The sequence below is a fragment of the Flavilitoribacter nigricans DSM 23189 = NBRC 102662 genome (assembly GCF_002646595.1).
Taxonomy (GTDB): domain Bacteria; phylum Bacteroidota; class Bacteroidia; order Chitinophagales; family Saprospiraceae; genus Flavilitoribacter; species Flavilitoribacter nigricans.
The window spans coordinates 1-41,400 of the sequence record NZ_PDUD01000065.1; the positions used below are offsets into that span (position 1 = coordinate 1).

36 protein-coding genes are annotated in these 41,400 nt (G+C 53.1%); 19 read left to right on the top strand and 17 right to left on the bottom strand.

The features are described from left to right. The coding region (locus tag CRP01_RS39070; protein ID WP_222845929.1) for a hypothetical protein at positions 1–695 on the bottom strand (695 nt) is incomplete at its 3' end. An 18-nt stretch (positions 696–713) separates the two neighbouring features. Here CRP01_RS39070 and CRP01_RS42065 point away from each other — a divergent pair. Beyond that, positions 714–917, top strand: a complete 204-nt coding sequence (locus tag CRP01_RS42065; protein ID WP_143473736.1) for a hypothetical protein — start codon at positions 714–716, stop codon at positions 915–917. Between the two features lie 81 nt (positions 918–998). Here CRP01_RS42065 and CRP01_RS39075 read toward each other — a convergent pair whose 3' ends face one another. Together CRP01_RS39075 and CRP01_RS39080 are read right to left on the bottom strand one after the other, a co-directional pair. After that, complete coding sequence (locus CRP01_RS39075) at positions 999–3,425, bottom strand: bifunctional YncE family protein/alkaline phosphatase family protein (protein WP_233752835.1); 2,427 nt, start codon at positions 3,423–3,425, stop codon at positions 999–1,001. Between the two features lie 100 nt (positions 3,426–3,525). Beyond that, the gene (locus tag CRP01_RS39080; protein ID WP_099155548.1) at positions 3,526–3,762 is read right to left on the bottom strand and encodes a TIGR03643 family protein; all 237 of its coding nucleotides are present in this window, start codon (positions 3,760–3,762) and stop codon (positions 3,526–3,528) included. Positions 3,763–4,021: 259 nt separating this feature from the next. Here CRP01_RS39080 and CRP01_RS39085 point away from each other — a divergent pair, with 259 nt between their 5' ends. The 3 genes from CRP01_RS39085 to CRP01_RS39095 all read left to right on the top strand — a co-directional run bounded on the left by CRP01_RS39085 (position 4,022) and on the right by CRP01_RS39095 (position 7,630). Beyond that, positions 4,022–5,197, top strand: a complete 1,176-nt coding sequence (locus CRP01_RS39085; RefSeq protein ID WP_099155549.1) for a lactonase family protein — start codon at positions 4,022–4,024, stop codon at positions 5,195–5,197. 222 nt (positions 5,198–5,419) lie between these two features. Beyond that, positions 5,420–5,875, top strand: a complete 456-nt coding sequence (locus CRP01_RS39090) for a hypothetical protein (RefSeq protein ID WP_143473737.1) — start codon at positions 5,420–5,422, stop codon at positions 5,873–5,875. Positions 5,876–5,893: 18 nt separating this feature from the next. Continuing rightward, positions 5,894–7,630 (top strand): APC family permease, encoded by a 1,737-nt coding sequence (locus CRP01_RS39095; RefSeq protein WP_099155551.1) that lies wholly within the window; start codon positions 5,894–5,896, stop codon positions 7,628–7,630. A 55-nt stretch (positions 7,631–7,685) separates the two neighbouring features. On the opposite strand, the gene CRP01_RS39100 is transcribed toward CRP01_RS39095, so the two are convergent. The 4 genes from CRP01_RS39100 to CRP01_RS39115 form a co-directional block, all read right to left on the bottom strand. Beyond that, entirely contained in the window at positions 7,686–8,381 is a 696-nt protein-coding gene (locus CRP01_RS39100) for an aspartate/glutamate racemase family protein (RefSeq protein WP_099155552.1), read from the bottom strand. Positions 8,382–8,557: 176 nt separating this feature from the next. After that, a complete protein-coding gene (locus tag CRP01_RS39105) occupies positions 8,558–9,097 on the bottom strand; it encodes a hypothetical protein (RefSeq protein ID WP_099155553.1) in 540 nt (179 codons plus the stop codon). A gap of 115 nt (positions 9,098–9,212) precedes the next feature. Further along, positions 9,213–10,241, bottom strand: coding sequence for a hypothetical protein (locus tag CRP01_RS39110; protein WP_099155554.1), 1,029 nt, complete (start codon positions 10,239–10,241; stop codon positions 9,213–9,215). A gap of 41 nt (positions 10,242–10,282) precedes the next feature. Further along, on the bottom strand, positions 10,283–11,827 hold the full coding sequence (locus CRP01_RS39115) for a sulfatase-like hydrolase/transferase (protein WP_099155555.1): 1,545 nt from the start codon (positions 11,825–11,827) through the stop codon (positions 10,283–10,285). A 259-nt stretch (positions 11,828–12,086) separates the two neighbouring features. Here CRP01_RS39115 and CRP01_RS39125 point away from each other — a divergent pair, with 259 nt between their 5' ends. The 5 genes from CRP01_RS39125 to CRP01_RS39150 all read left to right on the top strand — a co-directional run bounded on the left by CRP01_RS39125 (position 12,087) and on the right by CRP01_RS39150 (position 20,620). Further along, positions 12,087–13,481 carry a putative oxidoreductase C-terminal domain-containing protein gene (locus CRP01_RS39125; RefSeq protein ID WP_099155557.1) on the top strand — a complete coding sequence of 465 codons (1,395 nt, stop codon included), beginning with the start codon at positions 12,087–12,089 and terminating at the stop codon, positions 13,479–13,481. Between the two features lie 339 nt (positions 13,482–13,820). After that, the gene (acnA, locus tag CRP01_RS39130; RefSeq protein WP_222845930.1) at positions 13,821–16,589 is read left to right on the top strand and encodes an aconitate hydratase AcnA; all 2,769 of its coding nucleotides are present in this window, start codon (positions 13,821–13,823) and stop codon (positions 16,587–16,589) included. A 347-nt stretch (positions 16,590–16,936) separates the two neighbouring features. Then, positions 16,937–17,803 carry a hypothetical protein gene (locus tag CRP01_RS39135; RefSeq protein WP_143473738.1) on the top strand — a complete coding sequence of 289 codons (867 nt, stop codon included), beginning with the start codon at positions 16,937–16,939 and terminating at the stop codon, positions 17,801–17,803. Between the two features lie 95 nt (positions 17,804–17,898). Continuing rightward, complete coding sequence (locus CRP01_RS39140; RefSeq protein ID WP_099155559.1) at positions 17,899–18,678, top strand: M90 family metallopeptidase; 780 nt, start codon at positions 17,899–17,901, stop codon at positions 18,676–18,678. A 220-nt stretch (positions 18,679–18,898) separates the two neighbouring features. Beyond that, on the top strand, positions 18,899–20,620 hold the full coding sequence (locus CRP01_RS39150) for a hypothetical protein (RefSeq protein WP_099155561.1): 1,722 nt from the start codon (positions 18,899–18,901) through the stop codon (positions 20,618–20,620). Between the two features lie 22 nt (positions 20,621–20,642). On the opposite strand, the gene CRP01_RS39155 is transcribed toward CRP01_RS39150, so the two are convergent. From CRP01_RS39155 to CRP01_RS39170, 4 genes are all read right to left on the bottom strand, one after another. After that, positions 20,643–21,263: a hypothetical protein gene (locus CRP01_RS39155; RefSeq protein WP_099155562.1), complete on the bottom strand. Its 621-nt coding sequence runs from the start codon at positions 21,261–21,263 to the stop codon at positions 20,643–20,645. Positions 21,264–21,771: 508 nt separating this feature from the next. After that, the gene (locus CRP01_RS39160) at positions 21,772–22,059 is read right to left on the bottom strand and encodes a YiaA/YiaB family inner membrane protein (protein WP_099155563.1); all 288 of its coding nucleotides are present in this window, start codon (positions 22,057–22,059) and stop codon (positions 21,772–21,774) included. A 212-nt stretch (positions 22,060–22,271) separates the two neighbouring features. Beyond that, positions 22,272–23,240, bottom strand: a complete 969-nt coding sequence (locus CRP01_RS39165; protein ID WP_099155564.1) for a homocysteine S-methyltransferase family protein — start codon at positions 23,238–23,240, stop codon at positions 22,272–22,274. After that, entirely contained in the window at positions 23,218–24,018 is an 801-nt protein-coding gene (locus tag CRP01_RS39170; protein WP_099155565.1) for a sterol desaturase family protein, read from the bottom strand. The genes CRP01_RS39165 and CRP01_RS39170 overlap by 23 nt, the downstream gene beginning before the upstream one ends. Before the next feature lie 285 nt (positions 24,019–24,303). Here CRP01_RS39170 and CRP01_RS39175 point away from each other — a divergent pair, with 285 nt between their 5' ends. Then, a complete protein-coding gene (locus tag CRP01_RS39175; RefSeq protein ID WP_099155580.1) occupies positions 24,304–24,981 on the top strand; it encodes a GNAT family N-acetyltransferase in 678 nt (225 codons plus the stop codon). An 18-nt stretch (positions 24,982–24,999) separates the two neighbouring features. Here CRP01_RS39175 and CRP01_RS39180 read toward each other — a convergent pair whose 3' ends face one another. Further along, positions 25,000–26,793 (bottom strand): hypothetical protein, encoded by a 1,794-nt coding sequence (locus CRP01_RS39180; protein WP_170110734.1) that lies wholly within the window; start codon positions 26,791–26,793, stop codon positions 25,000–25,002. A gap of 365 nt (positions 26,794–27,158) precedes the next feature. On the opposite strand from CRP01_RS39180, the gene CRP01_RS39185 reads away from it, so the two are divergent. From CRP01_RS39185 to CRP01_RS39200, 4 genes are all read left to right on the top strand, one after another. Next, entirely contained in the window at positions 27,159–29,333 is a 2,175-nt protein-coding gene (locus CRP01_RS39185; RefSeq protein ID WP_099155567.1) for a TonB-dependent receptor, read from the top strand. A gap of 94 nt (positions 29,334–29,427) precedes the next feature. After that, the gene (locus tag CRP01_RS39190; RefSeq protein ID WP_099155568.1) at positions 29,428–30,060 is read left to right on the top strand and encodes a tetratricopeptide repeat protein; all 633 of its coding nucleotides are present in this window, start codon (positions 29,428–29,430) and stop codon (positions 30,058–30,060) included. Between the two features lie 50 nt (positions 30,061–30,110). Next, complete coding sequence (locus CRP01_RS39195; protein ID WP_099155569.1) at positions 30,111–31,142, top strand: sensor histidine kinase; 1,032 nt, start codon at positions 30,111–30,113, stop codon at positions 31,140–31,142. Further along, complete coding sequence (locus tag CRP01_RS39200; protein ID WP_099155570.1) at positions 31,139–31,903, top strand: LytR/AlgR family response regulator transcription factor; 765 nt, start codon at positions 31,139–31,141, stop codon at positions 31,901–31,903. The genes CRP01_RS39195 and CRP01_RS39200 overlap by 4 nt, the downstream gene beginning before the upstream one ends. Before the next feature lie 48 nt (positions 31,904–31,951). On the opposite strand, the gene CRP01_RS39205 is transcribed toward CRP01_RS39200, so the two are convergent. The 5 genes from CRP01_RS39205 to CRP01_RS39225 form a co-directional block, all read right to left on the bottom strand. Next, positions 31,952–32,821 carry an alpha/beta hydrolase gene (locus tag CRP01_RS39205; protein WP_222845931.1) on the bottom strand — a complete coding sequence of 290 codons (870 nt, stop codon included), beginning with the start codon at positions 32,819–32,821 and terminating at the stop codon, positions 31,952–31,954. A 63-nt stretch (positions 32,822–32,884) separates the two neighbouring features. Further along, positions 32,885–33,748, bottom strand: coding sequence for an alpha/beta hydrolase (locus CRP01_RS39210; protein WP_170110735.1), 864 nt, complete (start codon positions 33,746–33,748; stop codon positions 32,885–32,887). Positions 33,749–33,925: 177 nt separating this feature from the next. After that, a complete protein-coding gene (locus tag CRP01_RS39215) occupies positions 33,926–35,239 on the bottom strand; it encodes a hypothetical protein (RefSeq protein WP_143473739.1) in 1,314 nt (437 codons plus the stop codon). After that, entirely contained in the window at positions 35,236–35,805 is a 570-nt protein-coding gene (locus CRP01_RS39220) for an RNA polymerase sigma factor (RefSeq protein ID WP_099155572.1), read from the bottom strand. Before CRP01_RS39220 ends, CRP01_RS39215 begins: the two co-directional genes overlap by 4 nt. Before the next feature lie 71 nt (positions 35,806–35,876). Continuing rightward, positions 35,877–36,488 (bottom strand): hypothetical protein, encoded by a 612-nt coding sequence (locus tag CRP01_RS39225; protein ID WP_099155573.1) that lies wholly within the window; start codon positions 36,486–36,488, stop codon positions 35,877–35,879. 347 nt (positions 36,489–36,835) lie between these two features. On the opposite strand from CRP01_RS39225, the gene CRP01_RS39230 reads away from it, so the two are divergent. The 5 genes from CRP01_RS39230 (at position 36,836) to CRP01_RS39250 (ending at position 41,056) form a co-directional block, all read left to right on the top strand. After that, entirely contained in the window at positions 36,836–37,270 is a 435-nt protein-coding gene (locus CRP01_RS39230; protein WP_099155574.1) for a hypothetical protein, read from the top strand. Between the two features lie 19 nt (positions 37,271–37,289). Further along, positions 37,290–38,267 carry a helix-turn-helix transcriptional regulator gene (locus CRP01_RS42805; RefSeq protein ID WP_099155575.1) on the top strand — a complete coding sequence of 326 codons (978 nt, stop codon included), beginning with the start codon at positions 37,290–37,292 and terminating at the stop codon, positions 38,265–38,267. Between the two features lie 184 nt (positions 38,268–38,451). Then, positions 38,452–39,201 (top strand): SDR family NAD(P)-dependent oxidoreductase, encoded by a 750-nt coding sequence (locus CRP01_RS39240; RefSeq protein ID WP_099155576.1) that lies wholly within the window; start codon positions 38,452–38,454, stop codon positions 39,199–39,201. A gap of 104 nt (positions 39,202–39,305) precedes the next feature. Further along, positions 39,306–40,364 (top strand): S-adenosylmethionine:tRNA ribosyltransferase-isomerase, encoded by a 1,059-nt coding sequence (locus CRP01_RS39245; protein WP_099155577.1) that lies wholly within the window; start codon positions 39,306–39,308, stop codon positions 40,362–40,364. 182 nt (positions 40,365–40,546) lie between these two features. After that, positions 40,547–41,056, top strand: coding sequence for a hypothetical protein (locus CRP01_RS39250; protein ID WP_099155578.1), 510 nt, complete (start codon positions 40,547–40,549; stop codon positions 41,054–41,056). Positions 41,057–41,400: the final 344 nt, after the last annotated feature.

The following is a 41,400-nucleotide window of genomic DNA, read 5'->3' on the forward strand; positions in this document are numbered from 1 at the left end:
ATGGCTTGATATAACTTAGTCTGGCCATGGGAAGGAGTACTTAATAATCGATTCGTTCGGCTACGATACACAAAATCCCACTGCTGTTGCAGGCCCAACCCCATCAGATCGTAGATATCCGCTTCGCGATCTCCTATCAAGGTATAACTGGCCGCATCAGCATAATTGGCAATAGCCTGGCGAGGCGCATCAAACCATTTATAGCGCTCCTTTTCCTCAAAGGGGGTCTTCCATTTATCGCGACGTCTCTGAGCCTGGTCGGCCTGTTCTTGCTGGGTGCGAGCAAATTCTGTCTTGTAGATCGAGATGCCGCCCAAGCCATAGCAGGCTCCATTTTCACCATCTAATACAATCGCCGGATGGACATCAAAACCACTTTTGGTACTATTTGGGCCTACAAATCCTAGCTCCTCACGTCGAGCATTGGGAGCAAATGAAATTGTGGAAGTATCGTTGATCACCAATACTGGGCGACCTTTTACATTAACTCCAAGCTGCTCGCAGCAATGATCTACCAGGCCCTTAGAGGTGATTTTAGGGTTATTTACAAATCGCCCCAATTGTACTTCTTCCCCTCGACCAGTGGCTAATTGGCGCAGTATTACCGAATAATGTATCAACATACTACTGAGTAAGGCTTCAAAGCCCTTCTCTAGACGTTTGTCTCCTAGTTTACTATCTAATCGCTTTCCCATTTGGGAAAGATAGCAATCTTGTCAAAGAACTATTGGCACATTTGTGTGCATACCGTAGGTTTCGAAAACTTAGAAAGTCTAACTCTCCTCTTCCGCTACCGGTATATACCGGCCAAAGTTCCCAAACAATTTACCTCCAAGGATATTATTCAGTTCCAACCCGGTACGGTCGCTTTTGACAGCAAGATCAAAGGCTTTTATATTCCGGTGGTGATCCGGTAATTGGCTACGGGACTTTCTTACAAGACTTTCTAAGTTTTTTCGAAACTTAGAAAGTCTAACTCTCCCTTACGCTACAGGAATTTATTCACCTTCCTCCTCCTCTTCTTCGCCAACGCGGATGAAAGCCCCGCGCTTCGGGGCCGGCATCACCGCATCCTCGCCGCGAACCGTTTTCCAGATGATCTCACTGAACAGCAGGTCCGGGGCCTGATCTTCTTTATCGAGATTGAGTTCCCAGGAACGTTGGGAGAGCCGGTTATCCGCGGTATTGAGGGTATTGAGATCGATCCGGTTGTCCAGATGATTATAAGGGGTCAGATCGGCGTTTTGCTGAAAACAGGCGTACAGCGGTGTAGCGGCCGCATCGTACTGGCTCATCGGCGGTAATCCCAGGATCAGTTCTATCGTGCGCAGCACCGAAGCGGTGGAATACATACTCGACACCACAGCATTTCGCCGGGTATACGGACTGGCCACCATGAGTACCGAACGGTGGGCGTCTACGTGATCCGGTCCGTTTTGCGCGTCATCTTCCACTATGAAGATGGCCGATTCTTGCCAGATCGGGCTATGGGAAATGTAATCGACCAGCAGGCCTACCGCCAGATCGTTGTCCGCTACCATCGCGGCCGGAGTGGGTAGTCCCCGGCGCGCCCCGGCCGTATGATCGTTCCCAAACCGGATCGTATTGAAGCGAGGTACGGCATCCGCCGCCAGCAGGGAGTCAAAATCAGCCCGCCAGCGGTTGAATCGCAGCGTATCCTTTATGGAAAGATTATACCCGGGAAAATCCTTCCCGGTATGTCCTTCCAGGGATTTCATGTAGGCTTCGTTGAGATTGGCGAACTCCCCGTAGGTGCGATAGCTGATATCGGCTCTTTTGCAATAGTCCCAGATGTAACCCGCCTTGGGATAACTGATCTCCCGCTGCCCTTCAAAATCGTAGGTACCGCCGCGACCTCCGTAGGAGGTAGGCCAGATCTTTTCGGTATAGTCCGTAGCGTAGGCGCCCATCGACCAGTTGTGCCCGTCGGCACTCACTTCCGCATCCACATAGAAGTTATCCAGCAAAACGAAGGAATTGGCCAGGGCGTGGTGATTGGGACTGACACTATCCGGAAACAGACACAGCGAGGGATCTCCGTTCCCCTCCGGAATGTCTCCAAAGATCTGATCGTAGGTCCGGTTTTCCTTGATCACATAAAATACGTACTTGATCGGGCTGGGCTCCCCTACCCTTCTCGGGATCGGGCCGTTCGGATCTCCTTCCGCCAGGGCTTCCTTCTCTTTGGTGTAAGGCGTATTTCCGTACACCAGATCGGTATAGTAGTTGAGTGAATCGGGGCCCGGCATGGCAAAGATGGATAAAGTACCAGGGAAGAGGCTGGCGATATATTCGGTTTCTTCCGTCCGGCTTTCGTAGGGGTTCGGACCTTTCGGATTGGGTTTGGAGGTGAATCCTTTACCGTTGGCCACCCAGATCCGGTCGGCAGCCGTGCGAACCACCGTCGGATACCAGCCCGTAGGAATAAATCCCATAGAACGGGAATTGCCGGGATCTTCTACCTCAAATACGGCCAGGCAATTGTTGTCCGCATTGGCCGCAAACAGGAACTCCCCGTCCTCGCTGATGGCCAGGCTATTGGTGGTGCTACCGGTGGGCGCATCGGGATAAAGTGCACAGTTGAGTTGTTCTATAACAGTGTTATTTTCCAGATCAATTACGGCAACCGCATTTTCATCCGCGCAGGCTACGAACAGGCGATCGCCCTCGGGATGCACCAGTAGTTCATTGGGATGATAGCCTACCGGAATGGTTTCCAACAGATCCAGTTGGTCGGTATCCATCACGGCTACCGCGCCGCCGTCCCAGAGGGAAATATAGAGTCGGTCCCCGTCCGGATCATACACACAGGTGTAGGCGGCGGCCGGCAGGTCTACGCGCCGGTCCAGTTCGCCCCGCTCCAGATCGAAGGTATAGAGGGCACTATCCCGCTTAGTGACCACGTACAGACGGTTCCGACTTTCGTCCAGGCTCATGCCCGCTACGGAAATGGTATCCCGGGGCCAGGGGTCACCCAAGAGCAGGGAGTCACTCAGCACCAGCCGGTCTTCCCGGATATCGATGATCCACACCTTGTTCTGTTCCCCGGCCGAAGCGTACAGCCGGTCTCCGCTGCTGTTCAGGGCCAGTCCCATCCAGCCGGCGGGGATCTCCAGCGTATCGAGCAGGGTTTCGTTTTCCAGATCGATCCACTGGAGGCTGTGGATGCTTTGTCCGTTGTTGGTGACCGCCATTCGACGGCTTTCCGCACTAACCACCATATTGAGTGGAAAATCCCCCAGGGGAAGGGAGCGGCCGACCGGGCTCAATGACCAGCCGTTGGGCAGATCCACGCGGCGTCCGTCCGTCATGGCGGCGGGACTCATGGCCCGGCTTAGGTCATCGCCGGTTTCCCGACAGGCGCAAAAAGATAAAAGCAGGAACAGATAAGGTAGGATTCGCACGGAATAAAATTGAAAGGGTGAAGAATGATATCACAAAATAGTCATTCCCTTTGACAGGGCGGTTAATTCAATATTATGCTTTTCTCCACCACACGCCATGCTATCTTTTACTGATCTTATTGTTGGAAATATGCTTTTGCCGGGTAGATTTGAACCGTTTGATCTCCGGATTCCTTTTCTTCAGATGTTTTTTACTCACTCCGCTGTGTACGCGTTTTCGCCACATTTTAAAGCTGCTTTCTTTCAGACTTTTGCGCATGAGTTGGACCACTTCCTTTTCCGGAAAGCCAAACTGGTACTCGATTGCGGCAAAGGGCGTCCGGTCTTCCCAGGCCATTTCTATGATGCGGTCCAGATCCCGGTCGGTTAAATTGTTTTATGGTGTTGAACTTGTGGAAAGCTAACGGATACGGGCCTACATTGTTCATTGTTTTTCAATGCCGGTGAGCTGCTCTTGCCGACCGCCTATCATATTACATCCGGTCTGTATATACTTTTGTGATCATTCTGTACACAATCGTGAAAATATCGTGATGCCCGCCGCGGATTTAACCCACAACTTTGCTTCAGAATTAACAACCAAAAAAACCTGAATCATGAATTCTGAAGTAAGATTATTCACGGCCATTTTTGTGGCTCTATTCGCGCTAAGCAGCTGTAACAAAGAAAACTTCACCGAAAGACTGGAAGTAGACAACACCCGGATCACCCAGGAAATAACCGACGAATCCGTCAATGCCTTCCGCTTTCCTGGTGACGGTACCGGCTCCGTTTACGTCATGGACAATGATCCCGGCAGCAATAATGTGCTGGTCTTTAACCGGCGACCGAACGGCACTCTGAACGGACCACTGAAAGTAGCCACCCACGGACAAGGTAGCGGCGGCGGCCTGGGCTCCCAGGGCTCCATCGTGAGCGACGGCGAATACGTCTACGCCTGTAATGCGGGCAGCAACACCATCAGCGTGCTGCGTATCGTGGGCAAAACGCTCAAATTTGTTGACAAAACGAGCTCCCACGGAACCATGCCGATCAGTATCGCCGTACACGATAACCTCATTTATGTACTCAATGCCGGCGGCACCGGCAACATCAGCGGTTTCAAACTCGGCCTGGGCGGACTGAACCACATCCCATTCTCCGACCAGGCGCTGAGCAGCAGCGCGGCCGGCCCGGCCCAGATCTCCTTTAATACAGCCGGAGATCAACTCGTGGTCACCGAAAAAGCGACCAATATGATCACGACTTATGCCGTAGATGGATCCGGAAAAGCCGGTGCGGGTACATCCTATCCGTCGGCGGGACTGACGCCATTTGGATTTGAGTTCAGTCCGGCCGGTGATCTCATTGTTTCCGAAGCTTTCGGCGGCAACGAAAATGCGAGTACGGTAAGTTCTTACAGCCTGGGCGCCGGCGGTACAGTGGACCTGATCGACGGTCCCGAGGCCACGAATCAAACGGCGGCCTGCTGGGTGGTGGTGACCAGTAACGGTGAATTTGCCTACGCCAGTAATACCGGCAGCAACAGTGTGACCGGTTATCGCATCGACGATGATGGCGACCTGCACCTCCTGAACGCCGACGGTGTCACGGGCGTAACCGGTGACGGACCCATCGATATGGATATGAGCCCCAATTCTACCTTCCTGTACGTGCTCAATGCACGGGACAACTCCATCAGCGTGCTTTCCCGCCGCTACAATGGCCAGTTATTCCCGGTACAGACCATCACGGATTTGCCCGATGCGGTAGTCGGCATGGCCGTAGAATAAGCCTTTGACCTGAGGAATGTGGGAAATCTGACTTCCACATTCCTTATTCTTTTCCCCACCCTTCCTTCCTTTCCCTGCTCTTCCCACCTAATTACTGACATTTATCACTTTTTTCGGCGACCCAGGTCACAAACACCCCCACTTTTTGTTATTAAATTAAGACTCCTTCGGAAACTCTTTTCCGAAGCCTGTTCATCGATTATCCAACCAAATTTACACACCATGAAAACTGAAAATGCTTCATTAGTAATGGGTTACTGGGAATACACTCCCGTAGAAGAACTACACCGCCGGAGCCAATTCTGGCTCTCCGAGACTGCTTTTTGGAAAGAAGAGCTTAAATTCATGCGTAAACTGGTGCGCAACCACCTGCTGTATTTTATGGATGAAGAGCGCCATCCCGAGACAACGCGGCTCACTCAGGGGCTACTCAGCCTGAAAAACGATCTCAGAACCATCGAAGATAACATCCGGGAACACGAATCTCATCTAAAAACGCTGCTGCTGGCCAGAACCGAAAGGAAAGAAAAAGCCTTTCGCCGGGAACACGGCAGCCTCGAACACCTGATCGGGCAGTTCACCGAAGATTACAAAACAACCAAAAAGAAACTCTTCCGGGAAGCCGATGCCGTGCTTAAGGAAGAAAAGGTGCAACGCCTGATCAGCCTGGCCGGATAGAGCTGAAAACCGAACGTTTTGAAGCCACAAACCAAACTTGATGAATTATCAGCAACGGCCATCTGCGGCAACGACATCAGTTCTTCCTGTTTGTACGTTTCCGCTTTGGCCATTATTTACGCCCAACAGTACGCCTGGTTAGCCCTGCTGATCGTAGCGGGGGTCCTGTTCCTGTTCCGAAAGATCTACGGAGAAGTGGTAGGAGCCCTGCCGCTAAACGGCGGTGCCTACAATGCCCTGCTGAATACAACCAGCAAAACCACCGCATCTCTGGCCGCTACGCTGACCCTCCTGTCCTACATGGCTACGGCCGTGATCTCGGCCAGTGAGGCCATGCACTATGTACACAGTATCTGGCATCTGCTGCCCGTGGTGGTAGCCACGATGATCCTGCTGGCCATATTTATGGGCCTCAGCATCATGGGGATCGGAGAATCGTCCAAGGTCGCGACCGGGATTTTTATCTTCCACCTCTTTTCCCTTGTTCTGCTTTCCTTATTCTGTGGGATCTTTTTGGTCCGGCACGGATTTGGCACGCTGATGGCCAATTATCAGCTTCCGGTAAAGGGTGGGATCCAGGAAGCGCTATTTTTCGGATTTGCTGCGGCCATGCTGGGCATATCCGGCTTCGAGAGTTCCGCCAACTTTGTGGAAGAACAGGCGGAAGGCGTCTTTCCGAAGACCCTCCGCAATATGTGGATCGTGGTCAGTATTTTCAATCCATTGATGGCCTTTCTGGCGCTGTCTATTATTCCCGTCAGTGCGGTGGCCGACAACCAGGAGGCCCTGCTCGCTTTTCTGGGTAATCAGGCCAGCGGTAGCTGGCTGGGCACACTGATCTCAGTGGATGCCGCACTGGTACTGAGCGGAGCCGTACTTACAGCCTACGTGGGCGTTAGCGGATTGCTGGAACGGATGACTCTCGATCGCATTCTGCCCAATTTCCTGCTGGAACGCAACCGGCGCGGAGCCCCCTACCGGATCGTGATCATGTTCTTCCTGCTTTGCGTATCTATCCTGCTGATCACCCGGGGAGAACTGGCGGCGCTGGCCGGCGTTTATACCATTTCCTTTCTGCTGGTAATGGTCCTGTTTGGGCTGGGAAATGTATTACTCAAGCTTAAACGCAAAAGACTTCCCCGCCCGGAACGCGCCTCGCCCCTGGCTATTTTCCTGGCGGTAGGGGCCGTCATCGTTGCAATTATTGGTAACGCGATCCTGAATCCACCTTATCTGGGGGTCTTCCTCGAATATTTCATACCGGCCTTTCTGCTGGTAGCCATCATGCTTAACCGTACCCGCCTGTTGCGGCTACTGCTCGAACTGATCAAGTATTTGTTCAAACCCGTGCAGCGTCTCGTAGATAGCTCCAACCAGCGGATCCTGCGTGTGATCGATGAAATTAATGCCCAGGAGTTTGTCTTTTTCACTATTCACGACGATGTAGCGGTGCTCAATCAGGTCATGTTGTACATCACCCGCAATGAACATACCCGGAAGCTGAAGATCGTTTCCGTCATGGAGAAAGGGGAAAGTACGCCCAAACGACTCCAGTCGGACATCGAAGTCCTCGACCGGGAGTATCCCGAAATTGATATTGAATTTATTGAGATCGAAGGCACCTTCGGCCCGAAACTGATCCGGGAACTTTCCAAAAAGTGGAATATTCCGATCAATTTTATGTTTATCGGCTCCCCGGGAGATGATTTCCCCTACCGGATCCACGAACTGGGCGGGGTCCGTCTGATCATCTAAAAGGAAAGACGGTATGGAAAGCGGGTACGAATCGGCCTTCCCAAACCATGTTAGTTTAATCCGTTTTCAGCGCTTCGTCCACCGCGCGGTCTGCGTGCAGGCGGGTGGTGTTAAAGGTCGGCAGGTCCACATCATCATCGGCGATGAGCAGGGGGATCTCCGTACAACCCAGGATAACGCCCTGCGCTCCCCGGTCACCCAGCCGTTGGATGACCCGCTGATAAGTTTGCCGGGAGCCTTCCAGGATCTTGCCCTGAACGAGTTCTTCGTAAATGATCCGGTGTACTTCGCGCCGGTCCTCATCGGTGGGGATCAGCACCTCAATTCCGTTCTCTTCCAGAATATTCCGAAAAAAATCCTTTTCCATCGTGAAACGGGTACCCAACAAGCCGACCGAATTCAGCCCCTGCCGGCGGATCTCCGCTGCGGTCACTTCGGCAATGTGCAGGATCGGAATAGAGAGATGTTCCCGCATGGCGGGCGCGCAAAGGTGCATGGTGTTGGCGCAGATGAGAATAAGTTCCGCGCCGGCCTTTTCGAGACGTTGGCCGATATCGACCAGCATATTGTCGAGCGCCGCCCAGTTGTCTTCCATTTGTAATTTTTCTACTTCGGCAAAGTCTACCGACCACAGTAAACACTTCGAGGAATGGAAGCCGCCCAGCAGGGCCTTGGTACGCTGGTTGATCAGTTCGTAATAGACAGCGGAGGATTCCCAGCTAATGCCACCGATCAGTCCGATTGTTTTCATGAATTCATTTTAAAGATGAGTAATGCGTTGGCGTCCGGAGTTCAGGGGCTATCGTTTATGGGGAGTCGATCCGGTTGCCGGAACACGTTTTTCCGGATACCGCTTTCGATCCCTGTTTCACCATAGCTCCCCGGGTTAAAACCAGACAACACGCACTACCTCATTTTCGTTCCGCTTTATCTTTTGGTCAGGTACCAGCCCAGCCAGCCGCCCACCAGTCCCCACTGGACAACTGCATCGATCAGGTAGGGAAAGGAATCACTTGCAAACCAGACACTATTCAGATAGGGAAAAGCCAGATAGCCGATAAAACCGACCGCCAGGGACGTCATAACGGCGAGGGAGAAAGTCAGATTTTCAAATTTCAGCAATATCCAGATCAACAGAAAAGCGGCGATCACATCGATGAAAAAACCACGGATCAGATTGAGTCCCATATTGTATTCCAGAGCATCGTGGTAGCTGACCATGGCCCAGGGTTTACCGACCGCCTCGGTCATGGCCGCCTCCATTTCTTCGGCCGTGGCTCCCGGCCGGATGGTTGGCAGATAATAGGAACCTTCTTCCAGATTTTGGGACAGGAACTGAATGATGGAATCCTGCTTGGGCGTATAGCTCATTTCGTTTCCGTGGATACCGATCAGTCCCCAGGACAGGAACTGCCAGAAGAAGAGGATCAGTGCGGCCACGAGCGTGCCGATGATTTGGTTTCTCATAATACTTGTGTTTTAGGTGTGAATTTCTTTCGGTAATTTAGGAAAAAGCCGGTAGAAGTTGAAATTCAGTCTGGGGTTTCCTAAAACACCCTATCACCGGAATATCGGGGTCCGCCTATTGCTTGTCCGACCACACATTACAGCGCACCACTCCGTCGTGGGCGTGGGCTTCGGTAGAGAATACTTCCAGGCGGGAAGTCGCCGGGTCCAGACGGGAGCCCGCCGCGTGTACGAAGCGCGCCTCTTCTTCACCGCCGCGATATTCCACGGCCCGCTTCCCCTGATGCCGGATGTTTTCCCAATCAGAAATGTCCAGTCGGAAAAAGTCCGCCCAGTGCCGGGTGCGATCTACGGAGTACAGGCCTACGCCGTATAGCGCTTCAGCCGAGTTGACATAGAGATTGAAATTTTGGTAAGAATTGCCGTCTTCGCCGGGTATCCAGCTCCCCAGACAGGCCGAAACCCGGGTTGCGGGATCCTGCAGGTCTTTACTGCTGGTCCGGTAAAAATCGAAACGCCGGGAATCCCAGTTGCCGACGGTGATCAGATAGGCATCTTCCAGTTCGGTAATGCCGACGGCCCCGGCACTCATGATCTTGCCGGCCTCCGCCTCCCGTACGATGTCCAGATGAGGCAAATGCTGCGGTGCCCGCGGATCGGATATATCCAGCAGTACCACGCGGGCGTAGGATTCCTTGCGGAGGTCCGTATTTTCAATACCCACTGCCAACACATTGCCGATGATCTGGAAGCCGCCCGGATGGTTGTATTTCAGGTCCGCGGCGCTGCCGCTGAGATTGAGATCCGTCGGTACGGTAAACTTGGTGTGGATGGTGCCCTCGGCATCCGTAAAGTACAGATAGCCGTATTCCTCGTCACTGCCGCTCACCGCCCAGCCGCCGTCGGCCAGGCGCTGCATGCCCTGCTGGTGGTAACTGCTTTTTCCATCCGGGATCGGCAACTGATTGCGGTTATGCAGACTAAACGTCCGGACCTCCACCGCCGGATCTTCCTCCAGGTATCCGGGCCAGTCGGACACCTGGCTTTGGGTCGGCGCCGCACAGTGAAGCGCGGTGAGAAGTCCGAGTATGGCTAATAAAATTCCGGTTTTACCGGTCATCCGCTTGTTGAGATCCCGTTTCATTTTGCTTTATTTTTTTGACTGATCGCATAGCCACGATCCTATCACTTCATTTTTTCCCGGCTGACGGTTTCGTACTGCCCGGCCAGTTCCTGTACTTTATCCGGCATCGTGGCCGCCATATTTTTCGTTTCACTGGGATCTTCCCGGATGTTGTATAACTCCCAGTCGCCGCCATTGACCCGAACGATCTTATAGGTTCCACTCCGGAACATCCGGAATTTTTCCATTCCGGAGATAAAATATTCCGGCTCGGTCCGCTCCTCCCCTTTGAATATCGGCAGCAGAGAGCGGCCGTGCAGGGGGATGGTCGCGTGTCCGTTTACAGTATCCGGATAGGACTCGCCGAGCACTTCCAGGAAGGTCGGTGCCATATCCACTACATGCCCCGGCTGGTGGGTAATACTGTTCGGCTCGATCACTCCCGGCCAGTAGGCAATAAAAGGGGTATGGCTACCGCCCTCGTGGCCGAACTGCTTGTACTGGCGGTAGGGCGTATTGCCCAGATTGGCCCAACTGGAGCGCAAACACCAGTACGAATCGGCTGGCCCCGGCCGTACATCGGGGATCTTATTCGAATAATAAGGACAGGAACCATTATCTACCAAAAACAGGACCAGGGTATTGTCCATTTTACCGGCGGCTTCCAGTTGATCCAGTACCCGGCCGATATTCTGATCCATGCGGTCAATCATAGCGGCGAAGACGGCCATTTCCAGGTCGAGGGAATCGTGTTGCTCGGCACTAAAGCTGTCCCAGGGGTGGTAGTCAGTATAATCCGGGATGAGCGGTCCCCGGAATTTATTGAGATTCCCTTCCGGGGCACTCAGGGTAGTATTCGGTGGGAGTACGCCCATTTCCTGCATGCGGGCGAAGCGTTCGTCCCGGAGTTGATCCCAGCCTTTGCGGTAAGTACCGCGATATTTGGCGATATCTTCGGGTCGGGCCTGCAGTGGGTAATGCGCCGCGTGGTAGGGCAAATAGAGGAAAAAGGGATCATCCGGTTTTTCTGCGAAGGCTTCTTCCAGCCAGTTGACAGCATAGTCCGTAATGAAGTCCGTTTTGTACATGGGTGCCTGTTCGTACGCGATCTCGTCCGCGCTGAGTTCCTGCCCCTCCAGATAAAAAGGACGCTCGTATTCTCCCGAGGGCGGGCGGAAGTACTCCGTGGTGGCCCAGAAATAAAAAGAGTGATCGAATACGTTTTCCGCTTTGCAATAGTCCGGCACCCAATTATCGAAATGTTCCTTGCCGCTCATGATATTGTGGTAGCCGGCCTGTTTGGTGAGTTGCGCCAGATGGACGGCCCCTACTCCACCCTTGTACAATCCGGTGAGCAGGGAGGAGCGGGTCGGATTGCATTTGGCCATATTGTAGAAAGTGGTGAATCGCATACCACCCTCGGCCAGCCGGTCGATATTTGGCGTATTGATCTCCCCGCCGTAACAACCGAAATCGGAAATACCGATATCATCGGCCATGATGAGCACGATATTCGGCGGGGAAGGCTGCGGGGCTGAACAGGATATCTGGCCGGTGAACAGGCCCAGGAAAAGTATACTTGCCAATAAGTTGGTAAATCGTGACATAGGCTTGTAAGTAGTTGGTTAATCCGGCAATAGGCCGGTATTGTCAAATCGCTTTTTCGAAAAATAGGCTTTCCAGCGGATGATGCCGGTAAATTCCCCTAAATTTATCCGCCCGATCAGTGAGTGATCCGGGAAATTCGTCTTTAGGAAAATACGACCTACAATCCTAAAGACCGTCCGACCGGGCAGCAGGCTTCCTTCCCATAGACCCACAGGAGGCACCCGGCACCTGACAGCTAAACAATCAAAATCAGAAAACATGCATAAACCACTCCTTTGCCTCATGTCCATGCTATTCTTACTGGCTTGCGGTATCACTTCGACTACCGAAGAAGCCGAAGCTCCCGAAGGGTTCACCGGTGCGGCCGGTGAGGTCAAGATCATTACCCTCGATCCCGGGCACTTTCACGCGGCCCTGGTCCAGAAAAGTATGTACGAGCAGGTGGATTCCAATGTGTACGTCTACGCACCGGAAGGTCCGGATGCGCAAGATCACCTCAACCGCGTCGGCAATTACAACGAGCGGGCAGAATCCCCCACGAGCTGGAACGAGGTGGTCTATCAGGGCAGCGATTTTCAGCAGAAGATGATCCGGGAAAAGAAGGGCAATGTAGTGGTCATATCCGGCAACAATGAAGCCAAAACCGAATATATTCACGCCTCCGTTGAAGCCGGGCTGAACGTGCTGGCCGACAAGCCGATGGTAATCACCCCGGAAGACTTCTCCCTACTGGAAGAATCCTTCAAAATTGCGGATGAGAACGGCGTGCTGCTGTACGACATCATGACCGAGCGCCACGAGATCACGACCATGTTGCAGAAGGCGCTGTCGCAGATCCCTTCCGTTTTCGGCGAACTGGAAAAAGGCACTCCGGAAAATCCGGCCATCACCAAGGAAAGTGTGCATCACTTTTTCAAATACGTATCGGGGAATGTGCTGAAACGGCCACCCTGGTTTTTCGACAGTAAACAACAGGGTGAAGGACTGGTGGATATCAGTACGCACCTGGTGGACCTGATCCAGTGGGAATGCTTCCCGGAAGAAGTCATCAGCTATCCGGGCGATATAGAAATGATCTCCGCCAAACGCTGGCCGACACCTCTCACGGAGGAACAATTCAAAACCGTGACCCACCTCGAGCAGATCCCCGATAACATTCCCGTGGAAGACGGCAAAGTGCTGCCCTATTCCAACGGGGAGATGATCTACCGGATCAAAGGCGTTTGCGCTAAGATCTCCGTCATTTGGAACTACCAGGCGCCGGAAGGCACGGGCGATACGCACTTTTCGATCATGCGAGGTACCAAGGCCGATCTGGTGATCCGTCAGGGCGAAGCCGAAAACTACCAACCCGTTCTTTACATCGAAGCGGTAGAAGCTGATTCTGATCTGGAAAAAACCTTGCCGGCCGCCCTCAGCAATATCATCGGAAAATCCTATCCCGGGGTGACCTTTGAAAAAATGGAAGCCGGCAAATGGCGGGTACAGATCCCCGAAAAGTATAAGGTAGGACACGAAGCCCATTTCGCCCAGGTAACCGAAAAATATCTGGGTTACCTGATCGACGGTAAATTACCGGACTGGGAAGTGCCCAATATGCTGGCCAAATATTACACCACGACCCAGGCGCTGCGCATGGCCCGGGAAGAGTAAAGGATCCCACCAATATTAGCATCGATCCAGCCCGAACTGCAAAAGAGGAAACGGCTGGTCATATTACCGAAGGGCGGTCAGGTTTGGAGAAAACCGGCCGCCCTTCGGTACTTTATCGGCCACCGGGAAATAATTGTTCCGGGAAATGGTTTCTCTATTAGGGAGTGATCGCACATATCGGTATTTTTTGTAGTTTTATTGAAACTCACACCGAAATACTGACAGGTCTTTACCCGCCCGTATTCATTCTTCGAAATATACTGACCCTGGCGGTTTGGAAATTACCAGACCACTTTGCATCGAGTATACCACATTTGTTAAAGAAAGACATTCTAAACCATGATGGAATCATTCAAAAGCTCCCTTAGCACCCAAAAAGGAAAGTTCGACATTATCAGCCTCGAAAAAGTAGCGGAAAAACACCCCCAGATCAAAAAGCTCCCCTTTTCCATTCGTATCCTGCTGGAAAATGCGTTGCGTAACTACGACAACTTCCTGGTCACCGATGAGCATATCGATACGCTGATCAACTGGAACCCGCAGGGAAGTGAAAATTCCGTTCCCTACAAACCGGCGCGGGTACTGATGCAGGATTTTACCGGCGTCCCCGCGGTGGTGGATATCGCGGCCATCCGTTCCGAAGCCATCCGCAAAGGCAAGGACGGATCAAAGATCAATCCCAAAGTACCCGTCGATCTGGTGATCGACCACTCCGTACAGGTCGATTTTTTCGGGACCGACTATGCTTACAAAAAGAACGTGGAATTTGAATACCAGCGCAACCGGGAAAGGTACGAGGTACTGAAATGGGCCCAAAAAGCCTTCAAGGATTTCACAGTGGTGCCTCCCGGTATGGGGATCTGCCACCAGGTAAACCTGGAATACCTCGCCAAGGGGGTAGTTGCCCGCGACGGCTGGGCCTTCCCCGATACCCTGGTAGGTACGGACTCGCACACCCCGATGGTCAACGGGATCGGTGTGGTCGGCTGGGGCGTCGGCGGTATCGAAGCGGAAGCCGCACTGTTGGGGCAACCGATCTATTTTTCTAGTCCGAAAGTCATTGGCCTCGAGCTGACCGGTAAATTGCCCGAGGGTATCACGGCCACCGATATGGTACTGGAGATCACCAAACAACTGCGCGCCTACGGCGTGGTAGGAGATTTTGTGGAAGTATTCGGAGACGGACTGGACAACCTCTCGGTCCCCGACCGGGCCACCATCTCGAATATGTCGCCGGAATTCGGCTGTACGGTCACTTATTTCCCGATCGACGACCAGACCATCCGGTATATGGAAAAAACCAACCGCGATGCCGAACAACTCGATCTGGTGGAGCAATACTGTAAAGCCAACCTGCTGTGGAGAACCGGCAACGAAGATATCGAATACTCCAACGTACTGAAAGTGGACCTCTCCGAGCTGGAACCTTCCGTTTCCGGCCCCAAACGCCCGCAGGATAAGATCCTGGTGAAGGACCTGCGCGACCAGTTCGGGCATTTGCTGAAGGAGGTGCACGGCCGGGATTATATCTCTATCGAAGAACGGGAAACCTGGTACGCCGAAGGTGGATCGGGCACCGCCCGCACCAAAGATCTGCGACCGCAGGATCAGGGCGAGGATGTCGAAGTCATGGTCGACGAAAAAAGCCTCCGGTCGGTTCATCTGCGCCGGGGAAATCAGGAATATGTGCTGAGTGACGGTTCCATCGTAGTGGCGGCCATCACTTCCTGTACGAATACGTCCAATCCCTCCGTAATGCTGGGTGCCGGTCTGGTAGCCCGAAAAGCCATTGCCAAAGGGATCGACGTTAAACCCTGGGTAAAGACCTCCCTGGCCCCGGGCTCCAAGGTGGTGACCAACTACCTGGAAAGAGCCGGCCTGCTGAAAGACCTGGAAGCACTGAAGTTTCACGTAGTGGGCTACGGTTGCACCACCTGCATTGGTAATTCCGGTCCGCTGCCGCCGCACATCGAAGAAGCGATCGATAAAAGTGAACTGGTGGTAGCCTCCGTGCTGAGTGGTAACCGGAATTTCGAAGCCAGGATCCACCCGAAGATCCAGATGAACTTTCTCGCCTCCCCGATGCTAGTCGTGGCCTACGCCATCGCCGGCCGGGTCGACATCAACCTGCTGGAAGATCCGCTGACGATCGACGCCAATGGTCAGGAAGTTTACCTGAAAGATATCTGGCCCAGCCAGGAGGAGATCCAGCAGGCCATCGAAATGGCGACTACCAAAGCGGATTATGCCAAAGAATACGCCGTGATCTTCGACGGCGAGGAACAGTGGCAAAACCTGGAAGCGCCCACCGGCCTGGACTACGAATGGCGGGAGGATTCCACCTATATTAAAGAAATTCCCTTTTTCAAAGATATCAGTGAAACGCCCGAACCGCTCGAAAATATCGAAAACGCCCGGGTACTGTTGAAACTGGGCGATTCGGTCACAACCGACCACATCTCCCCGGCGGGTTCTTTCTCGGAAGACAGTCCGGCCGGAAAATACCTGCGGTCCAATGGGGTAGAACGCAATATGTTCAACTCCTACGGTTCGAGAAGGGGTAACCACGAGGTGATGATGCGGGGTACCTTTGCCAACGTGCGTATCAATAACCAGATCGCCGGACGGCAGGGTGGTTACACCAATTATTTCCCCGAGAACAAGGAAATGCCGGTGTACGAGGCCGCTATGAAATACCTGGAAAGCAAAACGCCGCTGGTCGTGATCGCCGGTAGTGAGTACGGTTCCGGTTCTTCCCGCGACTGGGCGGCGAAAGGCACCCAACTGCTGGGAGTAAAAGCCGTTATTGCCAGTTCCTACGAACGTATTCACCGGTCTAATCTGGTGGGACTGGGCGTATTGCCGCTGGAATTTGCCGCGGGAGAAAATGCGACCTCCCTGGGATTGTCCGGAAAGGAAACCATCAGCATCAAGGGCATCGAAAGCGGACTCACGCCGGGCAAGGAACTCGACGTTACAGCCACCAAAGAGGACGGTAATGTCGTCTCCTTTAAGGTGATCACCCGCCTGGATTCACAGATTGAAATAGAATACGTCAAACACGGCGGTATTCTGCAGTATGTACTGCGCCAGTTTCTGGAAGCCTGATCCGGGTAACCAAAAAGGGGGAAAAATAGTCAAACGCAGGTGATAGATCCGCTGGAAAAGGGTCTTGAACCCCGACTGCTTTTCCCCCTATACTTTTCGCACCCCTGAACCTGCCAAAAATCATTGCTCCCCAACCATTTTTCCCGCTAACTTAAATGGGCGTACGGAAAGATGCCACTCACCGGAAATGGTGTGGGCTGCCTTTCCCGACGCGTAAAATTCAGGAGTGAATTCGTCCGGATAATGCAATGATCCGTACACTGGTTGACAACAGCCTGCTCCTGAATGGATGGTTTAATCCGGTGTGTGACCAGTTGCATAACTTTTCCACACCCAAACCCGGGAGCATGTTTACGCGATTCGTATTTTCGGTAGTATTGCTGGGCATTTTTCAGCTCTCTTTTGGCCAGGACCTGGCGATCCTGAAGAACGGGAACCGACTGGAAGGAGAGATCCTGAGCCGTACCCGGCAGGAAGTAGTTTTCAAAATTGACCGGGAAGCAACACCCATTACCATTGCCCGCTCGGAGATCATGCTGCTCCAGTACGATCACCGGCCCCACTTTTCCCACTCCCTATCTTTTGAGCTGTCCATGGGGATGCCCCTCGTTGATCCGGCCAATACCGTCAAAGAGCTATTGGCGGATGAGGGTTTCGACGATACCCGGACCTATGTACTCGGCCTGAAAACCAAATATCCCGTCATCCGACGGGTGCCATCGCTCGGCCTGGCAGTCAACTACGCCGTCAACGGCAGAGCGGAACTGGGACTCGGTTATCAATACAAAAGTGCCTATCTGAAAGGTTTCAACGCCACGACCGGCAATGTGGAACTGAATTACGACAACCACCAGCTCACGCCTGTTTTTCGGCATTTTACCCGCTATCACAATTCATTTCTCGAACTGGGATTCCCCATCACCTCCTTTCAATTGAAACAGGTCGGGGATAATGCATCCGGCGATCGTGCACGGGACATACAGGCGGGGATAAAACTGGGCGGTGGCATCGTGCTGTCGCAAAAACAACTCTCTGGTCTGCAGCTGCGGCTCAACTATTATTTCAACTTCGCTCCCTTCCGGATCGAAGCGCTGCAGTACACTTCGGAATTCTATGCAGACCAGACCAGAAGTTTGTTTCAGGACCAGACCGTACGGTATCATTTTCTGGAATTCGCCATGGTTTACAGCGCGCGAAAATGGCGAAAAAGATAAACGACGACCGAGGTCGCAGGGTGTGAACAAAATCCGGAGAAATGCGGTACTTTTAAGACCGCATACTTTTGGTAGCGCTCACACAACAATCGCCTATGAGACCGGATCTCCTGATCATCGTTTTAGTTCTTTTCCTTATCCTACTGACCTGGTGGATGTTCTTTCGAAAACCAAAAACCGACCTGGGGCAATTCCCTCCGGCCTGGCGGGACATTCTGCGAAAAAAAGTGGCCTTCTACCGGGACCTGACCGAGGCCGAACAGCAACGTTTTGAACGGGCCATCCAACAATTCTTCAAAGATGTAGACATCACGGGCGTGGAAATTACCCTTGACGATACCGACCGCCTGCTGGTAGCAGCCAGTGCGGTGATCCCGCTTTTTGGTTTTCCCGGCTGGCGCTATCATAATCTGAACGAGGTGCTGCTGTACGAGGGAACCTTCAACCACGACTACCAGACCGAGGGCAAGGAGCGCGATATCCTCGGCATGGTCGGCACCGGCGCCATGCAGCGGATGATGATCCTTTCCCGCAAAGCGCTGCACGCCGGCTTTGAACAGGAAAACAGCAAGAAGAATGTCGGCATTCACGAATTCGTGCATTTGCTCGACAAAGCGGACGGCGCCACGGACGGCATTCCGGAGGTATTGATCGAGCGCCCCTTTGCCATCCCCTGGCTCAAGGAGATCCACGAAGAGATCCGGGAGATCAAGAACAACGACTCGGATATCAATCCCTACGGGGCGACCAATGAAGCCGAGTTTTTCAGTGTAGCCAGTGAGTACTTTTTCAAGCAACCCGAGCTATTCCATAAAAATCATCCCGAACTGTTCGCTATGATGGAAAAGATCTTCCGGCAGGATTTGCTGGATTGATGCACTACAGCGTTTTTATGCTCGGAAGGCCGGCGTTTTCTCTTTTCGTTGCGGTTCTCCGTGAAATCTTGGTTAAGCCGGATTTTACCCTTATTTTTCTTTCACTTACTAACCTTGCTGCATTTTGCGTACGGGACTGCAAGCCTGACTGTTTCCAGTCCGGACCTCAAAACGGCAATCCGCTCGTACAGGATGACAGAAAAAGCAAAGGCATTACCGTATGAATGAAAAAAGAAGGCAGTTTCTCAGAAATTCCGGAGTAGTAACCACCGGCTTATCGCTTTTCCCCCGTCTGGGCTGGGCGGATCCCGCCGCTTCCGCACCACGAAAGACCAAAGAAGTGATCAAGATGCTGACGGTCATCAATGACGAAAAAGTGCCGGGGCTGCTGGAAAAACAGATCGATCAGCCGGGAGACCGCTGGCACGGCGGTTTAAAGAACGTTTACGAGCTGCCCAATGAACACTCCACAACCTCCTTTATGGTGGTCTTGGGAGGGGCCTACGCTTCGCCTTCTTCCCAATATTACCGATCGGCCGAGCTGGAACAACCGCTGGAGCGGGCCATCGAATGCCTGTTGCGGGTGCAACACGAGGACGGCACCATCGACCTGTACAGTACCAATTTTCACTCTACCCCGGATACGGCCTTCATCGTCAATTACCTGAGTCCGGTCTACGCCTGCCTCAAACGGATGGAACGCCCCGGATTGCGGGGATTTATCGGTAAACTGGAAAACTTTTTTCAAAACGCGGCGGAGTGCCTGCGCAGCGGCGGGATCCACACTGCCAACCACCGCTGGGTGGTCAGTTCGGCCCTGGCCCGGGTCTTTTCCTTTTTTCCCGATGCCCGTTTGGTAGATCGCGTCAATGCGTGGTTGGGCGAAGGCATCGATATGGACCCGGACGGGCAGTACACCGAACGCAGCGTCAGTATCTATTCTCCGATCTGCAATACGATGTTCCTGACCATCGGACGGTTGCTGGACCGGCCCGAACTGATGGACGTGGTGCGGCGCAACCTGAGCATGAGCCTGTATTATATTCATCCGGACGGCGAAGTGCTTACCGACGCCTCGGATCGTCAGGACCGGGCCTATACCGGATACGTCAAGGAATACTACTATGCTTACCGCTATTTTGCCATCGTGGATCAGGATCCGCAGTTTGCTGCCGTTTGCGAACTGATCGAGGAGAAAATGCCGGAGCGCATTACCCATTTCCTGCCCGCTCTGCTGGAGTTGCCCATTTTTGAGAAAAAGATGCCCACGGCCGGCCGTATCCCGGATCAGTACGTCCGCCGATTTTCGCACTCGGGTATTCTCCGCATTCGTCGGGGCGATACCGACATTTCGGTGATTGAACGGAATCCGACTTTCCTGGCTTACCGGAAAGGCAGCGCCGTACTGCAATCCATGCGGCTGGGGGCTGCTTTCTTCGGCAAGGGACAGTTCGAATCCCAGGAAGCTGTTTTTGACACCAAGTCCGTTACCTTTAAATGGAGCGCTTCCGGTCCGTATTACCAGCCGATCGCACCGGAGATCCGAACGGGAGAAAACGACTGGGAAACCTACAGCCGGGACGCCCGCGGGCAGAGCGAGATCCAGTACCAGGAAATGACCGTCACCATCACGGAAAACGAGGGCCGGGTAGAAGTGGAAGCCGAGATCACCGGCACCAAACACGTGCCGGTTGCCTGGGAGTTGAGTTTCCGAAAGGGCGGAACGCTCAGCGGCGTAACGGAAGATCCGCAGGTAGCGGATGCCTATTTTCTGGAAAGCGGCGAAGGGAGTTACCAGCTGGGGGAACATACGATCCGGTTCGGCCCGGGTGCGGTCACCCACAAATGGTCTCAGATGCGGGGTACCCTACCCAAACAAGAAGGGTATAGCGTGTACATCACCGGCTATACCCCTTTTAAACATAAGATCTATCTGGAATAAACCGGAGGAGTACTCCGGCTGATCAGGCCTCGATCGCTTCTTTTCTTTTTTTGAAAAACACTTTCCCAAACCGGCTGTACCCACTGGCTTTGAAATCCGAAAAAGCCGGGTGCATGCGCAGGTAGGCCAGCATATCGTGGGAGAGGATCGTACTCTGATCCTGCAGACCGAGTTCGATGGCTCGTTGGAGACATTCAAAACCCTTCAGGGGTTGCTCCAGTACGGAATAGGCACAGGCCATGTGGAAAAACAATTCCGGATCGGTCGGCGCCAGCAGTTGGGCTTCTTCCAGATGTTCGAGCGCCAGATCCAATTCATATTCCTGCAGGTGCTTTTGGGCCGATCTTTTTAGTTTCAAATGGGGCTTTTCGGGCATGGAGCCGTAGGGGATGGCCACGTCCTCCGCTACCATTTTCCCGTCCCGGCTGAGGTCAAACACGACCTGCATGCCGTTTTTCACTTTGGTCGTCAGGATAAACCGTACCAATTCCCCGCCTTCCTGCACGGTGAAACAGTGATTGGTTCCCCAAAATGAACCCTTACGCGATACCAACTGGCCATTGACAAATACCGATTCCTGCCCCGACCAGCTATTATGCAATTCGATCAGAAATTTTCCCGAAACAATTTTTTGGTACTGCATAATTGGACGTTTTAGTGTTTTAGTCAATACTACCGGATGATACATGCCCATCAGGAATTAAACTTGGAATTAATGTGCTTTTAGGCACAAAATGTGGGTAACAAAATGATCATTTCCCGGCTTAGCGTGCCGTAGGTACGCCATGTAAAACCATATGGCGTACCTACGGCACGCTGAATCTCCCGAATTATTTGACGGGCTACCTTTATCTCGTCCCTACGGAACTTTTAACCCCTGATTCGCTTGATACGTCCCATAATACGGGAAATGCCTTTTTGCATAAAGCTTCTTCGATCAGTGCTAGGGAGTTTTGGATAAAAATGTTGAACGTGGAAATGTTGTGACGTGGAAACGTTGGAACGTGGAAATGTGGAAACGTTGGAATGTTTGGAGGGAGCGTTCATTGTCTGGGTCTGATCTTAAAAAGAATTGCTTATAGGGACCCGAGTAATTGAACGCTTCCTCCGATGATTATTCGGATAATGGATCGGCGGAAATGGCCGGAGCCTTAGCCGCGGACGGGATCGACGTGTTCGCTCAGGAATTTCTCGGTTTTGGCATGTTCCACCTTATTGATGAAACGATCGGACTCGTGCTTGTCCCGAACGACCTTGGCCACTACGAAACAGGCGGTTACGCTAAACAGATAGGACATGCCCAGAAAACCTTTTACTGCGAAGGCCGCTTCCAGCGTGACCAGACCTACTGCCATTCCGATAAAGGAGATGCAGAAGGCGATCCAGGCCAGGGCGTAAAAAGCTTTGGTGTTGTTGTTCTCGTAAATGTAACTGCTCATGATAACCCGATTTTAGGAGATGAAAAAATGGTTTGCAGGCCGGGGGAGGCGCCAGGCCGCAAAGAGATCGTGATCACTCTTTACGGCCCTTAGCGTAATATGGTGGCCCGATCGGGGACCACGCCTATCAAAACAAACTACAATGTCGGGTGATTTGGGTTTTAGGTCTTTATTTTTAGACCAAAGCTTAAGATCAATGGACGCCGACCGGTTTAACCGATCAGGCGCAAGGGGGAACAGCTGGCCTTTCTATCGTTGCCGAAAAGCGTCTCACTGATCAGGGCCAGATGGCTGGCATCCGTTCCGCAGCAACCGCCGAAAGCGCGCAGGTTGGGGCATTGCTGTCGCAATTTACCGTACCACTCTGCCAGTTCCGCGTGGTTGCCGGGATCAAGTTCGGTAGCTTCGTCGAGTTCGGCGTGGCTCCGGCAGGAAGCGTTGGCCCGAACCCCGCCCAGCCGCAGTAGCCAGGAACCGCCGCCTTCCATCTGACGGTAGAAATGCGACGGATGGGCACAGTTGATCATATAGTACAGTGGGTAAGCGCCCGTTTCCGTATCGATCCGGTAAATGGCCTCTTTCAAGGATTCTCCGCTGGGCAGATGCCCGTCCGTTTCCACGGTGAAGGAGATCACCACCGGTACATTCCAGGCTTTGGCCGCTTTGGCGATCCCCAGTCCTTCTTCCGTATAGTTGATCGTCATGGCGGTGATCAGGTCCGCATTCGCCTGTTTGAAAGCATGGACCTGCAGGGCGTGGTATTCCTCGGCCTCCTGCACATTCATTGTCAGGCCGACCTGATACCCGTCACTGCGGGGCCCGATACAACCACTGATCAGGGTATCCTGCACCGTATCCTTATACGCCCACTGCAATTTGCGGAGTTGCCAGATGGACATATAATTGACGTCGATCAGTTCGGAGGGCGAATAGCCCATTTTGTACCCCCAGTCCAGATTGGCCCGCCAGGTGGCACTCTCTAGAATAAAGCCGGTGCTGTACTTGCGGGCCAGGTCCAGATACTGCCGGTAGTAAGACTGCAGCAGCAACTGGTAATGGGGTTTGTTCAGTAGTTCAAAGGCGGCAAAATGGGGCAGATCAATGTGGTAGTGGTAGATCAGGGTCGTTTCCAGGCCGCCGTCCGTGAGCCAGTATTGCTCAAATAACCTCTTCGTGCGCATGGTTTTGGTTTTTTACGGTGTACGTTGAGTCGGGCTCCGAAATATCTTTGAAAGCGAGCATTTCGCCGATCTTACCGGATGCGCCGTCGTAGAAACCGGTCTCATTCTCGAAGTTTTTCGGGTTGTAAAAAGTACCGAAGAGGATGTCAAATACCGACAGATCGGAATAGTTATTCCGGTGAATGCCCCGGGCGTGGTGATAGGCGTGTGCCTCCGGGCGCTGCACGATGTAGCCGAGCCATTGCGGGGTCTTTATATTGGCGTGCTGGAAGATGGCCAGGAAGTTGGTCAGCAGCAATACCAGGGTGATCGCCTGCGGATCCAGACCGATAAGCAGGGCAAAACAGATGCTACCCAGTAGCGTAAAGCCGATCATATCCATCGGACTGAAGAAAAACGCCCCGTAGGTATCCAGCCGCTCCGCACTGTGGTGCATCTGGTGGAAGGTACGCCACAAAAAATCGGACTGGTGCATGGCCCGGTGCCAGAGGTAAAGGCCAAATTCGTAGACCAGTACGCCGACTAAGGCGCCACCGACGGCTCCCAAACCGGACAGGTCCAGCAGGCGATAGTTTTCCAGAAAAGGATCGGTCAGCATCGGCAGGTAGGAAGACAGGTAAAAGAATACGGCAAAGGCGGTCAAGCCGCGCAGTTTCCAGCCGGGCACTTCGGGCAATTCTCTGGCGGGAAATACACTTTCCCAAATCATCAGGCCGGCGTACATGGCAATAACCGTCAGGGATAATGGGTCTAAAAGGATCTCGATTGGGGTTGGCATGATCAAGTATTTTTTATAAATGGATCAATTTGGTTGTCAACCCTATTGGCGTAAGTTTTTGCCTTACATCGTAAGTTCGGCCCCGGAAAGTTGTAAGTCCGGGAAACTTTTTCCGTAAAATCCGGCATTCCGGGGGTTCCGTAGAACGATTTCGGAGGTCGTATCGTTTTTCTGAAAAAATCCATGTTGATCGCCCATCCCTGATGAAACCGAATGCCCGATTGTAGCGGGCCGTTTTCCGCTAAATACCGGCCTTATTTTTTCCATTTCATCAATCAAAACACCATGCCCGGAACGCACGAAAAACTGGATAATCCAGTATGGTCCGCCCTCAGTGAAACCCACTCGGAACATGCCCTCGTATTCGACCGCACCAGGTTTTACCATCCCGACTACTGTCCCTTCGGAGGAATGGCTCCCGGTGGCGCAACTTCCACCGGCATGGATGCCTACGCGGACCTGATCGATCATTTCTATATAGTGGGTGATCACCCGCCAATCAGCAAGAAACTGGTTTTAAAAAAGGAATTGCTTACTCTCCAGATGATCCTGGAAAAACCCATTGAGCAGGAGATCCGGGAAACGATCGTCCGGCTCGGTCCCGAACACCGGACCGCACTCATCCAGTTGATCAATTTGGTGCAACCCGGCTATTTCCGGTCCAAGACCTCCACGATGGGAAATTACTTCGGCATTTTTAAGGAAGGAGCGCTGGTAGCCGTCACCGGCGAGCGCATGCGGATGGAAGGATATACGGAGGTCAGCGGCGTAGTTACCCATCCGGAGCATACCGGTCGGGGATACGCCCGGCAGCTTATTACCCGTACGGTACAGCATATTCAGGGAGAAGGGCAGATCCCTTTTTTGCATGTGGCTACAACCAATAGTCGGGCGATCGGGCTGTACGAAAGGCTGGGTTTCGAAGCCCGGCTACAGTTGAGTTTTTGGCAGTTGGGACAGTAAGAAGCAATATCTACTCCATCACATCGATACCTTCCATGCCACCGGGCGCTCCGGCTGATAGGAACAGTAATTCCCGGTTTTAACGGCATGGCTTAAATGCCGGCCCAGCGCAGTATGTTGGCGATCGATCTTTTTGATCGCGCTGCGGATCCGCCAGGTGACGGCTGCCCGGGCTTTTTCCGTAGACGCGCCGAGGTTCCGCGCCTGCCCTTTCTGATTGAGCGATCCGGACAAATACGACAGCAATTGATCATATTCGGATTGCAGACTGCCGGTCCGGCCAAGATCATTCATTTGTTCGGCTTCCTGCAGCTCGGCCTGCAACTCCCGGATGCGGGTCCGATAGGAAGTTAGGGCTTTGGCGTCCAGAGCTGCCGTTTCCTGAACATCGACCAGCACGGCCCCCATGAGCTCGGTACAGTGCCACTCTTTTTCGGGTTCGGCGATCAGCCGGGCGAGATCGTGAAATCCCTTGGCGTCTTTGAGCAGGGCGCTTTCTCCCGCAAAGCCGATCTCCCAGAATTCTCCTTTTTGCAGGAAGTAGGCACTGGTATCAGCAACGGCCGGTGCCGGCCGATCGGTTTCGGCAGTGCCGCTCCAACCGTTCCGGACAAAATCCCGGAATTCCTGCAACCGCGTGCCGTTTTTATAGGGATTGACATCGATATGCCACTGCAGGGCTTCCCGGTCGGTGGCCGGCTCGCCCCGGTTGATGAATTTCTGGAAAGTCTCCTTGTACTTCGCCCAGTAATGCTGCATCTGCTCCGTATCCCCGAGGTAATAAGCGGCACCGGCCATGTACAACCAGAAATCTACCCAGACGGATTGGGTACGAACGGTTTGCCCCAGTTCGAAGGCGCGTTGGTAATCGCCCAGTTCCAGGTAGATATTCGAACCGTACAGAAAATAGGATTCCTGCCGCATGGGGTTGAGGAAGCAGGCCTTGTGGTACAATTTTTCCGCCTCTTCGTTGTACCCCAGAAACATAAAGGACAAGGCGATCAGGATCAGATTGTCTGCATCATTAGGATTCATGCGCAGTGCCTTACGCAGGTAGTGTTCCGCCTTATCGTATTCTGCCGAAAAGAGGTAGGTGCGCCCGAGTACCGCCAGGGAAAGGTAGTCGCTGTCGTCGATCTCCAACGCTTTCAGGGCGTTCTCCTGGGCGCCCTTCTGACTGACATCCCAGCGGTCCCAGAGCTGGCAGCTCCACTCGTTGAAATAAGATAGGGACAAGCCGGTGTAGGCCCGGGCGAAAGCCGGATCAATCTCCAGTGCCTCGGTAAAATACTGCCGCGCGGCCTGATCACTTTCGGCGGTGCCTTTCTTCAACAGTTCCCGGCCGATCAGCCATTTCTCGTAGGCCGCCAGCTGTACCGTTTTCTTTTTGAAAGAAAAGGAAAGCAGATCGTAATCCACCTGCTGCTGCAACACACTGACCACCTGCTGGACGATCTTATCGTGGGTGGTCATTATCTTATTGAGTTTTTCTTCGTGCTGATCGGAAAAGGCCAGGGTGTAATTGGAAGTCCGGATCAAATGAATCCCGATCCGAATGCATTCGCCCTGCATACGAAAACTCCCGGTGACCAGATACTGGGCCCCCAGGGCTTCAATCGCTTCGCGGTCCGAGACATCGCGAATGTGGGAGGTGGAATAATGGGAAATGACCGACAGGCCGATAAATTTGGAAAAGGCGATACTGAGATCTTCGGCAAAACCGCTCAGAATAGGATGGAGGGTTTCCCGTTCGTTCAGCAGACGGAACGGCAGAATAGCGATCGTGATCTCTTTGGTTTGCTCGATAGTCAAAGCACAATTTTTTTGCGAAGTGGTGATAGTCTGGAGCTCTCGTTCAATGGCCATATTCCGATCTTTTCATGATCGAAACCGACCTATTTCATTCATTTACAACTCATTTTACGCTTTATCCGGGGCGCGCTACGGTATATTAAAGTTAAACCATTTGTCCTTGAAAAGCACCGGCTATCGAATAAACGGTTCTTCCGGTTGAGCGGTCTACCGAATAATTTGAGTAAACCGCAGGAGGTTACCTTTCTCGACCTGCCCGCAAGATCAGTAGCGGATCCCGACAGCTCATCCCCGTCATTCGACAACTCAGTCAACTAATTTTGCTTTCCCGTTCCCCTACCCGGCATATTTGAAGCAAAAACCCGATGAAATTCCCGACTGTATTTTCCCTTTTCCTTATCTACGGTTTGCTGATCCCGGCCGCCAACGGGCAGAGCCGGATCAGTGGCCGGGTTGTGGATAAGCAAGACCGCCCCATTGTAGGAGCCAATGTTTATCTGGCCGATACCTACGACGGCACCTCCAGCGATACGGATGGGAATTTCAATTTTCAAACTGCGGAAACGAGCAATAAAGAACTCATCGTGACCTACCTGGGCTTTTCGGAATTCCGCCAGGAGATCCCTCTACCGCAGGATAGTACTTACCTGCAGATCGTGCTACAGGAAGACGCCTTCGAACTGGCCAGCGTAGTGATCACCGCCGGCACTTTTGATGCCGGTGAAGAAGGGAAACGGGAAGTCCTCAAACCGCTGGACATCGTCACCACGGCCGGCGCGACCGCCGATATTGCCGGAGTACTGAATACCCTGCCCGGCACTACTACCGTCGGCGAATCCGGTCGGCTATTCGTACGGGGCGGAGAGGGATATGAGACCAAAACTTTCATCGACGGACTACAGGTGATGAACTTCTACAGCCCCGCCGCTCCCAATACCCCCAGCCGTTCCCGCTTTCTGCCTTTTATGTTCAGTGGAACCAGTTTCAGCACCGGCGGCTATTCGGCCGAATACGGTCAGGCGCTTTCTTCCGCCCTCATCCTGCAATCCAAATTTCTGGCGCCCCAGGAACGCACCGATATTTCCCTGATGAGCGTGGGGATCGACGCGGCTACCACTCAGGTCTGGGAAGAAGCTTCGCTTTCCGCCAAGGGTCAATACACCAATCTCGATCCCTACCTGGGGCTGATCGATCAGCAACTGGACTGGATCGATGCGCCCACTTCCTGGGAAGGATCGGTCGCCTATCGCAAAAAGATCAGCAGCAGCGGCATCCTCAAATTATTCGGCAATTTCAATCGATCGGCCTTCTCCCTCAACCGTACCGACCTGCTCGATCCGGAACTAAAAACGCAGACCAGCATCACCAACAATTACGGATACCTGAACGCCATGGTCCAGGAAGTGATCGGTAATGACTGGACGCTGAAAGGAGGATTTTCCTACACGCAAAACCGGGAAAACATCGGACTGAATACGGCCCGGGTAAAGGAACGGGAGCAGGGCTTACACAGCAAACTGGTATTCAGCCGGCAGCTCTCCGGAAATGCCGCCGTTAAATTCGGAACGGAATATTTCAACCGTAGCTTTCTCCAGGACTATCGCCAACCCGATCAATTCTCGAATCGCTACCAGTTCACCGAGCAGTTGGGGGCTCTTTTTGCTGAGTCGGATATTTATCTGAGCGACAAGCTGCTGGCCAGAGTTGGACTGCGCTCCGAATACGTAGCGCTGAGTCGGGACCTGCATCTGGCGCCGCGCCTGTCCCTGGCCTATAAAACCACCGAAAACAGTCAGTTTTCGGCGGCGTTCGGCCACTTTCGTCAGACCGTTCAGAACGAATGGCTGATGCGGTCTCCGGACCTGGCGCAGGAGCAGGCCGAGCATTATATCCTAAATTATCAGATCACCGCCGGCAAGCGGACTTTCCGGATCGAGGCTTACCATAAGCGATACCGGGATCTCATCAAATATACGACCGGCGCAGATCAGTTGCCGCAGCAGTTATCCAACGGCGGGAGTGGCTACGCCCGGGGTGTGGACCTCTTCTGGCGGGACAACCGGACTTTCCGCAATGTGGACTACTGGGTTTCCTATTCTTACCTGGATACCGAACGGGATTACCGGAATTATCCCTCCGCCGCAACGCCCCACTTCGCCGCCCGACATAACTTTTCCGTGGTATACAAACACTTCATTACCGGGCTGAAAAGCCAGATCGGTCTGACGTATACCTACGGCAGCGGACGGCCCTACCACGATCCCAACCGGCCGGGGTTTATGGAGGAGCGAACTCCCGCTTACCGGGACCTCAGTGCGAACCTCAGTTACCTCTTCCGGGACAATATTATCCTGCACCTCAGTGCCTCGAACGTGCTGGGGCGGGAGCAGATCTTCGGCTACGAATACGCCGCCAGGCCGGATGAGAACGGCAGCTATCCCGGCCGGGCCATTCGTCCTCCGGCGCCGCGCTTCCTGTTCGCGGGCATTTTCATCACCTTTTCTCCGGATGCGGTGCTGAATCAGCTACCCAATTTATAAATCGGCCAAACTCAGGCAGTACACCATACTCCCTGAGAGGCCACGAATCATCATCTATAACCGACCAGTAATTATTTCTTTAAAATCCAAAACCATGAAATTGATCACCATTTCCGTCATTACCTTACTGTTTACCGGCAGCCTGTTCAACCAGTACGAAGCTGCGATGGAAGCCGCTATTGAAAAGTTGTACGCCGCCCAATCGCCCGAAGCCCTGCAACAGGCCGGCAATACCTTCGAACGCATCGCCAAAAAGGAGACCGACAAGTGGCATCCGCATTATTATGCCGCCTACGTCCGGATCATGCTCACTACCCATACCGGAGATGCGGCCGGTAAAGACCAGCACCTGGACGCCGCGCTGGAACATATCCAGTCCGCCAAAACCCTTTCCCCCAACAACAGTGAGCTACTGGCCCTGGAGGGATTTATTCACATGCTGCGTATCCCCATCGATCCGGCTTCCCGGGGACCGCAATATTCCGGCATGTCTATGGGGGCTTTGCAAAAAGCTATTGCGCTCGATCCGGACAACCCGCGGGCTTACCTGCTGCTCTCGGATATGCAGTACGGTACCGCCCAGTTTTTCGGCAACGGTAACGAAGAAGCCTGTAAGACCCTGCAAAAGGCGATCGACCTCTTTGCAACGGACCGCCCGGACCATAAACTGGATCCCGCCTGGGGAGAAGCCTGGGCCGGCCACAGTAAAAAGGAGAAAGGGTGTTAGCACCCAATACCCGTATTTCATCCAGCCTAAAAAATGATATCTTCACACCCATGGCAGATCAACCCAAAACCTGGAAAAAACATCTGGCAGAGACCCTACTGTTGTTCGCAGTGGGTCTGTGCTCTACTTTTTTGTTTTGCCGGGATTGTATCGCCCGGATCGAATACACCTGGGACGATTTTCTTTACAGCGGTCTGCTCTGGGTATTTTTGTGGAAGGGCAATGAATTCGTAGCGGATATTCCCGATCGCTACATTTCCTGGAAGGAACGGCCCACCCAGCGGTTATTTATCGGCATTATCGGGCATGTGGTCTATACCCTCATCGCCAGCATGGCCCTGTACCAGTTTATCTCCTTTCTGGAGGACGGCCATTTCCAGACTTTGAGTTTCCGGCAGATCGTCAATTACAATTTCACGGCCGTGATCGTTACCCTGATCATTACCCTTTTTCTGACGGCCCGTAGTTTTCTTTTTTCCTGGCGGGATCTGGCGGTAGCGCACGAGCAGCTCAAATCCGAATCGGTAGCCTCCCGACTGGCCTCCCTGAAAGCCCAGGTCAATCCGCATTTTTTGTTCAATAGCCTGAATGTGCTTTCCGGGCTAGTTTACCGCGATGCGGATCTTTCGGCCCGCTTTATCAAGAAGCTGTCGGAGGTCTACCGCTACGTGCTGGATCGCCAGGAAGATGAACTCGTGCCGCTTGCGGAGGAGGTGGAATTCGTGGAAGCCGTTGTCTTTTTGCAGCGCATCCGCTTCGGTGAGCACCTGCACGTAGAACTGGATCTTCCGGAAACGCCGGATCTACTCGTTGCGCCTCTCGCCCTGCAAATGCTGATCGAAAATGCGATCAAGCACAATGCGATCTCGGCCGACCGGCCGCTGACGATCCGCATCTTTACCGAAGGAGATTACCTCGTGGTGCGCAATAATCTCCAACCCAAAAATACGCTCACCGAAAGCCTGGGCATCGGACTGGAAAATATTAAAAAACGCTACAGCTTTTTAAGCGGCAAAGCGGTCATCGTGACGCAGGACACCGATCATTTCACCGTCAAACTCCCCATAATTAAAGTGGCATGAAGCGGATCGTGATCATCGAGGACGAGCATTTCGCGGCGGAGCACCTGGAGGAAATGATCCGGCAGGTCCGGCCCGATGCCGATATACTCGTCAAATTGCCGACCGTCCGGGAGTCAGTCGATTGGCTCAAATCGCACGGGGAGTTCGACCTCATCTTTACCGATATCCAGCTGGCCGACGGTACCTGCTTCGAGATCTTTTCGGAAGTGGTGGTCCGGGTGCCGATCATTTTTACCACCGCCTACGATCAGTACGCGCTGCGCGCTTTCAAGGTCAACAGCGTGGATTATCTGCTCAAACCCATTGACAAACCGGCCCTCCGGATGGCTTTCGCCAAACTGGAACAACTGCAACCCCAGGCAGAGTCACCGCCCGCCTTCTCGCCCGGGCAGATCCAGCAACTGCTCCGGTCCATGCAGCCGGAATACAAACAGCGCTTTGCCGTCAAGATCGGGGATCACCTCAAACTGATCCCCACGGAAGAAGTACTCTATTTCCTAAGTCAGCACAAACTGACCTATCTTTTTACCGAAAGCGGAAAAAAATACCCCGTGCAGTATACCCTGGCGGAATTGGAAGAGCTATTGGATCCCCGGCAGTTTTTCCGGATCAACCGCCAGATGCTGCTCCGCGACCGGGCGATCGAGGATGTGGTCAGCATCAGTAACAGTCGCCTCAAGGTAAAGATACCGTTCGCCGCCAAAGCGGTGATCGTCAGCCGGGAACGCTGCCCGGATTTCCGGACCTGGTTGGATGGATAAATGCCGTCCCGGACAATACTTACCGGAACGGCATTCATTCGTTTGTATTTAATACTGATGGAAAGCATCCGAAACAAAGCCCAGCACCACCGGCAGGGCCTCCCGCCAGTAAGTCCAGGTATGTCCGCCCTGACGAACGCGGTACTCGTGCGGGATCTCGCGTTTGCGCATGGCGATGTGGATGAGGCTGTTGCCTTCGTAGAGAAAATCATCATCACCGCAGTCGATGTACCAGCGTACGGATTTGATATCGTCCACCGGTAGATTTTCCATCATGAACAGCGCACTGTGGCGTTCGTAGTACTGCTGCATCACGTCCGCCGGGTAATCCGTATTATCGTCGTACCGCCGGGCCAGGCGTTCTTTCATCTGCTCCTCGGATAGAGGTCCGGCCGATGCACTCAGCGGACAGGCCGAGGAAAAAAGCTCGGGATGGTGCAGCGCGTACATAAACGATCCACCGCCGCCCATGGACAGTCCGGCAATCGCCCGGAAGCGTTTCGAGCCCTTGATCCGGTATTTACTTTCAACGTAGGGCATCAGTTCTTCGAAGAAAAAATCCTCGTAGCGCCATTCGTTCTTAATGTCGTTGAAATAGCCGCGCCGACCGGTATTGGCGTCCGGCATCACAATGATCATGGGGGTGGCTTTGCCCTCCCGGATGGCATTATCTGTAATACGCAATACTTCTCCGAACTGCACCCAGCCCGTCTGATCGTCCCCGCCGCCGTGCAGCAGATAGAGGACGGGATAACTCCGTTGGGACGTTTCGTAATCCGGCGGCAGGTAGATCGCAAATTTGCGCTGACTGTCCAGGATCTTGCTGGTCATGGACACATCATCGTAGACCTTACCGGATTGAGCGTGGGTAGAACAGAGCGGCAGCAGGAAAATAATGGGCAAAATATATTTAAGCATGTTAGCTGATTGTGAAGGTGAAAAGATCTCCAGGTAGTCTGTAAATTCCGAGAACCCGGTCTTTTAATATTGATGAAAAGCATCCGAAACAAAGCCCAGCACCACCGGCAGGGCCTCCCGCCAGTAGGTCCAGGTATGTCCTCCCTGACGAACGCGATACTCGTGCGGGATCTCTTTTTTCCGCATGGCGATGTGGATCAGACTATTGCCTTCGTAGAGAAAATCATCATCACCGCAGTCGATATACCAGCGAACGGACTTGATGTCATCTGCCGGCAGATTCTCTACCAGGGAAACCGCATTGTGCCGTTCGTAATAGGGTTGCAGGTCGGCCGCTGCGTAGCTGATATCCCGCCGTTTCAGTCCGGCCTCCATCTGCTCAACGGAAAGTGGCCCCACGTATGCACTGAGCGGACAGGCCGAAGAGAATAATTCCGGATGGTGCAGGGCGTACATGAAGGAGCCGCCGCCGCCCATGGACAGGCCGGCCACCGCACGGAAGCGCTTTTGCCCTTTAATGCGGTACTTTTGCTCCACATAAGGCATCAGTTCCTCAAAAAAGAAATCTTCGTAACGCCACTTGCCGGTAATGTCGTTAAAATAGCCCCGCTGGCCCGTATCGGCGTCCGGCATCACAATGATCATCGGAGTAGCTTTGCCCTCCCGGATGGCCTCATCGGTAATGCGTAATACTTCGCCGAACTGTACCCAGCCCGTCTGGTCATCGCCGGCGCCGTGCAGTAGGTACAGGACCGGATAGCTCCGTTGGGAAGTCTCGTAATCCGGGGGCAGGTAGATCGCGAACTTGCGCTGACTGTCCAGGATCTTGCTGGTCATGGAGAGGTTATCGTAGACCTTACCGGTCTGAGCGTACAGAAAAGAAGCTGCCAGGCACCCCAGCAGCAACAGAGATAATCGTTGGATCATGGTTCTTCGAATGTTTTGATTTGACTTGCTTGTTTCTTTAAAGGTAAGCTTTAGTAGGTTTTTTATGGTATTGGTGGGTAAATATTGTAACGCCGACCGTAACGCCGACTTCCAGTCGGTGTGTTCGCCGACTGGAAGTCGGCGTTACGATCGGCATTACAGGAGAGCTGCAATCGATCAGGGAAAATTATACTGCACCTGTACACCGGGAAGGGTCATGATCACATCCAGGCCGACCTGCCAGTTGGGCGTCAACCGCCACAATACGCCGGCCCGGGCTGCGGGTACGGCCAGGTAGAAAAGATCGCTGCCCCGATACACCTGGCTGGTAATCAATTGGTCGATTCCCCTTTCCGGGAAGTAAAAACGATCCTCCACAATGTTTTCATCCTGGATCAAGCCGACGATAGTGACCCCAAAGTAAAATTTAAAAGGATGCCGGCGTCGAAACATATAACGGACATCCAAACGCGCATAAGTCGCTTCCCAGTACTGGGTGCGCAGCACAAAAGCCTGTCCGGGATTGTCCGGTACCCGAGCCAATACTTCCTGCCGGGTATCCGGTTCGGAATAGAACATAGCGCCGATACTGATATCAAAACCGGAGCGGAACTGCCGGCCAAGGGTGAAACCATAATTTTGATCCCACCGTTTTCCTTTATCGAAAACCCCTTCAGTGTATTGCGGATAAAGCTCCAGCCATTCCTGACCTCCTTCGAGCGGGACGTAGACCGGCTCCGCTTTATTGGGTTGCACCTGGTAAAATTTAAAATCGCCATTTCGGCCCCGCGGAATGGTTTGCCAGCTGGCCTGAAAATACCAATAGCTCGGTGCCGGCTTCTTGATGGACCGATAGTTGATCTTTTCCGTTTCCGCTATGGCTACCGCGGCGATTGGGGACGATTCAAGATTATCCAGTACCGCAAAGTCCCGGAATTCCTTGCTCATTTCCAGTTCCCACAGATGGTCCGATAAGTTGCGGGGGATGAGGCTATCGCTTTCCGGTGACTGAGCAGCTGCCGTTGACGACTGTTCCGGGTGAACCGGTAAATCGATCGCTTGTCCGATCACTGCGGGCTTCTCCCCAACTTCCCGTATTGCTGCGGGTAGTGGATCTACCGTTTTGAGCACAGCGGTTGGTCTGGTCTTTTCGGCAGGAGCAGCTGTTGTTAGATCAGGAGCAATGGCAGGCCGGGCGCTAGCCGATTCCCCCGGAGGCAAGGCAGGGCCGCGAAGCGGGAAGGCACCGATGTCCGAGGTTGATCGTTCCGGCCTGTCGCCCATCCCGATCCGGCTGCTTCGGACCAGCCATAAACCGGCAGTAAAAGCTAGCACCAGACTGAAAACCAACAAATACCTTCCGATCGACGTCGGAGGTGGTGCCGGATCTTTTGCGATCTGGCTGTAGATAGCCTCCCATTGCCCCGGAGGGGGTGCAAATTTGCGCTCGTGCTGAATACTTTCTCTCAGCTTATCTTCCAGATAGCTCATAATGTATAGCTGTTGCGAATTGGCCTAAAAAAAGGAGCACTCCACTTTTGTAATTTCCGACGTGCCTTGGCTAAATTGGATTTGGAAGTGCCCACACTGATCCCGAGCAGCTCGGCAATTTCCGGATGGTTATAACCTTCCAATACATACAGGTTGAACACCAGCCGGTAGGCCGGTGGCAGCAATTGCAAAAGCCGGTAGATCTCTTCTTCGGCCAGTGTATTGAGGGCTTTATTCTCCACCCCCGGCATTTTTTGCACCGCTTCCATACCCAATATTTTATCGGCTTTGCGACCGGCCCGAAAATGGTTGATAGCCGTTCTTACCGTGATCGTCCGTAGCCAGGGTTTGAAGGGCTGATGAACATCGAATTGCTCCAGTGAGCGAAATACTTTGACAAAGGCATCCTGTACCACTTCTTCCGCTTCATCCCGGTTTCGGCAATAATGCAGGCTTACCGTCAGCGCATAGGAGTAGTAGCGTTCGTATAGTGCGAACTGTGCGGACTCCTCACCCTGACGGCAAGCTTTAATGATATCGGTTAGTGACGGACGGCTTTCTTTCATCAGAACTCTTGCGCGTTAATGGCTATCTTTTAAACGGCTTTTAGACAGGACCGATAGCAAACGGCCATTTTTTAACGAGGCTGCAACCAGACCCGGAAATACCCCTCCCGGAGCAGTAAACGCCGGTTGGTAAATAGCTCATCAATCGGCCTGCCCGGATCACCGATCAGTGAGCTGTTATCCGGGGAAAAAGTATTCGGGACAACTTTTTCAGCTTCAAAGCGGCCTTCTAAGATACTGCTTTCCGGGGACCAGCTTTCGATAAAAAGGGTTCCCTCCAGGTCGTAATAATGGGACGTCAAATACGGGCAGTGGCTGGTGCCACCCTGCTCCCGGCTCAACAGTCTGATATTTACCCGGGGGCCTTCCGCCTCACCCTGATCGTTCGCCCGGCCAAATCTTACTTCCCGGCCAACCAGTTCATCTTTCAGGTCTACCCCCAGGACCGTGATGCTGATATCTTCCATTCCATCATTGGTGGTTCGGGTAAAATGCAATTCTTCGGGGGTGTAATAACTTTCGTCCTGTCCAAAGCGATAGCCGTCAAATCGAACCATATTGTCATCGATCTCCGCTTCGATGAAATCGTTTTCCAGCACCATCACCTCCGTTTCAATGGAGGCTGATTCGCAGGCGCAGAAAAAGAGCAGGGAAAAGAACAGATAAATACTTGGCTTCTTCATGATTGTTTGCAATTGGTTTGTATTTATCTATTCAGGAGGTGGGGACCAAAGGGTTGCCTCGGGATAATTTTTTTTGTGACGCCGACTTCCCATTAGTGTGTCCGCCGACTGGAAGTCGGCGTTACGAGTGGCGTTACGAAAGTTAAAATCCCCGGCTCCGATACCGGCTAAAAAAACGGTCCGTTATTTAGATTATAAAATCGGGTAACCGACGGCAATACATTTACAACTAAGATCGTCGGGCCCATGAAGATCGTAACCGCAGCATCCAGTCATCTGTAAATTTCAAGTTCTCCAGCTACTCTTTCATCCTAACTATTACCGGACTAACTAAATTCTTCCAACCCATGTTGTCAAAACACCCCATCCTGTTCTTTCTGATCTTATTTTCATTGGCCGGATGTCAATCCGAACAATACTTTGATGATACCGCTATCCAGGGTCTCTGGCAATCGCTCAATGACCGTGAGTATGCGGTGGCCTTTCGCGAGGACGGAAGTTTCGGGAATTATACCCGGGATAAAGACCTTTTCGCCGATTTATACGAATGGAACGCGATCCATTACAAAGTCAATAAGGTGATCGATGCCAAACGGGTAGAATTGATCCTTTTTGACAATATCACCAAAAAGGAATTCATGCGGGCGGAAGTTCACCGCGTAGACGAAAATCGCATCCGGATCCTCTTTATCAAACATCACAACATTCTGGATCTGGCGGATGAATTCCATAAAACCGATGGTTTTGGTAATTTTGAGGAGATCATGGATAGTATTTACTGATGCCTAACTGATAACGAACTTGGATCGCGAGCAATTAAACCTGCAGAATAAAGAGCTAAAGATCATCAATGCCATCGCCCACCAGCTGAATCAGGCGGTAGAGCTGCGGACGGCGCTGCAAAGTAGTCTGCAGTATACGGTGGAATTGCTCGACCTGCATACCGGCTGGATCTGGCTGGTACACCCGCAGACCCAGTCCGTTTACTTGGCCGCTTCTCATCAGTTACCGCCGGCATTCCAACAACACCCGGAGCGCCTGTCCGGCTGGTGCTGGTGCATCGAAAAGTATCTGAGCGACCGCATGGATACTACCGTCAACATCAGCGAGATCACCTGCTCCCGGCTAAAAGACCTGCAGCAGGGAACGGCGGGGCTCCGCTACCACGCCAGCGTACCTTTGTTCTCCGGTCCGGAAAAGATCGGGATCATGAATGTGCTCAGTTCGGAATCCCAGCAAATGACGGAACGCAAGCTGCAATTGCTCCATACCATCGGCGAACTGCTCAGTATGGCCATTACTCGCACCCAGCTGTACGAGCAGAGCAAAAGCCGGGGCGCCGCCGAAGAGCGGCAACGCTTCAGCCGGGGCCTGGGCGAACAACTCCTGCCTACCCTGGACCGACTGCTGATCAAACTGCAGGCGGCCCAGTTGCCGGCAGCTAGCGATGTTGATCAGAGTCTCCGCGAATCCGAACAACTGGCCGGCCAGTTGATGGAAGCCATCCAGGAAATGCAGGACACCCTCAAAGAGATGGCCGAAACGGAACAGCGACAGCCGCAAAAGATCAAATATCCCGGTCCGCCGCTGTCTCCACGGGAACTGGAAGTGCTCCACCAGCTCCAATCGGGGCTGACCAACAAACAGATCGCCGATGAACTCTTCATTTCCGAACGAACGGTGAAATTCCACGTCAGCGCGATCCTGCAGAAGCTGGATGCCGCCAACCGGACGGAGGCAGTGCAAACGGCGCTGCAAAGGGGCCTGCTATCGGTCTAAAAGATCCGGTATTAAAGGTTTTCCGGTAAAGCGTCACCGCTATCGATACCTCTTATCTCGCTCCCATTTTAATGCCGCAATATTCCACCCACCTGTACCAAAGTACAGGTCCAAAACCCGCCATCTGCCCGGTGAATGGCCGCCCTTCTAGCCTGATCTTTGTGGTATACAAAAACCAAAAGACATGAAAGATCAAAGATCAACCGCACTGATCACCGGTGCCTCCAAAGGTTTGGGACTGGCCATTGCCGAAGCACTCGCCAAGCGGGGCTGGCGCCTGATCATCAACAGCCGGCACGCGCAGGAATTGCGTGATGCACAACGTAAATTGGAAACTTTCGGAGAGGTCGTTGCCATCTCCGGTGACGTTCGCGACGAGATCCACTTATTCCAGTTTGCGGAACTGCTCGAACGGGAACAGTGGTCTCTGGAACTACTGATCAACAACGCTTCCACCCTGGGTGCATCGCCCCAGCCGGCTTTGCTCGATTACGCAACCAATGCCCTGCATAACATTTACCACACCAATGTGATCGCGCCGCTTTCGCTCCTGCAAAAAGTACGCCCCTATCTAAGTACCAACGCCACCATCATTAATGTAAGCAGTGACGCTGCCGCTGAGGCCTACGAGGGCTGGGGAGGATACGGAGCCAGTAAAGCGGCCCTCGATCACTGGACCGCCATCCTGGCCAAGGAACAGCCGGACTGGTCGGTTTACGCCTTTGATCCGGGTGATATGCGTACGGAGATGCACCAGGCGGCCTTCCCGGGGCAGGATATCAGCGACCGGCCACTGCCCGAAGAAACGGCCGTACCGGCACTACTGAAACTCATCCAAACTCATCCGGAGAGCAGACGGTATACCGCCCAGGAACTGCTGACTCCGCCCACTTCCCCCTGGAAATCCGAATATTTCCTGACCATGCTGAAGTGAAAGCGACCCAACATTACAACGTTTCCACATTTCTACCTTTCCACGTTTTGTCAACATTTGACTCATCGCGGTCTGAAGACCTACTGATTCTAAAAATTACTGCCATGCAATCACCCACAATATCCGCCCTTGATTTTGAACTGCCGGTTCATCTAAGCCGGCCGCTGCCTACCGAAAGCCGGGGCCTGGAACGGGATGCCGTCAAACTACTCGTTTCCAAAATGAATACCGACAGCGTATTCCACACTACTTTCGCTGAGATCGATCGTTTCCTGCAGGCGGGCGATGTACTGGTGGTAAATACCTCCGCCACCGTACCCGCAGCCCTGGACATTGTGTTGCCCACGGGCCGCAGAGGCAAAATTCACCTGTCCAACCAGATCAGCGATACTACCTGGCGCGGTGAATTGCGGGAGATCGTGCAGGGCCGACCCAAACGGTATTTTCTGGGACAGGCCGGTGCGGTATTTCCACTACCCGGTGGGGGAACGGCTACCCTCCTGGATCTCCACTCCGGATCAACCACCGATACCCGCCATCTGCAGTTGTGGGAGATCCGGCTGGACCTCCCGCTTGTGCCCCTACCTTATCTGCACCGCTACGGGAAACCCATCCGCTACGATGAACAGCAATTTCCGCTGGAATACTACCAGACCGCTTTTTCCACCGAGGCCGGTAGCGCCGAAATGCCTTCCGCAGGAAGGGCCTTCACCCATCCCCTGATCACCCGACTGTTGATCAAAGGAGTGCAATTTGCGCCAATCACCCTGCATACGGGAGTGTCCAGTCTGGAAACCGACGAAGAACCCTTCCCCGAATTTTTTCGGGTGCCGGCCATCACGGCGAGCCTGATCAATACAGCCCGGCAGCAGGGCCGGCGGATCATCGCGGTGGGCACTACAGCCGGTCGGGCGGTGGAATCGGCGGTGGACCGGCATGGCCAGGTCCGGGAAAAGGAAGGCTGGACGGAATTGTACATCAAGGCGGAAAGTGGCATGCAGATCATCACCGGGCTGATCACGGGTTTTCACGAACCCCGGGCGTCCCATCTGCATATGCTGGAAGCCCTGGCCGGGCGTCATCACCTGGAGATCGCCTACCGCGCGGCCCTGGAAAGGGACTATTTGTGGCACGAATTCGGCGATCTGCACCTGATCGTATAAGTGAGCGGCGGCCGGTTCCCGGATCGGCCATCGCTCAAAATAGCATGATGAAAAAAGTATATTTAATTATCTTCGAGATTCTGATTAATTTTAGGCTGAATAGGAAACGGGTACAACTAAATTCAATATGTGTTAGGGTTTACACGTTCTCAATGAATTCCCAAAATCTAAAAACTATAGTCATGAAGGTTTTTAAATGTACGCTTCTGGTTGCGGCGGTATTTGCTCTTGCCGCAATTATCACACCTACTGATGTAATCGCCCAGGGAGGCTTCGACGGTCTCGGTAAAGGCGATGTGGTGATCATTTACGATGGTACCGGACAGGGCCAGAGCTATAAAGTGCGCCGTCCGGCAAAAAATAATCTGAAACGCTATCCGGTAGTGGGCCTGGGCAACTCTCCCGTTTTGCAGGAGTCTGCCTCCGCCGGCAAACAACCGATGACGGCACCCGACGGATACTACGTCGTTTTTTCCATGGGTGATGACATTGGCGGCAAGCAAGCCCTTTACACCGCTAACGGAGTAACTTACCGCGGTATCTGGCGGGTAGTGAAACCCATCTCCGCTACCGATTTCAATGAGAATGGAGAATTGATGGTTCCGGATGGGGTATTGTATAAAGAACGGCTGGTAGCCGATTATCTGATCGTTTCCCGGGCGGATTCATTTGCGGACCCGATCGAGGAATAAGCCAGCGATTATCCATTAAACACAAACATGAGTCATCCCGAATTTTGAGCTAAAGCGAAAAAGAGACACCAGTGGATGGCTAGCCTTAACCTGTAGAGCGGTATCGAAGCAGATCGGTACCGCTCTCCTGTTCTATGGCACCAATTCCTGAGGAATAAAAAGACCCAGGATCTCCATCCCCTCAAGAGTTGTAGGAGGAAGTCATACACTAAAGCGACAATAGCTAAGAGTTTGAGTCTATTTTCCCAGAACCATAATCTGGGGGATTCCATAGCCAGTTCTGATTTTCCGAAGCGGAAGCTCTGCTCAATTTCCCATCGGTGCATATAGGAAAAGACTATTTC

What these genes read in the sequence shown, in the direction of transcription:
- CRP01_RS39215 (WP_143473739.1), bottom strand. Translation starts at nt 35,239, where the DNA reads ATGAGCTATCTGGAAGATAAGCTGAGAGAAAGTATTCAGCACGAGCGC.
- CRP01_RS39135 (WP_143473738.1), top strand. Translation starts at nt 16,937, where the DNA reads ATGTTTACGCGATTCGTATTTTCGGTAGTATTGCTGGGCATTTTTCAG.
- CRP01_RS39105 (WP_099155553.1), bottom strand. Translation starts at nt 9,097, where the DNA reads ATGAGAAACCAAATCATCGGCACGCTCGTGGCCGCACTGATCCTCTTC.
- acnA (WP_222845930.1), top strand. Translation starts at nt 13,821, where the DNA reads ATGATGGAATCATTCAAAAGCTCCCTTAGCACCCAAAAAGGAAAGTTC.
- CRP01_RS39150 (WP_099155561.1), top strand. Translation starts at nt 18,899, where the DNA reads ATGAATGAAAAAAGAAGGCAGTTTCTCAGAAATTCCGGAGTAGTAACC.
- CRP01_RS39100 (WP_099155552.1), bottom strand. Translation starts at nt 8,381, where the DNA reads ATGAAAACAATCGGACTGATCGGTGGCATTAGCTGGGAATCCTCCGCT.
- CRP01_RS39220 (WP_099155572.1), bottom strand. Translation starts at nt 35,805, where the DNA reads ATGAAAGAAAGCCGTCCGTCACTAACCGATATCATTAAAGCTTGCCGT.
- CRP01_RS39195 (WP_099155569.1), top strand. Translation starts at nt 30,111, where the DNA reads ATGGCAGATCAACCCAAAACCTGGAAAAAACATCTGGCAGAGACCCTA.
- CRP01_RS39185 (WP_099155567.1), top strand. Translation starts at nt 27,159, where the DNA reads ATGAAATTCCCGACTGTATTTTCCCTTTTCCTTATCTACGGTTTGCTG.
- CRP01_RS39250 (WP_099155578.1), top strand. Translation starts at nt 40,547, where the DNA reads ATGAAGGTTTTTAAATGTACGCTTCTGGTTGCGGCGGTATTTGCTCTT.
- CRP01_RS39110 (WP_099155554.1), bottom strand. Translation starts at nt 10,241, where the DNA reads ATGAAACGGGATCTCAACAAGCGGATGACCGGTAAAACCGGAATTTTA.
- CRP01_RS39155 (WP_099155562.1), bottom strand. Translation starts at nt 21,263, where the DNA reads ATGCAGTACCAAAAAATTGTTTCGGGAAAATTTCTGATCGAATTGCAT.
- CRP01_RS39085 (WP_099155549.1), top strand. Translation starts at nt 4,022, where the DNA reads ATGAATTCTGAAGTAAGATTATTCACGGCCATTTTTGTGGCTCTATTC.
- CRP01_RS39190 (WP_099155568.1), top strand. Translation starts at nt 29,428, where the DNA reads ATGAAATTGATCACCATTTCCGTCATTACCTTACTGTTTACCGGCAGC.
- CRP01_RS39140 (WP_099155559.1), top strand. Translation starts at nt 17,899, where the DNA reads ATGAGACCGGATCTCCTGATCATCGTTTTAGTTCTTTTCCTTATCCTA.
- CRP01_RS39205 (WP_222845931.1), bottom strand. Translation starts at nt 32,821, where the DNA reads ATGCTTAAATATATTTTGCCCATTATTTTCCTGCTGCCGCTCTGTTCT.
- CRP01_RS39200 (WP_099155570.1), top strand. Translation starts at nt 31,139, where the DNA reads ATGAAGCGGATCGTGATCATCGAGGACGAGCATTTCGCGGCGGAGCAC.
- CRP01_RS39240 (WP_099155576.1), top strand. Translation starts at nt 38,452, where the DNA reads ATGAAAGATCAAAGATCAACCGCACTGATCACCGGTGCCTCCAAAGGT.
- CRP01_RS39230 (WP_099155574.1), top strand. Translation starts at nt 36,836, where the DNA reads ATGTTGTCAAAACACCCCATCCTGTTCTTTCTGATCTTATTTTCATTG.
- CRP01_RS39090 (WP_143473737.1), top strand. Translation starts at nt 5,420, where the DNA reads ATGAAAACTGAAAATGCTTCATTAGTAATGGGTTACTGGGAATACACT.
- CRP01_RS39175 (WP_099155580.1), top strand. Translation starts at nt 24,304, where the DNA reads ATGCCCGGAACGCACGAAAAACTGGATAATCCAGTATGGTCCGCCCTC.
- CRP01_RS39160 (WP_099155563.1), bottom strand. Translation starts at nt 22,059, where the DNA reads ATGAGCAGTTACATTTACGAGAACAACAACACCAAAGCTTTTTACGCC.
- CRP01_RS39245 (WP_099155577.1), top strand. Translation starts at nt 39,306, where the DNA reads ATGCAATCACCCACAATATCCGCCCTTGATTTTGAACTGCCGGTTCAT.
- CRP01_RS39210 (WP_170110735.1), bottom strand. Translation starts at nt 33,748, where the DNA reads ATGATCCAACGATTATCTCTGTTGCTGCTGGGGTGCCTGGCAGCTTCT.
- CRP01_RS39165 (WP_099155564.1), bottom strand. Translation starts at nt 23,240, where the DNA reads ATGCGCACGAAGAGGTTATTTGAGCAATACTGGCTCACGGACGGCGGC.
- CRP01_RS39170 (WP_099155565.1), bottom strand. Translation starts at nt 24,018, where the DNA reads ATGCCAACCCCAATCGAGATCCTTTTAGACCCATTATCCCTGACGGTT.
- CRP01_RS39080 (WP_099155548.1), bottom strand. Translation starts at nt 3,762, where the DNA reads ATGGCCTGGGAAGACCGGACGCCCTTTGCCGCAATCGAGTACCAGTTT.
- CRP01_RS39115 (WP_099155555.1), bottom strand. Translation starts at nt 11,827, where the DNA reads ATGTCACGATTTACCAACTTATTGGCAAGTATACTTTTCCTGGGCCTG.
- CRP01_RS39225 (WP_099155573.1), bottom strand. Translation starts at nt 36,488, where the DNA reads ATGAAGAAGCCAAGTATTTATCTGTTCTTTTCCCTGCTCTTTTTCTGC.
- CRP01_RS39125 (WP_099155557.1), top strand. Translation starts at nt 12,087, where the DNA reads ATGCATAAACCACTCCTTTGCCTCATGTCCATGCTATTCTTACTGGCT.